General features: G+C 39.5%; 50 protein-coding genes and 1 pseudogene (1 of these 51 running past the window's edge). 26 read left to right on the top strand and 25 right to left on the bottom strand.

Translation table 11 applies throughout. The features are described from left to right. The 6 genes in view from B4N43_RS23830 to B4N43_RS23805 are tightly spaced (at most 36 nt apart) and all read left to right on the top strand, a layout consistent with a single transcriptional unit that may run on beyond the window. On the top strand, window positions 1-213 hold the 3' end of the coding sequence (locus tag B4N43_RS23830) for a restriction endonuclease subunit S (RefSeq protein WP_153846633.1). It extends 1101 nt beyond the left edge of the window; 213 of the gene's 1314 nt are visible here — the last part of the coding sequence; the start codon falls outside the window, past its left edge; the stop codon is at window positions 211-213. A gap of 36 nt (window positions 214-249) precedes the next feature. Further along, complete coding sequence (locus tag B4N43_RS23825) at window positions 250-3264, top strand: type I restriction endonuclease subunit R (RefSeq protein WP_286736656.1); 3015 nt, start codon at window positions 250-252, stop codon at window positions 3262-3264. A gap of 6 nt (window positions 3265-3270) precedes the next feature. Then, window positions 3271-4119: a GIY-YIG nuclease family protein gene (locus B4N43_RS23820; protein WP_286736655.1), complete on the top strand. Its 849-nt coding sequence runs from the start codon at window positions 3271-3273 to the stop codon at window positions 4117-4119. Between the two features lie 27 nt (window positions 4120-4146). Beyond that, the gene (locus B4N43_RS23815; RefSeq protein ID WP_286736654.1) at window positions 4147-4446 is read left to right on the top strand and encodes a hypothetical protein; all 300 of its coding nucleotides are present in this window, start codon (window positions 4147-4149) and stop codon (window positions 4444-4446) included. A 3-nt stretch (window positions 4447-4449) separates the two neighbouring features. Beyond that, window positions 4450-6300, top strand: coding sequence for a KAP family P-loop NTPase fold protein (locus tag B4N43_RS23810; RefSeq protein WP_286736652.1), 1851 nt, complete (start codon window positions 4450-4452; stop codon window positions 6298-6300). Further along, window positions 6300-7202, top strand: a complete 903-nt coding sequence (locus B4N43_RS23805) for a hypothetical protein (RefSeq protein WP_286736650.1) — start codon at window positions 6300-6302, stop codon at window positions 7200-7202. Before B4N43_RS23810 ends, B4N43_RS23805 begins: the two co-directional genes overlap by 1 nt. An 8-nt stretch (window positions 7203-7210) precedes the next feature. Here B4N43_RS23805 and B4N43_RS23800 read toward each other — a convergent pair whose 3' ends face one another. The 8 genes from B4N43_RS23800 to B4N43_RS23765 form a co-directional block, all read right to left on the bottom strand. Further along, window positions 7211-9043 (bottom strand): Eco57I restriction-modification methylase domain-containing protein, encoded by a 1833-nt coding sequence (locus B4N43_RS23800; protein ID WP_286736649.1) that lies wholly within the window; start codon window positions 9041-9043, stop codon window positions 7211-7213. A gap of 139 nt (window positions 9044-9182) precedes the next feature. Further along, complete coding sequence (locus B4N43_RS23795; protein WP_286736647.1) at window positions 9183-9947, bottom strand: hypothetical protein; 765 nt, start codon at window positions 9945-9947, stop codon at window positions 9183-9185. Window positions 9948-9950: 3 nt separating this feature from the next. Further along, entirely contained in the window at window positions 9951-11057 is a 1107-nt protein-coding gene (locus tag B4N43_RS23790; RefSeq protein WP_286736646.1) for a hypothetical protein, read from the bottom strand. A gap of 11 nt (window positions 11058-11068) precedes the next feature. Continuing rightward, the gene (locus tag B4N43_RS23785) at window positions 11069-13375 is read right to left on the bottom strand and encodes a sensor histidine kinase (protein ID WP_286736645.1); all 2307 of its coding nucleotides are present in this window, start codon (window positions 13373-13375) and stop codon (window positions 11069-11071) included. Window positions 13376-13763: 388 nt separating this feature from the next. Next, window positions 13764-14969: an AbiH family protein gene (locus B4N43_RS23780; RefSeq protein ID WP_286736643.1), complete on the bottom strand. Its 1206-nt coding sequence runs from the start codon at window positions 14967-14969 to the stop codon at window positions 13764-13766. A 216-nt stretch (window positions 14970-15185) separates the two neighbouring features. Beyond that, window positions 15186-15398 (bottom strand): hypothetical protein, encoded by a 213-nt coding sequence (locus B4N43_RS23775; RefSeq protein WP_286736641.1) that lies wholly within the window; start codon window positions 15396-15398, stop codon window positions 15186-15188. Between the two features lie 93 nt (window positions 15399-15491). Beyond that, the gene (locus B4N43_RS23770; RefSeq protein WP_286736638.1) at window positions 15492-16133 is read right to left on the bottom strand and encodes a hypothetical protein; all 642 of its coding nucleotides are present in this window, start codon (window positions 16131-16133) and stop codon (window positions 15492-15494) included. Between the two features lie 31 nt (window positions 16134-16164). Next, window positions 16165-16860, bottom strand: coding sequence for a hypothetical protein (locus tag B4N43_RS23765; RefSeq protein WP_286736636.1), 696 nt, complete (start codon window positions 16858-16860; stop codon window positions 16165-16167). 514 nt (window positions 16861-17374) lie between these two features. Between B4N43_RS23765 and B4N43_RS23760 the strand changes: the two genes are divergently transcribed. From B4N43_RS23760 to B4N43_RS23745, 4 genes are all read left to right on the top strand, one after another. Continuing rightward, on the top strand, window positions 17375-17749 hold the full coding sequence (locus B4N43_RS23760; protein WP_286736635.1) for a hypothetical protein: 375 nt from the start codon (window positions 17375-17377) through the stop codon (window positions 17747-17749). A gap of 125 nt (window positions 17750-17874) precedes the next feature. Further along, the gene (locus B4N43_RS23755; RefSeq protein ID WP_286736634.1) at window positions 17875-19983 is read left to right on the top strand and encodes a TlpA family protein disulfide reductase; all 2109 of its coding nucleotides are present in this window, start codon (window positions 17875-17877) and stop codon (window positions 19981-19983) included. Beyond that, the gene (locus B4N43_RS23750; protein ID WP_286736633.1) at window positions 19980-23186 is read left to right on the top strand and encodes a SusC/RagA family TonB-linked outer membrane protein; all 3207 of its coding nucleotides are present in this window, start codon (window positions 19980-19982) and stop codon (window positions 23184-23186) included. Before B4N43_RS23755 ends, B4N43_RS23750 begins: the two co-directional genes overlap by 4 nt. A gap of 1 nt (window position 23187) precedes the next feature. Next, on the top strand, window positions 23188-24549 hold the full coding sequence (locus B4N43_RS23745) for a RagB/SusD family nutrient uptake outer membrane protein (RefSeq protein WP_286736632.1): 1362 nt from the start codon (window positions 23188-23190) through the stop codon (window positions 24547-24549). A gap of 89 nt (window positions 24550-24638) precedes the next feature. Here the strand turns inward: B4N43_RS23745 and B4N43_RS23740 are convergent, their stop codons facing one another. The 3 genes from B4N43_RS23740 to B4N43_RS23730 form a co-directional block, all read right to left on the bottom strand. After that, window positions 24639-25019, bottom strand: coding sequence for a hypothetical protein (locus tag B4N43_RS23740; RefSeq protein ID WP_286736631.1), 381 nt, complete (start codon window positions 25017-25019; stop codon window positions 24639-24641). Window positions 25020-25143: 124 nt separating this feature from the next. Further along, window positions 25144-25722, bottom strand: coding sequence for a hypothetical protein (locus B4N43_RS23735; protein WP_286736630.1), 579 nt, complete (start codon window positions 25720-25722; stop codon window positions 25144-25146). 5 nt (window positions 25723-25727) lie between these two features. Further along, window positions 25728-26864: a hypothetical protein gene (locus B4N43_RS23730; protein WP_286736629.1), complete on the bottom strand. Its 1137-nt coding sequence runs from the start codon at window positions 26862-26864 to the stop codon at window positions 25728-25730. Window positions 26865-27222: 358 nt separating this feature from the next. Between B4N43_RS23730 and B4N43_RS23725 the strand changes: the two genes are divergently transcribed. Beyond that, entirely contained in the window at window positions 27223-28176 is a 954-nt protein-coding gene (locus tag B4N43_RS23725; protein ID WP_286736628.1) for a LytTR family DNA-binding domain-containing protein, read from the top strand. 106 nt (window positions 28177-28282) lie between these two features. On the opposite strand, the gene B4N43_RS23720 is transcribed toward B4N43_RS23725, so the two are convergent. Next, window positions 28283-28906: an outer membrane beta-barrel protein gene (locus tag B4N43_RS23720; RefSeq protein WP_286736626.1), complete on the bottom strand. Its 624-nt coding sequence runs from the start codon at window positions 28904-28906 to the stop codon at window positions 28283-28285. A gap of 60 nt (window positions 28907-28966) precedes the next feature. Beyond that, entirely contained in the window at window positions 28967-29683 is a 717-nt protein-coding gene (locus B4N43_RS23715; RefSeq protein ID WP_286736624.1) for a hypothetical protein, read from the bottom strand. A 369-nt stretch (window positions 29684-30052) separates the two neighbouring features. On the opposite strand from B4N43_RS23715, the gene B4N43_RS23710 reads away from it, so the two are divergent. The 9 genes from B4N43_RS23710 to B4N43_RS23670 all read left to right on the top strand — a co-directional run bounded on the left by B4N43_RS23710 (window position 30053) and on the right by B4N43_RS23670 (window position 42446). After that, the gene (locus B4N43_RS23710; RefSeq protein WP_286736622.1) at window positions 30053-30595 is read left to right on the top strand and encodes a hypothetical protein; all 543 of its coding nucleotides are present in this window, start codon (window positions 30053-30055) and stop codon (window positions 30593-30595) included. 36 nt (window positions 30596-30631) lie between these two features. Further along, entirely contained in the window at window positions 30632-31159 is a 528-nt protein-coding gene (locus B4N43_RS23705) for a hypothetical protein (RefSeq protein WP_112373466.1), read from the top strand. A gap of 140 nt (window positions 31160-31299) precedes the next feature. Further along, window positions 31300-32163: an AraC family transcriptional regulator gene (locus B4N43_RS23700; protein ID WP_112373465.1), complete on the top strand. Its 864-nt coding sequence runs from the start codon at window positions 31300-31302 to the stop codon at window positions 32161-32163. A gap of 393 nt (window positions 32164-32556) precedes the next feature. Next, window positions 32557-35718, top strand: coding sequence for a SusC/RagA family TonB-linked outer membrane protein (locus B4N43_RS23695; RefSeq protein WP_075991533.1), 3162 nt, complete (start codon window positions 32557-32559; stop codon window positions 35716-35718). Between the two features lie 45 nt (window positions 35719-35763). Next, a complete protein-coding gene (locus tag B4N43_RS23690) occupies window positions 35764-37239 on the top strand; it encodes a RagB/SusD family nutrient uptake outer membrane protein (RefSeq protein ID WP_083663519.1) in 1476 nt (491 codons plus the stop codon). Between the two features lie 19 nt (window positions 37240-37258). Further along, complete coding sequence (locus B4N43_RS23685) at window positions 37259-38401, top strand: DUF4859 domain-containing protein (RefSeq protein WP_286736618.1); 1143 nt, start codon at window positions 37259-37261, stop codon at window positions 38399-38401. An 80-nt stretch (window positions 38402-38481) separates the two neighbouring features. Further along, entirely contained in the window at window positions 38482-39450 is a 969-nt protein-coding gene (locus B4N43_RS23680) for a hypothetical protein (protein WP_286736617.1), read from the top strand. 22 nt (window positions 39451-39472) lie between these two features. After that, complete coding sequence (locus B4N43_RS23675) at window positions 39473-41332, top strand: DUF4859 domain-containing protein (RefSeq protein WP_286736616.1); 1860 nt, start codon at window positions 39473-39475, stop codon at window positions 41330-41332. A 577-nt stretch (window positions 41333-41909) separates the two neighbouring features. Next, on the top strand, window positions 41910-42446 hold the full coding sequence (locus B4N43_RS23670) for a hypothetical protein (RefSeq protein ID WP_286736615.1): 537 nt from the start codon (window positions 41910-41912) through the stop codon (window positions 42444-42446). Window positions 42447-42504: 58 nt separating this feature from the next. On the opposite strand, the gene B4N43_RS23665 is transcribed toward B4N43_RS23670, so the two are convergent. Together B4N43_RS23665 and B4N43_RS23660 are read right to left on the bottom strand one after the other, a co-directional pair. After that, window positions 42505-43815: a hypothetical protein gene (locus B4N43_RS23665; RefSeq protein ID WP_070567540.1), complete on the bottom strand. Its 1311-nt coding sequence runs from the start codon at window positions 43813-43815 to the stop codon at window positions 42505-42507. Between the two features lie 49 nt (window positions 43816-43864). Beyond that, on the bottom strand, window positions 43865-44323 hold the full coding sequence (locus B4N43_RS23660; protein WP_070567538.1) for a hypothetical protein: 459 nt from the start codon (window positions 44321-44323) through the stop codon (window positions 43865-43867). A gap of 800 nt (window positions 44324-45123) precedes the next feature. On the opposite strand from B4N43_RS23660, the gene B4N43_RS23655 reads away from it, so the two are divergent. From B4N43_RS23655 to B4N43_RS23640, 4 genes and pseudogenes are all read left to right on the top strand, one after another. Further along, complete coding sequence (locus B4N43_RS23655; RefSeq protein ID WP_070567536.1) at window positions 45124-45681, top strand: hypothetical protein; 558 nt, start codon at window positions 45124-45126, stop codon at window positions 45679-45681. 20 nt (window positions 45682-45701) lie between these two features. Continuing rightward, complete coding sequence (locus B4N43_RS23650; protein WP_286736613.1) at window positions 45702-47057, top strand: Dyp-type peroxidase; 1356 nt, start codon at window positions 45702-45704, stop codon at window positions 47055-47057. Between the two features lie 17 nt (window positions 47058-47074). Next, a complete protein-coding gene (locus B4N43_RS23645) occupies window positions 47075-48211 on the top strand; it encodes a catalase family protein (protein WP_070567531.1) in 1137 nt (378 codons plus the stop codon). Beyond that, window positions 48186-48716, top strand: a pseudogene (locus B4N43_RS23640) (3-hydroxyacyl-CoA dehydrogenase NAD-binding domain-containing protein); the annotation flags it as partial. The gene B4N43_RS23645 and the pseudogene B4N43_RS23640, both read left to right, overlap by 26 nt. Window positions 48717-48730: 14 nt before the next feature. On the opposite strand, the gene B4N43_RS23635 reads toward B4N43_RS23640, so the two are convergent. The 5 genes from B4N43_RS23635 to B4N43_RS23615 form a co-directional block, all read right to left on the bottom strand. Next, on the bottom strand, window positions 48731-49582 hold the full coding sequence (locus B4N43_RS23635) for a HipA domain-containing protein (RefSeq protein ID WP_286736612.1): 852 nt from the start codon (window positions 49580-49582) through the stop codon (window positions 48731-48733). Beyond that, window positions 49575-49910: a HipA N-terminal domain-containing protein gene (locus tag B4N43_RS23630; RefSeq protein WP_286736611.1), complete on the bottom strand. Its 336-nt coding sequence runs from the start codon at window positions 49908-49910 to the stop codon at window positions 49575-49577. The genes B4N43_RS23635 and B4N43_RS23630 overlap by 8 nt, the downstream gene beginning before the upstream one ends. Further along, window positions 49910-50113: a type II toxin-antitoxin system Y4mF family antitoxin gene (locus B4N43_RS23625; RefSeq protein ID WP_070567525.1), complete on the bottom strand. Its 204-nt coding sequence runs from the start codon at window positions 50111-50113 to the stop codon at window positions 49910-49912. The genes B4N43_RS23630 and B4N43_RS23625 overlap by 1 nt, the downstream gene beginning before the upstream one ends. A 319-nt stretch (window positions 50114-50432) precedes the next feature. After that, the gene (locus tag B4N43_RS23620; RefSeq protein WP_070567522.1) at window positions 50433-51596 is read right to left on the bottom strand and encodes a PepSY-associated TM helix domain-containing protein; all 1164 of its coding nucleotides are present in this window, start codon (window positions 51594-51596) and stop codon (window positions 50433-50435) included. 2 nt (window positions 51597-51598) lie between these two features. Continuing rightward, the gene (locus tag B4N43_RS23615) at window positions 51599-52324 is read right to left on the bottom strand and encodes a TonB-dependent siderophore receptor (protein WP_286736679.1); all 726 of its coding nucleotides are present in this window, start codon (window positions 52322-52324) and stop codon (window positions 51599-51601) included. A gap of 98 nt (window positions 52325-52422) precedes the next feature. Between B4N43_RS23615 and B4N43_RS23610 the strand changes: the two genes are divergently transcribed. Beyond that, window positions 52423-52968 carry a helix-turn-helix domain-containing protein gene (locus tag B4N43_RS23610; RefSeq protein ID WP_286736609.1) on the top strand — a complete coding sequence of 182 codons (546 nt, stop codon included), beginning with the start codon at window positions 52423-52425 and terminating at the stop codon, window positions 52966-52968. Between the two features lie 218 nt (window positions 52969-53186). Here B4N43_RS23610 and B4N43_RS23605 read toward each other — a convergent pair whose 3' ends face one another. The 4 genes from B4N43_RS23605 to B4N43_RS23595 form a co-directional block, all read right to left on the bottom strand. After that, window positions 53187-53798 carry a DUF1269 domain-containing protein gene (locus B4N43_RS23605; protein WP_286736607.1) on the bottom strand — a complete coding sequence of 204 codons (612 nt, stop codon included), beginning with the start codon at window positions 53796-53798 and terminating at the stop codon, window positions 53187-53189. Window positions 53799-54013: 215 nt separating this feature from the next. Next, window positions 54014-54190, bottom strand: coding sequence for a hypothetical protein (locus B4N43_RS23600; protein WP_157698392.1), 177 nt, complete (start codon window positions 54188-54190; stop codon window positions 54014-54016). 62 nt (window positions 54191-54252) lie between these two features. Next, entirely contained in the window at window positions 54253-54438 is a 186-nt protein-coding gene (locus tag B4N43_RS25615; RefSeq protein WP_376749083.1) for a DUF6454 family protein, read from the bottom strand. Beyond that, window positions 54438-54962: a DUF6454 family protein gene (locus B4N43_RS23595; RefSeq protein ID WP_286736605.1), complete on the bottom strand. Its 525-nt coding sequence runs from the start codon at window positions 54960-54962 to the stop codon at window positions 54438-54440. Before B4N43_RS23595 ends, B4N43_RS25615 begins: the two co-directional genes overlap by 1 nt. A gap of 258 nt (window positions 54963-55220) precedes the next feature. On the opposite strand from B4N43_RS23595, the gene B4N43_RS23590 reads away from it, so the two are divergent. After that, window positions 55221-56585 (top strand): tetratricopeptide repeat protein, encoded by a 1365-nt coding sequence (locus B4N43_RS23590; RefSeq protein WP_286736603.1) that lies wholly within the window; start codon window positions 55221-55223, stop codon window positions 56583-56585. A gap of 6 nt (window positions 56586-56591) precedes the next feature. Here the strand turns inward: B4N43_RS23590 and B4N43_RS23585 are convergent, their stop codons facing one another. Beyond that, window positions 56592-57593: an energy transducer TonB gene (locus B4N43_RS23585; protein ID WP_286736601.1), complete on the bottom strand. Its 1002-nt coding sequence runs from the start codon at window positions 57591-57593 to the stop codon at window positions 56592-56594. Window positions 57594-57671 lie beyond the last annotated feature (78 nt).

Below are 57671 nucleotides of genomic sequence, written 5' to 3'. Positions count from 1 at the left end.
ATCGTTCACACATATGCCTCTAAATTGAGAGAAATTTATATTCCGATTCCACCGTATCATGAACAAAAAGAAATCGTAGCTTATTTAGAAGAGCAAACCTCAAAAATAGACAAAGCCATCGCCCAAAAGCAAGAGCAAATAATCAAATTGAAAGAATACAAGCAGAGTTTGATCAATGAAGTAGTAACTGGTAAACTGAAAGTGACTGAGTAGTTTCAAGCACCATTTATATAATCTAAATTGGAAAGTATGACCTCAAAATATAACGAACAAGCTTTAGAATCCCTTATTGAAAAGGCGCTTACAGGATCATCGTTGGAAGACCTGAGAGAGCAGGGAACCAATATTGCAGATGCCAATGATAAATATGGGCAATATCTCTCCGGGAAAGGATACTATCTAGGCGATGCACTTGATTTTGACAAGATCTATGCATTGGATACACACCGTTTCTGGAATTTTCTTCAGGTTACGCAGGCAAAGGAATTTGCCAAGTTACAAGTCTATGGTGACTGGAAACTAAAGATCTTGGAACGTTATGATCGTATGGTCAAGAAATACGGCGTATTGCGTGTGCTCAAGAAAGGACTGGATGTAGATAATGCACATTTCACACTTTTTTATGAAGCACCCAGTGCCAGTAGTGCGCAAGCTGTGCGGGATAATTTTGAGCACAATCAGTTTGCTGTAACCAGACAAGTTCGCTACTCCAATCTCAATCCAGGAGAGGAAATTGATATGGTCATCACAGTCAACGGTATGCCACTCTGTACGATTGAGCTAAAAAATACGTGGACGGGCCAGACAGCTGCGGTACAGGGAATATACCAGTATAAACATACACGTGATAGTAACCAACCTTTATTGCAATTCGGACGTTGTCTCGTACATTTTGCTGTTGATACGGACGAGGTGTATATGACAACCAAACTTCAAGGAAAAGATACCTTCTTCCTTCCATTCAACAAAGGCGATGATATGGGCAAGGGAAACCCTGTCAATCCCAATGGACACCGTACAGCCTATCTTTGGGAAGAAACATTTAGCAAAGAAAGCTGGGCAAGCATTATCCAGCATTTTATGCTGTTAGAGGGTAAAGATAGTGATCCGCTTAGTAAGAAATTCTACATCTTTCCGAGGTACCATCAGTTGGATGTGGTGCAGCGACTTATAGCTGATGTGCGTACAGAAGGAGTTGGCAGCACCTATTTGATACAACACTCTGCGGGGTCGGGTAAATCCAATTCCATTACGTGGACAGCCTTTCAGCTTATCGAAGTAGAAGATCAGCAAGGAACGCCGCTTTTCGATTCTGTTATTGTTGTTACGGATAGGAGGGTATTGGATAGACAATTGCGCGATAATATTAAAAGCTTTTCCGAAGTGAAAAATATTATTGGTGCAGCATTTTCTTCCAGTGATCTAAGACTAGCTCTCGAAAGCGGAAAGCGTATCGTTATTACCACCATTCAAAAATTCCCACATATCCTAGAGGACATCGATGACATGAGCGATAAACGCTTTGCCATTATTATCGATGAAGCGCATAGTAGCCAAGGGGGATCGGCAGCGGATAAGATGAACCAGGTTTTGGGTAAGTTGGATACGAACGAAGAGGGCGAGGTCGATGCACAGGATTTAATCCTGCGTGCGATGGAAGCTCGTAAGATGCGTCAAAATGCGTCCTATTTTGCTTTCACAGCAACACCTAAAAATGCTACGCTAGAGCGTTTCGGTACCAAACAAGCCGACGGATCTTTCAAACCGTTTCATCTCTATTCAATGAAGCAGGCGATAGAGGAAGGATTTATTTTAGATGTATTGGCTAATTATACCACTTTTCGCAGCTATTACCAATTACAAAAGTCCGTAGAGGATAATCCTGAGTTCAATACCGGAAAGGCACAGAAGCGTTTAAAAGCCTTTGTAGAGCGTGATCCCCGTACCATACAGGCCAAAGCAAGAATTATGCTTCAGCATTTTTTACAGCAGGTTTATTACAAAAAGTTGCTCAAAGGAAAAGCTAAAGCAATGGTGGTGACGCAAAGTATAGAATCGGCTATACGCTACTATCATGCATTAAAGCTTATACTTACTGAATACGACAATCTTTTTAAAATTGTTATTGCGTTTTCAGGCAAAAAGCTTGTGGATGGTATTGAGTATACCGAAGCATCTTTGAATGGATTTCCAGATTCAGAGACCAAAGACAAATTTGACGAGGATGACAATCGTATCCTTGTGGTCGCCAATAAATACCTTACGGGTTTTGATCAGCCCAAGCTGACCACAATGTATGTAGATAAGAAATTGCAGGGCGTATTATGTGTACAGGCACTTTCCAGACTTAACCGTTCAGCCAATAAATACGGAAAGAAAACAGAAAATCTTTTTGTATTAGATTTCTTCAATGATGGTGCTGATATCAAAGCCGCATTTGATCCATTTTATACGGCGACATCCCTGAGTGGTGCTACCGACGTCAATGTGCTGCATGATCTCAAAGATAGCCTTGATGATTCCGGTATTTACGAGTGGCATGAGGTTGAGATTTTCAATACCAAGTTTTTTCAAAGTGTACCGGCAGATCAATTGAGCCCTATTATTGACCAAGCTGCATTACGATTTAATAATACTCTGGATTTAAATGAAGAGCAAAAAGCGGATCTCAAGATCAAGGCTAAGCATTTTGTAAAAGTATATGGCCAAGTGGCTGCGGTGATCAGTTTTGAAAATATGTTTTGGGAAAAACTATTCTGGTTTTTAAAATTCCTTATTCCTAAGATGATCGTGAAGCGTAAAGAAGATGAATTGCTGGATGAGTTATTGGATGCGGTAGATTTGTCCACATACGGTATTGAACGTGTACGTTTGAATGAATCATTGTCGCTTGATAAGGATGAGAGCACGCTCGATCCTGCAAATTCCAATCCACGCGGTGCGCATGGTGATGATGATACCGATGCATTGGACAAGATTATTCGAGATTTCAATGATCGCTGGTTCGCCGATTGGGAAGCAACTCCAGAGGACAAGCGTCAGGTATACGAGACATTTACGCAGCGTATTGCAGATCATCCGGATTATCAACAGAAATACGTGGATAATCTCGATCCTTATACGCGTGAGCTAGCTTTTAAGAAGATATTTGATGATGTAGCTTTGTCTATGCGTAAGTTTCAAATGGAATTTGCTAAACGTCTAATGGATGATCAGTTTAAGCAGGAATTTAGGAGCAGTACTCAGAGGTATTTGGATAGATAGTTCAATATGAAGACTTTTGGAAAAACGATACGCTTGTTTTTAGTAGACGGCACAGCTAATGGGCTTATGACAGCAGAGCTGAGTAATTGGACAGGAATAGGCGTTAAGGTACCTCGTATCAAAATTAAAGAATATAGTAATCGCCCAGAATTTCAAAGACCAGGAGTATATATCTTAATTGGTAAGGGAGAGAACAATGAGGACGCAGCTTATATTGGTGAAGCAGAAATTATCGCTGAGAGATTAACCAACCATATCGCTCAAAAGGAGTTTTGGAACGAGGTAATATTTTTTGGTAGTAAAGATAAGTATCTCAATAAAGCTAGTGTAAAATATCTTGAAAATAGACTTTATGACTTAGCTTTGAAGGCGGGACGTTTTGTTCTTAATCAAAATATTCCTACGCGATCTGAATTGTCTGAGGCTGAACAAGCAGAGCTAGAAGAATTCCTAGCAAATATAAAAGTGCTCACAGCAACATTAGGGCATCGTATATTTGAAGACTTAGAAGAAACTGTAGATCGTAATGAAACACAGCAGCAGATTTTTTTCTGTAAAAATGGAGCCGGGGCTGAAAGCAAAGGTAGCCCATCCACGGAAGGTTTCATTGTTTACAAAGATTCTATTTTCATGATGTTAGAGCAGCCTTCATTATCTGAAGGAATCCGTATTGAACGGGGGCAAATGGTACATGATGGTATTTTAAAGATTGAAGGTGATTTTTATATATTAACTAAAGATTATGTATTCACTTCCTCATCAAGAGCTGCATGTGCGACACTGGCGAGATCGGCGAGTGGACCGCTGGAGTGGAAAACAGCAGAGGGAATCCAATTAAAGCATTATGAGCTATAAAGCGAATTACTCACAAATTTATTTTTTATGAAATACACTAAAACTAACCCTAACATTTCATACTCTCAATTCTATAATATGGTTCTCCCTGTTATTAACTTTAAAAGTTTGACTGGAAAAGAGTATGATGTGAAGTTATTAGACGCCGATGAAATGAAGTTTGTGAGAGTTTCAACAGGTGAAAAATGGTCTATGAATTTGAAAGGAGTGCATCAGGCATATTTGGAATTGACTGATTTTAAAACCGCAAATTTTAAGACATATGTTCCTCGCACACATTCGCCAGCATTAGGTCTCTTATTACACCTAGGATTGTTGAAAAAGTAAGTGATGAAAATTACCAATGAATTTGTCGGTAAGTTATTGTTGCTCTGGATCGTATTCTTCAACTTTTTAAAACTAGTTGTAATGTTTATTTGGAATGTTAGGAAGAATTACGAGCCTCGAACTAATATTTTGAACCAAGCGGGAAATTGTATTTTATATTCTACTATTTGGATGGCGATTTGGTTTTTTACTCCGATATCCAATCTTTTCAAAGAGAATTTGCCCGAATATCTGTTTAGTAAGGATCTGGACGACGGAAGTAATAGTACACTTGTTGTTGTTCTTACCTTATTAATGGTTCTACCGCTTGTTCTGCGGGGTAAGAAATTAGTAGAAAATAGATATGTTATTCCATTAAAATATCTATCTCCTTTTCTGGCTATTATATACTTATATTGGTATTATAGGCTATTCACAAACGACTTTTATTTTTACAGTATTTTTAAAGAGGAAACACAACGCTCTTTGAAGATATTAGATCTCCCAATTCTAGCTCTAGTAATTTTTATAATACTTGCGCTATTCTATTCTGTTTTTCAGCTGAAAGCTAAAGAAGCTAAAGATTCATTGATGATTGTTGATAGTCCATTGAGAGATCAAGAGAAGGACGAATATGACCGAAGCCAATTTTACAAGTCTCTTATTGAAACTCTTGGTACTTCTCAGGGAACGTTGGAAAGAGCATTAAGTATAGGATTAGTAAATAAATGGGGAGAAGGAAAAACATCATTTATAGGATTTTTAAAAAAAGAATTCTTAAAAGACGAGAATACTATATTTATTGAATTTGATCCTTGGTATTCTACTAACAGCAACAACTTGACTTTGGATTTCTTCCAAACCCTAGATGATGAGCTGTCGAAATATATTTACACCGGTTCTTTATTAAGGAAATATGCAAAAAGCTTAACTAACATAGACAGCCCATTAAACCCTCTTAAATATTTGCCAGCTCAATGGATTTCCGAAAAATCCAATGAGCAATATTTTCAGGATGTCAACTCTCTGCTTCGAAAATTAAATAAGCGTATAATAGTAGCGATAGATGATCTAGATCGATTAGATAATAAAGAGGTTTTTGCTGTTTTTCAAGTAATACGTAATTCGGCAAATTTCTCAGGAATGGTTTTTATTACTCCGTTTGATAAAGAATACGTACACTATTCTTTGGATAAACTTAATATATATAATCCACAGGATTATTTAAAGAAGATTTTTGATGTCGAAATTTCATTACCTCCAATTAATGAGCGCCAGTTGACTCGAGTATTTGATAGCATGTTTAAGCAAACCTTGGAAAAATTAAATAAAATAGATATTGAAAGTAAAAAGAAAATAATCGAGCAATTTGAAGAGATATTGTTGTCCAATAGGCCCACAATAGTTAGTACAGTGAAATATTCGATGATTGGCAGGACCATATTTAATTTATTTAGAAATAAAAGGGATCTGATAAGATTTGTAAACTCTTTAGTAGTGTCTTTAAGAGATTCGCATGATACGGTTTATCTGTTAGATGTCTTTATTTTAGAGCTTATAAAATATTTGGATATTGGTCTCTTTAGACAGTTATTTGAAACTAAAGCCTGGATTTCTATCAAAGAAGGATCAAATAATTTTTTGAAGATCTACGAGCTTAACCAAAACGAAGTGGATAAAATGATTATGGCAGTACACAATAAAAATTTACATGGAGTATTGAACCAGCTCCTAGGTGAATTGGTTGTTATGCCGCTTTCAAATGATTTTAATAGTGACTTCAGTTTCCATTATGCATCCAATTATTCAAATTATCACCAGTTTAATTATGAAGGCGTGAGTAGAAAAGATTTAAACGATTTATTTAACGGCTAATGAGAAAGGATATATTGATTAAATATAGAGATAATCATCAGGAATTGGATTTACTTGGTGCCTTAGAACAAAAGGGACTTATTCAATATGATAACGAATATAAGAAGCTAATAGAGATTCTTTGCGGAATGTTAAGCATTACGAATGATAATAATATCCCTATTCAACAGTTCCTTTTCAATTCTGTATATAAAGTATTAGATTTGATTCTACTTTCTGGAGAAAGTATAAAAGAGTTTGTTTCCATAATCTCGGATAGCATCCCTAATGATAACAGTAGTGTTAATGCATTTATATTTCGATTTATATTAAATATTAAGGATAATTCGGAGGGAATTGCTAAGAAAAATAACATAGATCTTTTGAAAAAGGAGCTTGAAGAAGTCAATATTAAGGCTCTTACAAATGCAATTGATGAAAGAAAGGATTATGATCTAATTATAGAACAATTTTACAATTGTGTTACTGATATGGAGGCTAACAGAAGAATTATTTTGCATCCTGATGCAATAGAGAAATTCCATAATTATATCGCGGAAAATCCGACTAATTATCTAAAATATTTTATAAGACCATATTATACTGGCCCAAATAAGCATAATATAGAATTTTATTTACATGTTGGCGAGCCTTTTTGTTCAAGGATATTTCCTAACGATAGTTTTACCGAATTTCTTGACACTATTGGTGATAAAATCGCTGATTCAAGTTTGTTGGAGGATATAAAAGAATTCTATAATAGGGCTATTTCTAAACAAAACGGAGAAGATGAGACAGTTATTTTATACAGTCCAAAATTCACACCTCAATATGAAATTGACCGCTTGCCCCTTACATCTAGTAACCATAAGCATGTAAGACCAATATGTCTTCCACCAGATTATAGTGAGGGTATACAATAAATATGGGGTTATACTATAACCCCATATTTATCTCCAAAAAACTCATCCAAATGAGCTTGATTTGTCTCCTCTAACAGAAATGAAATCTCCTCCTCAGACAAGTCACATACACCGAAATTGTTGATGTAGGTGCTATTCAAAGAATAATATTTATTGGAATAAGGTTTACTAGTAGACTCTATGTAGTACCAGAAGACTTTTGATTCCATAATCTTACGAGCGATTTCTACTTCCAGTTCGCTCTCTCCTATGAGCGCCAAACCGTTGTAAAACATTAAGTTTTCGTCATGGTCAACAAGAAAGGAGGGAGTAACATCAGAGAACTTTGGAAAGAACAATTTATGTCTCATTCTCTCTAATGACTGTGTCCGGCCATAAGCATACCAATTATCATAATCTTTTGCGCCACCCTTGTCTCGGTCTTCTAAAATGCTCCTTTTATGTTGTAGATAACGATACGCTTTAGGATAAAGATCTTGAATCTTTTCTTCTGGCATAATCGTGACTCGATTACCAATTTGTTCATAAGGGAAAATAACCTTTTCTTTCAAAGAATTTATATCCTTTATACGGCTCAATTTATTCGAATTAACGATCTCCTTACATATACCGCGTTCAATTTCGAACCGTTGTCCATTTTGTAAATAAAAGAAATTATCATCTTCATCAGCAGGTGAGAAGATATAGATGTCATTTTTAAGTGTTGCGATACCATGCCGCGTAGTGTATATATCTCCAAACGGTCGACCCGTATTCTCGATAGCAGTTACAGTTGCTGTATTTCTTAAGTTCCAGCCACTTCGGTTATTTAATGTGACATATGGTCGTGTATGATGTTCTCTGGGTTCATTCAGAGTCTCTTCGGTAATGCTCGCATAACGTATAGCGTCCGCTTGACGATTGTAAATAAAACAAATGCAGACATATGTATTCTTTGATTTGAAGATTTGTTCTGCACCAAAATCTTCGATTATAAAATCAAGTTGATGATCCGCGAAATATTGGCGCAATGCTCGTCCGTTTAAGCTTTTGAAAAAGCTATTCATAGTGATGAACCCTAATACACCGTTCGGTTGGAGGTTTTCGATTCCGATTTGAAAAAATGGTATATATAAATCAGTAAGACCAACTTGGGCTACTTCCCAATGTTGTAAATTGAGACGTGTCTGCTCGTCCATATTGCGGTAGCGAACATAAGGCGGGTTACCCAGCAGAATTGAGAATCCGATAAATCCAGGAACATTCTCAGCCCAGTTGAACGTAAGTGCATCGCCAACATAGAGGTTAAAATTAAAATATCCAGGATCTTCGCCTTCAGAAAGAGCCAAAAGGGTTAATAAAAGTTGAGCTCTTGTTGCTGAGTACTTTTGAATATCTAATCCGTATAGGTTCTCACTAAAAATCTGAGAATATGTTCTGCTTGTACGAGCTTTTAGCTCTCTAGCAGCTGTGTATAAGAAACTTGCACAACCGCAAGCGATGTCGCCAATAACAACTTCTTCTAAATTAGCCTGATTTTCAAATGTTTTGTTAACAATGTATTCACGTATGTTAATAGGTGTGTAGATAGCTCCATTAACTATGCGATCTGCTGGTGAAACAACATTTTCAAAAAGCTTAATAACTGTTTCTAATGAAATTTCACTAAATTGTTCTGCAAGTAATTCTTGGAATTCACCTAATAGCCTATATTCTTCTTCGAATGCTTCCGTAATAATATATTCATTTATAAATTGATTGTTTTCTGGAAGTGCTTCATTTGCATAAATATACGCGGATACAATTAATCGATCAGCATCATACGGATCGAGAAATGCCAAAAAAGCGAATATTTTTTTCATACGCGAAGTTAGCTAATATCTTGCAATTAGATTGTGATTTTTTGTTTCGTAATAATTGGGAGCCCTTCCCAATCAATTCAATAATTAAGTGTATTGAATTGCAATAAGTTATGTATTGGCTTTAACTAAAGTTAATTGCTTATATGAAAGTAGGGCAAATATTGTTAATAGTGAGGGGATCCCAGATTATATTTCCACCCTCAAAAGGTCTCCATTGGTTGGCCAAAGTATGAAAGTAAGGCTTCCAAATAGCTTCTTGATAGCTCTGTTGTAATTTTACAAATTCTCTTTCATCTTTTAAGCTTTCAAATGCGATAGGGTAAAAATTGGAAGTAAGAAATCCAATTCCTAAGATAAAATCAACCGGCTTATGCATTATTCTTGGTGTATCTATATAAAATAAATCTCCTAAATTTGGGGCACTTGACTTTGTAGGGTTAAAATTATATTGTAGATGATAAACAGGATGGGGTTCTTTGGTATTGACATTTCCAGTATGCTTATCAATATGAAATCCAAAATGATATGTTTTTTGCCCAACACCTTTTATCATAACGTTGTAAGCTAATTCAGTGAATGGGTCATGAAATGTATTCCAATCTTGAATTTTAGCACGTAACTTCATGTTTAAGATTACTTCTCCTTTAGTAATATCTTGTGGTTTAACGTGGTTTAAAGTGTCCAAAGGCATCCTAAAACCATCAATATCATAGCCCCATATATTCTGATCTCGATCACCATTTTTTAATGTAGGTATAAAATCGCTATTATTTAGTTGAGAAATAACGGTCTCCAAAGGTGTTGTATCACAATCTCCTAACTTATTGTCCAAGGTCTGGCGTAATATTCTCAAATCAGTAGCTCTAGCTCTTCTAAAAGCCATATTTCTTTCACTAACTGCCATGGATTATAGTTTGGTTTTAATATCGTTAATTCTTTCAATCTCGGAAAAATGTGGTTCAATTCCTTTTTTAGCACCTAATCTTTCTAAAACTGCATAGAGTGAAATGTATTTAGGCTCTTGCCATACTTTCAATTCGTGAGATAATTTTACTTTAAATCCTTCTAGAGGGTCTAAAGGGCATTTAGTTGCTTCACATATTGTCCAAAACTCTTTACTCGTATTAAATTTTATAGGCTCTGCCGCTACTATGCCATCGATACTAAAAAAGTCCTTTAATATAAGAACTCTTTCTTCAGCTTTTAGAAAGGAAAAGTTTTTTCCGGAAATTTCCTTTAATCTCTTATTTAACATATCTGCCCACCATCTATTCCAGCCCTCTGAAAACAAACCTTTAAACTTGCAATCTTCAAATTTTAACAATAGTTCTTTCCAATGAGCTCCACTAGCCTCAATATCTATGCCTAGTCTCGCTGCTAAAACAGTTTCTTTAATTAAAGGGTTAGTACAATGAAAAAGCGTTTTTACAGTGAAATGTGCAAAATCATACGGTACTATAATATCTTGATTATAAAATCGTTCAAATATCCTCTGGTCTAGATTTTTTAGATCTTCTCTTTGGAATATTTGATTTAGAGAAGTTGTATCAAAAGCTAATTCTTTATATCCTTCAGCTAATGCTTTTAGTTTTCTAGAAAATCTTTCATAATCTGGGTCTTCTGATTTTCTAAAAGTATAATCAAATAAATCATGGCTTGTTTTATCCGATTTATATGTTTCTTTTATTTTGGGTAAAGTAGAACATAGTACAATTGGGAAAGAAGGTATATCTTTCCTTGCACTTACTGCTCTTAATTCTGCACTTATTGAAATAGCACTATACTCCAACTGATTAGGACCTTCTCCGTCCAATCTTAGGTCGATTAATAATCCATTATATTTTTCATCTACTATTTTGCTGTTTATCAGGCTCTCCAATTCTGAAAAATTCATTCTTTTTTTTATTGAAAGCTGGTGAACTTCAACCAATCCTGTATCAGTAAAACCATTTATTAATGAAGAGACTGATTCATCATTTTCATCATCAACATAGATATATTTAGGTATTGACATAATTTATTTTTCTAATTTTTTGGTATTTCTATTCTTATTGTTGTATTATAACCTTCTAAAGGGGGGGAAACATATATTTCTCCGTTATAGAACTCAATTAAATCCTTTACTATTTTTAATCCTAAACCTGTTCCTGTCAGAGCTGTTGCATCGTCAGAAGTATGGTTAGAGGCAGTTGATGTTGTATAAAAAGCATTAAAAATATTCTCTTCGTTTTCTTTGCTAATTCCATCACCGTTATCTGAAAACTCTAAGAAAATCATGTTGTCATCCTTGCCACATTTTATAAAAATCTTACCATCAGATTTCGCTCTTTTGATTGCTTTTTTTGAGTTTGTATATAAGTTAAATAATATTGACGCCCATTCTGATGGGTGCATAGGAACAGTAAATAAGTCATATCCTTCATATTTGGTCGGTAACATATTTATTGATGCTCTCCTCAAATCATTTGAAATAACTGTTTCAAAATTTCTAACCACATCTCTCAGTTCTATAGGTTCTAATTCTCTATGTACATTTCTAGAAATTGTTTTATCGAAATATGAAGTATAGGCACTAAATGATTTTACATTTGTTTCTAACAATTCAGTTCTTTCATATACTTCTTTATAATCTTTGACTGCATTTTTAAGAAAACGTATATCCGCATCAAAGCCTGGTAAAAAACGTTGAACTTCGTGTACAAATTCTCCAATTACTAATCCTAGTCCCGCCAAAATTCGAAGCATATTAACTTCATCAATTAGTTCTTGATTTTTTGCTTTTTCTTCTTCTCTTGCTTGTTTTATTTTTTCAAATATATCTTCAGCTTTTTTCTTTTTATCTTGTTGATCTGATGAATTTTGACCTGTGCTATTTGTATTCCCAGAAGGCGTTATTAATTCTTTTATTTCATTAATAGCATTATCAACCTTTTCTGAAGGATTCTCCTTTTCTTTTTTATACCCTTTTTGCGAAGCTGTAACTTTTCTACCTCTTAAGGCTTGTACTTTCATAACAGCACTAGTCAGAGAGCGATAAACAAAACTGACCAATTCATTCAAATATTCATTCTCGATTAACCCCTCTCTACTTGAGGTTTCTTCAAAATTATCAGATTTATCAATGAGCTCTACAAATCCAAAGAAATTCCTATTTGTATGTTGAGCTAAAATTATATTTCTGTTATTCGATTTATCCAAGCCTAACCAGTCATCAAACGATTCACCATAAGGCAGGACGCGAAAACCATTGCGATATAGTCTAATTCCCCCTTTTTCAAAAAGTAATTCTCGGATGAATGTCATAGTTCCTGGTGCAAATAAAGAGGAATCAAAAACATAGTAATAAGCTTTAAAATGTAGTCCTTTTATTAGATTGAATGGAGTATTTGCATCATCTTTATCTTTGTCATTATTACCTATTAAATACACTTCTTGAGGAAAACTTAATTTATTACTCTTTAATGCCCAACATCCTTGCCCATCATCTAAGACATATCCCTCAATTTCAGCTAAAGCGTGCTGAAAAATTGCCTTTTCTTCATCAACAATTGCAACTAAATCCCCTTTGTCACTTCTGTAATAATTACTTTTGAATCCTTCATCAATTGATATTTCTTTTTCTTCTTCTTTCTTTTTTGAAAGAGGGAATGGTTGTAATAATTCAGAAGTATAGCGATAAACTCGTTTTATCATAGCATCAGACCATCCTTCTCGAAGACCTTCTATGATTAGTTTAGTTCCACTATCTTTAATTTTTTTTACAGATTCAATTGAATTGGAAATGGCCAATAGGTCTTTGTCAATTGAAAAATCATCCCAATTTATTTCAACTCTTAATGCTTCTCGCGATTGTGCTGTTTGAGTAATAATTATTAGTCTATTTCCTAGACGCTGAGTCGCAAATCTACCAATCCCTTTTTTACCAGCTTTTTGACGTTTGTATTTTTCGGACACTGGATTATGAATTTTATCAGAAGAAGACAATCTCATAAAACCGTTCACTAATTGTTCGCGATTCATTCCATTCCCATTATCGTCAATTGTTAAAACTCCACCTTCCTTCCAAGCGTTCTCAAAAATTAAATCAACTTCCGTGGCATCGGCATCGTATGCATTTTTTATAAGTTCGGATACAGCTGTTTCTTGCTTTCCAACGAGTTCTTTTCCTAATCTATTAATGATACCAGCATCCACGGAAAACCTCACCGCGGATTCATCTAGACTAGCAATTTTATTGGATAACGTAATTATCATATTGTTATCAGAATTCTCTTTTAAAAGCTCTTCTGACAATCTCTTTTTTAATTCTGATAATGTGGTTTCTTCCTCCATTATGTTAGCTTATTTATTTGAATCTTGAAAGTATTTAATCTCGTTATTTGTTTGCAAGGTAGAAAATATTTCAATATCGGTAGTAGTAGAAAAGTTCGATTAGATAATCAGTTTGCTGTCAATTGATCAATTTTATTTATTTCTCACCCTTAATTTCTACCATTGATGATTTCTTCTCGGACCACTTGTTATAAATATGGAACCATCTCCACATTTTTCAATTGAGGATTTTAGAAATGTTTCTTTTACTTGTTTTAAGCTGTCATTTAATAGGGTAGAGCATCGTATTTCATTGCCATCAATTTGCTCAATCACCCATTTTACTGATGGGTTTGACTTGTGGTAGATTTCATCTCCAATGTTAAAGTTCTCCATACTTCTTATCTATTTAATAAATGCGAATATTTTCTATGCTTCTGGCAGGAATATTTAGTTTTAGTTCCTTTTTTAGTTCTTCCGAGCTACTTTGTAAAAATACCAATTCTCCACTGCGTTGTTTCTTCATTATATCTTTACTTCCCCTAATTTCGATAAGATTTTTTATAATACTAAATCGAGAAGAATCACTATGATAAACTATGATTATTTTGCCTTTTGAGTGTTTTTTTTCAAGTGCTTCAATTCGATCGAACACTTCATTTATATAAATTGCATCAGATTTATCTAGAGAATGCCCCCAAAAAAAGAATTGATATAATTTATCTCTTCCCTCTATTTCATTAATAAATTTAAGATCAATGCCAAAATTTAATTTCTGAAAGTATTTGGTAAATGGAATCAAATTTGGGCCATCAATGGAGATATTTTCCCATTCATTTATACCTAAGATAATGTTATTAGCTTCTAATTCCCCATGAAGGAAACAGGTACCTGGCTTGTTTGATACTAATTTAGAAAAAGTTGGGGTATAATTAAAAGTAAAATGATGGGTTATCTTTTGCAGTAATATTCTCCTTTCGTCTGATTTCAATAAATCATATAATGGTATTACTATTTCTCTTAAATATTCCTGAAATATATTTCTGAAAGTATTTAAATCATTTAATATAGATGAAAACAAAATGTCATTTTCAAAATCAACATGGAATTCATCGATGGATCTCAAAAAAATAGGATTTAATTGAGGAACCATAAAACTATTATTCAAGAATATTTTAAAGTCTAATAGGGTCAGATAGATTTCATAGTTTTCCTTATGAAAGTTTTCTTTATAGTAGATAATATCTGATTTGAAATATCTCCCGTTTTTTAGAAACGTTTCAGTTTTAATTTCATTAAGACTTGATTGAATAATTGATAATGCTTTTTCTATATATTTTTCGAAATCGATCCACGTATTAATAGTGAATATTCTAGATAGATAGTTAAACCACGTACTGTCTTGTAACCGTTTTTGGAAACTTTCAAAATCCTGAAAAGATGAATTAGGTACACTATCTGAAATTTTTAAGATAGAAATATCCTCTCGAAAATCATTCCAATCAAATTTGGAACTTTCCTTCAATTTCTTGCAGATTTTTATAAAATCAGAATATCCTGTTGGTAAACCAAAACTCAAATCGAAACCGTTTCCCGTAATTAAAATTTTAGGCATAAATTCTTAAATCTCATAAGACAATTTATATAGCACAATGAACTTTGAATTATTCTCTTCGGAAGAAAAACTGTTTAAAATTTATAGGCTGTATGTCTTTTTAAAAATAGCTTCTTCTAAGATAGATAGACTTTTTTTGGAAAACAAATCTTATTCGTTAAAACAAATAAATTGCCTTTCTACTGTGTTCGACTTTCTCACCATTAACGTTGGTGGTTAACCCACATAACTTATTTTCCGTCTCGCACCCGGTTTCTTCTGATATCCTCCACATACTAGGTCGTTGAGCACTCCATCTCGGCATTGTCTAAGCATTTCTCGAAAATTGAACCCCGGTTTAGGTCCTTTTGTATTTGTTAGAATACCAACATCAGATAAAGCTTCCGTACATTCATCTGCTGTTAGAAATCGTAGATTATTCTTCTTCATGTAAAGTTGAAGAAAATCTGATACATCTGGTACTTATTGTTCTGTACAAACAAATTCCATAGTTATTCAGTATTTTATTAATGGCTGCTTTTATTACAATGCGAAAACAAACCTTCCATTCTCATCTTTCTTGCTCGTCAACTTAGGAGTTCCTTTTGTTCCATTACAGGCTTTTAAAGCATTTGCAAGAAATAATGGACGTACTGCACCATCGAATTCTTTCTCACAATCTTTGAGAATCTGTAAGGCGTTTTTAGGATCGCTGAAATATTCTGAGGAGATTTGATTTAATACCCAATCTTTAACTGATTGCTCCTTGATTATACTTGGGGATTCTAGTAATAAATCTTTTGGTTCAGCAAATAAGATATCTATAAATTCTATTCTGCCATCTTTGAGGATTTTTTCAGCTTTATGAACAGCCAAGTCAGATTCACTCTTTGCTACAGATATTTGGATGGTAAATTCTGAGTTAGTGATATCAGGCACTATTTGCTCAATACTACAATCGAAAATCTCACGGAATATATTATTAAATGGTATGGAGTAAATTAAGGTATGAGTGGGATCTTCAGCGTCACGAACATAAAAGTCACGTTGTCCCATGAGGAAAGAAAGTTCGAATTGATTATAACCTCTTTTCTTTCTCAAAAGAAGTATATTGAGCATTTTCTCGACCTCTATTCGGGGCATGGCATTAATGTTAATTATTTCAAATTTAAGATCAACTTGCATAAAATTGGCCATTTCTTTGACCACAAAGATACTAATCCTTTTTGTGCTTACCGATAAGGATGTATGTATTTAGGTCGCCTTTAAGAGCTACTTTGAGTCTTTTACTTTTGCCTTTTACAGCGCGCTCTAGTGGACGAGTAAAGTCTTTTGCTTCCCAGTTTTGATTTTGGACTTTATTAGCTTTAATTATAATTTCATTTAGGGTCTTTGCATTTTTGAAAAAAGTTTGATCTTCTATTAATGCATTTAGGGTAGGTGCTGGACCTACGCCAGGTGGAATAGGAGGAATTTCTTTGAGGACTTTATCGTTGGATAAAATCTCTTTCGGATAGAAATCATAAATAGTATATTCCGTTTTAATAACTGTGCTATCGCCTGAATCTTTAAGTTCCTGTTGTCTCAATTTGGCAATTTCAGAAAAGTATATAGCAATTTCGCTCAAAACCTCATCATTGTATTTTGAATTGTTCGCAGCGCTTTCCATGTGTCCGATATATTTTTCATTTTTTTCAAGATGTTCAGAAATATCTTCGCCAGAAATTCCTAATTCAAATCGAATATTTCTAACAGCAATAATAATATAAAGTTCAATTGGAAATAGATACCACGTGTTTTTATTCATAGATAAATTAAGGAATAGAAATATTTTATGCTTTGTGCTGTAAATAATTTGAATTTTATAAATCACTTTAGTATCTTTGTTTAAGTAAAATATTAGATCGGTCATCTATAGTTTAGGTGTTTAAATCAAAGAGTCTTGTGCCTGTATTTTCTGACGCCACACCGCAAGACAGCAGATTAAACACCCATGTCTATACTTTTATGCTATATTTGCATAACAGATAGATGTGGGTACTGCTGTAAATCCGTGGTGTGTAAGGCGTCAGAAACTTTATTTCAGGTACGGTGTGCAGTCCCACATTTATCATTAGGCGACCTACCGACAAGACTCGTTACCAATAAACGAGTTATGAACAAAAAACAACAATCAAAGAACATCATCACTGCCCCCGAGTAGCTCGGCTGGTGTGGCCAAATAGGATTTGGCTTCTCTTTGCCATGGACCGCGTAACGCCAATATTATACACCTGTGTGACCCCTCATTCAAACGCGCTCTGGCTCCCAGAATGAAATAATTATTACTAATGTGAACTGAGTAACATCAGGCTCCCAATAAAAAGCTGATTTCGATCGGAGAGGGGATGCTATGTACTTTCGGTTACGGATTTACAGACTGAAAAATGAACAGGATTTTAGCGCTACAATTTGCTTTTGATCGAATGATTTATGATGTCCATAAGATCGATTATGATCCTATAAAGGATATTGAAGCATTCTGGAATCATTATGCCTTAGACGCTATTTCTGCTAATATACTCCAGTTATTGAGCACATATCTTGATGGTGGTGCAGGAGAGAATAGGCTCCTAAAAGATAAGGAAATGCAAGAATTTGCAACCGCATTGTATCGGGTGTTGATAGCTTATTGTATCGTCAATCATCGCAATATAGATCTGAGTACAGTACAGCTGTCTGCAGAAGCAAAAGAGCGCATCGGAAAAGAGCTAGAGTTGAGCAGAAAAGTCGCTGAGTTTTTCGGTCGGTTATCGAAGTAACCACTAACAAAAAAATGATGAATACCCTAAAATTAATATCCTTTTTAAAGGCTTATATAACCTATATATTTCAAGTACCTGTTAAGCACTACTTAAGCACAGATATAGTACTAGTTACGCAAAAATTGCGTAAGAAAATTAGACAAGGAAAAACGTACTTTAAAGGTACTTCGATCCAGCTTAAAAAGCGCTGTAAGAATAGCGCTCAGAACCTTCCAAAAAAAGCAGATTCTTCGGGCAGCCTTCGGCTTTTGTTTGAGTGTCCTTCGACACTGCTCCGTACCAGCGTCGCCTCATCTTCGGGAATGCTTCGACTGTTGGTCGACTGCGCTTCGGGTAGGAGTCGAAGCGTACTCGAAGTCCTGCCGAAGCCGAGCCGAAACGCTCCCGAGCCTGTCTCGAACATGTCCCGAAGAAGTCTCGAAGCTGAGCCAGAGGCAAGTCGACGAGCGGGAGAGGCATTACCTTCTTCGGACTTTTGCCTGAACAACTTCGCCCCAACTTCTGCCTTTCATGCTATCGGCATCGAGTTTTCATCGGGATCTCATCGGGCTACACCGATCAAAACCCGATGCGGACTCCATGAAAAACCGATGAAATCTAAAAATTCGGCAGGAATTGCTCAAAAGATGGTCGACTATAGCTTGGCACAAGAAAAACACAAGCTTGACTATAGCGCGACCCTAGGTTCACCCTTGCTAAGCCCTTGTTATACACAAGGACAACTAAACGATTGCACAAGCCCCATACAACAAAAGCAAGCTTTTCAGCAGGTGCCAGATTTTAGATTGACATATGGAGTAGAACCTGAACGATCTGTTTTAAGGTTCTTTAAGTCGATCTGTAAGGTTTTTGTGTCTCGAATCAATACTTTACTTGGCTCCATAGATCTAGTTGTTCAGCGGGCTTTAAAATGCTTTTTATTCGTTGCAGATTATAAGCGTGCGTATCGCATGGTTTTGGCATGCTTGTTTTTATGTTTAGTTTCTATGTTTAGTTTATCGGCTCAGACGCCCCGCAAGGACAGCGGGGCAAATGGGCCATCTCCGATCAAAGCTTTAAGCATTGGCGACAAGATTCCTCAGTCATTATGGGATACTCCGCTTGAAGTGGTCAACCATCCAACTGGTCAGAAAACAATAAAGTTCAGCGAATACCGAGATAAAAAGCTGATCATATTGGATTTTTGGGCGGTATGGTGCGCAAGCTGTGTGGAGAGTCTAGGAAAAATCCAGCACAAACTGAACTACGATCAGTCGGATATCGTATTTATCCCTGTTACGTTGAATACCGATACGGTTGTTACAAAATTTCAACATTCAAATAAGGTTGCAGGAGAATGGCAGTTTCCCCTCGTTGTTGGTGATAAATTATTGAAACAGTTTTTTCAACATTCGTCCATATCACACTTCGTTTGGTTGTCGAACGATGGTACTGTGTTGGCTTTTACCTCATCGGAATATATTACAGATAGCCAATTGCAGAAAGGTCTGAAAGGTGATTTTGCTGATGTAAAAATGAAAATAGATCAGGTTGATTTTGATCCGAAGAAACCGCTATTGATCCCTGAACTCGCTGACTTAAAAGCGCGCTATACAGGTTTTCGAACATTGCTAGCGGGTGCGGCACCTACAAGTGGGATGCAGAATTTGGATAGTCTGGGATTGAAGCGCCGCTATTTTGTAAATGCTAGCCTGAGAAGTCTCTGTATGGATGCTATGAGCGATATCCAAGGAATCCAGCTTGCCAAAAAGAAAATTGTCTACGAGGTCATCGATCGAAATAGATATTTTAATAAAGATCAGGTCAATGCTGATGTCTATAACCAGCAATATGGCTTATGCTATGAGGCTGTATTACCTGCTGAGACTACAAAAGCTGCTTTTCGGGAGACGCTTAAAAATGATCTTTGGCAACATTTTAAGATCAGACTGACCATAGAAGAACGACCGATTCCAGTAATTGCCTTGTACGGTAATAGCCGTAAATCTCATGTCTCAATAGGTGAAACTATAGCATTGAAAACACTGGTCGATAAGCTTAATGTTCGGGATAATGATATTCCGTATCTCATCTGCCCCGCTGATCTGCAAAACATGCCTGTGTCGAGTAATTTAAAAGATTGTACTTCTGCCAAGTTGCTGATCGAACGGCTGGCTCAATGGGGTATCAAGGCTGATGAGCGTAAGGAAAATCTTGCGGTATTGGTTATCAAAGAAAGGAGGGGAGCATGATGCGAGTTTTATTGATTCTTTTCATGCTGTCTTTCTCGGGACAGCTATTATTGGCTCAGTCTCTGGTATTGACTGTACGGGATAGCACAGATCAAAAGCCCATCAAAGGGGTATTGGTCCGATTAGATGATGTGCTCCTTCCGAGGGCTACGGACGATCGAGGGGAAATTGTGCTTAAGCCTTTGAAAAATAAGGCTCTGCTCAGTTTTAGGATGATGGGCTACCAGCGTAAAGAACTTGATGTGCTAGCCGGAAAACTGCCTGCAGTAGTCTACCTGAGTAGGACCAGCCATACCTTAGCAGAGGTAACGGTAAACACGGGTTATCAGGTGCTCTCGCGTGAACGCTCTGCTGGTTCTTTTGAGCTGGTAGATTCGGCACTGTTTAATCGATCGGTGGGTATGAATGTGCTTTCTCGACTGGAGAATACCACATCGGGACTGCTTTTTGATACGCGTACCGATCAGCCAAAACTACAGATCAGGGGGCTAAGTACGCTATTTTCGGATGCGAATCCACTGATTATTCTGGATGATTTTCCTTTTGAAGGGAATATCGAGTCCATCAATCCCAATGATATTGCCAATGTATCGATCTTAAAGGATGCGACGGCAACCTCAATATGGGGTGCGCGCGCTGGAAATGGCGTTATCGTTATCACAAGCAAACGTGGAAGCAGCAATAAAGCTAGGCACATCAGCTACCGCAATAATTTCTCATGGAGCGCAAAACCCAATTTAATGGCTTACCCCGAAATGTCAAGTGCAGATTATATAGGCTTCCAGCGTGTACTCTATGATCAAGGATATTACGAGAGCGGTATAAATGACAAAACTTTATATCCGGTATTGGGTGAGGCGGTGGAGATCTGGCAGGGAGTTAAGGAAGGGCGTATGGACGCTGCTGAAGGCGATCGACTGGTAGATCTGTTGAAAACTAGGGACGTGCGACAGGATATCAGCCGCTATCTGTACCGCCCGACATTCTTGCAGCAGCATTTTGTTTCCATAGATGGTGGTGCGGCCAGCAATAGTTACCTGTTTTCAGTCGGTTATGATAAAAATAATACAGATCTAGTAGGGCAATACAATGACCGGCTGACCTTAAATCTCCGAAACAACATCGATCTGACAAAGCAGATCAAATTGGAAAGTGACTTTTACTATGCACATGAGGGCGGTACACAAAGTGGCCTCGGCGGCTATGCTACCGGTTATCGTTTAGGTCGCGACCGGGTTGCCCTATTTCCATATACGCGTTTAGTTGACGAAAGTGGGAACCGACTGCCTGTGGAAAGAGATTTTAGGCATTCTTTTGTGGATACAGTGGGTAATGGAGCACTATTGGACTGGAATTATTTCCCTTTGCAGGATCGGGATGCGGTACAGGTAACCTCGGCCATGAATACCCTGCGGTTTAACATAGGGGCAAAAGCACAGCTGTTCAGCTTCCTGCGTGCAAGTCTCAAATATCAATTTGGACAGTCTTTTGGTCGAAATGATGACTATATGGGACCGGATAGTTACTATGCGCGCAACCTGATCAATTTGATGACTACAGTCAAAAATGGGACACCAGCTTATGCGGTACCGATGGGCGGAATCCTGGACTACAGCAACAGTAGGCTGGCATCGCACTCTTTTCGGATGCAAACGGATCTGAATCTCAAAATCGGGGATTTGGGACTGTTGAATGGACTCGTTGGAGCCGAATTGCGCCACAGTAAACAGAAGAGCGAGGGAAATCGGTTATACGGATATGTGGACGATTTGATTAGTTCAGCACCTGTTAATACAATCGATTATCTCCCCACTTACAATGGGATGTATGGACTGCAAAGGATTCCGGGCGGGGTATCGCTCTCGGAAAGCACCACCCGTTTTATCTCTTACTATGGTAATGTTGGCTATTCCTACGATGGGCGTATCAACTTCAATGCAAGTATGCGCAAGGATGAATCCAACCTGTTTGGTGTGGAGACAAATAAACGTGGGGTGCCGTTGTGGTCGGTAGGTGCTTCGTGGAATATTGCACGTGAAGATTTTTGGCGATCAAAGATTTTCACTAGCCTGAATCTGCGCGCCACTTATGGTACGAGTGGTAACATCCCCAATGGCATGTCTGCGTATACCATTATCAGCAACAGTTCGGCTTCCTCAAATTCGGTCGTTAAAATACCTTATGCCAATATTGTATCCCCTCGCAATCCTTACTTACGCTGGGAGAAGGTGGCGATGGCCAATTTTGCGCTGGATTTTGGTTTGCTAGATGATCGGATCAGGGGAACGGTAGAATACTACCGTAAAAAGGTGGTAGATATGGTCAGCTCGCAGACAGTAGATCCGACGAAAGGGTTTTCGTCTGTAATGGTCAATAGCGCGCATATGACGGGACAGGGATTAGACTTGAATTTGATCGGAAAGGTTTTTAAAGGTAGCTGGAACTGGACTGTCAACATGCAGACAGGCTACGCTAAAAATACCTTGACAAAATATTTGTTGAATAGTCAAAGTCCGGCTTACCTCTATGTGGGAAGTGGTACCAATGTGCTGCCTTATGAAGGTGAGATGCCTTATATGCTCCTGAGCTACCGCTTCAATGGGCTGGATCCGGCAACAGGTGATCCCATAGGCGAGTTGGATGGCGCTCCTAGCGAAAATTATAAGGATATCCGTCAGAAGACGGCTTTGGACCAGCTGGTTTTCCATGGCTCGCCAGTACCGCTGTGGCATGGTGCCTTTAGGAATACGCTTTCGTACAGACAGCTGACTTTGTCGGCCAATATAGCGTTTAAAGCGGCTTATTATTTTCGGCGAAATACCATCTCTTACGGTGACTTATTGAAAAATAATGTAGGCCATACTGACTATGCGTTGCGCTGGCAACAGGCTGGTGATGAATTGTATACGACCGTTCCTTCTTTTGTGTATCCGATCGATGAAGATCGGGATAATTTCTATAGTATGTCGACAGCGACCGTAGAAAATGGATCCCATATTCGTTTAAATGATATCAAGATTTCTTATGCCTTCAAAGGAAATGTATTTGGAAGTAAAATCATCCGTGGTATGGACCTTTACTGTTATGCAGATCGCCTAAACTGGGTGCTTTGGCGTAAAAATAGGCGTGGTATCGACCCTGAATATCCGGACGGATTTAAACTGCCGATGCAGATTTCCTTTGGTTTAAACATACAATTATAATATGAAAAAGATACATCTCTATTTTGGACTAGCGCTGTACTGGAGTCTACTATGTATGGTCTCCTGCACGAAGTTTTTGGATGAAAAATCGAATAAGGCACTTTCTGTCCCAAAGACAATTAATGATCTGCAGGCATTGCTAGATGCCTACGGAAACATAAACAGTGTCTATTCATCGACAGGTGAAGAGGCTTCGGACAATTACTTTTTGAGCGCCAAAAACTGGCAGGGTATTGCCAATCAGGATACACGTAATAGGTACATATGGCAGGAGCAGGGAAAGCTTAATGCCGATTGGATATCTCCATATAAGGTCGTATTTATCTGCAACACGGTTCTCGAAGAACTGGAAGTGCTGGGAAAAGAAAAAAGTGAACAGGACTATCAGCGTATCAAAGGCTCGGGGTTATTTTTTAGATCCTTTGCTTTGTATGAACTGGCAAGTCTCTTTGCACCGGTGTATGCTGCTGAAAATATGGAGAAGCTGAGTATTCCCATTCGAGTGTCTACAACAATTGAGGAGGATACTCCGCGAGGTACAGTGGGGCAAACTTATGAGCAGATTTTGAACGATCTGAAAACTGCTGCCGAACTATTGCCCGAGCATACGGCTTATATCAACAGGCCGACTAAGCGTACAGCTTATGCGCTTTTAGCCCGTATTTATTTGGCTATGTCGGATTATGCAAATGCGTTGAAAGCAAGTACGCAGGCACTTTCTTATGGTAAAGAGTTAGTGGACTATAATAGTATCAACCTCACTGCCGCAGCGCCTTTTAACACAACAAATGCAGAGATTATCTGGATGGCAGGAGGTAATACAGTCAGTGCGTTATTGGCTCCGGCGCGTAGTCGGGTAGATTCGCTCCTGTACAGCGGTTATGCCGATCAAGACCTACGCAAAAAAGCGTTCTTTACCAAAAATGCAGATGGTTATTATACGTTTAAGGGCACCTACGATGGCCGTGTACAGGGCTTCCTGTTTAAAGGCTTGACCGTGGATGAGCTATACCTAATACAAGCCGAAACACAAGTGAGGGTGGGAGAGGTGCAGGAAGGATTAAAAAGTTTGGCAGTCCTGCTGAGCAATCGCTATGTTAAAGGTACCTATCAGCCGGATTTAACGATCGAGCATGAGCAGGCATTGAAATTGGTGCTCGAAGAAAGGAGAAAGGAATTGCTGTTTCGGGGACTTCGCTGGACAGACCTAAGACGTTTCAATCTGGAGAAAGAGACCGCCATGATACTACAACGGAAATTGGATCAGGAAGTGTACAGGTTTGCACCTGATGATCTGAAATATGTGTTTCTGATACCTGATAATGTTATAGCCATCGCTGGGTTTCCGCAGAACCCACGATAAAAAAGGAAATCCATCTAGATCTGCTTGGTAAGCATTTCTGGATGGATTCAAAACTGAATTTAATTTAACGTATGAAAGAAACAAAAAAATTAGTCATGCAATTTAATCTCCGTTGTCGGTGCGGAGTTTGCCAAGGCATTGCTAATGTCTTGTTTAAATTGATTACTAAATGTAGCGGGCTGTGTTGATGATCCAGGCAATGCACGTACCGCACACATTTCCTCTGTGCCTGGACATAGCGTGTTAGCTTCACCGTCATCTGCCGGTTGCGGTTGAATAAGGGTATAATTGCTTGCATCGGTCGGATCTCCGCTGCCGTCATACTGATACCATTGTGGATCAACAACTGTTGATTTCTCAGTTATCGTATTTTTCTTCATCACTGCAACTGCCGCATACGTACCGATTGCGAGCATTGCCAAGATTAAAGTGAAGAGTGATGCCTTCACTGCGAATTTATTTTTCATCATAATCGTATGTTTTTGATTATGATACTAAGGTAGACTCGTCAGCAAGGAATTACTATAGCATTAATTCTTATTGTGCAAACATTAATTCCTAACTGTTGAGTTTCTTTTCCTATTTCTGCTGTTTTTATTCCAAGATTGGATTATTTTTATTCTGATTGTACCACCTGAGCGTGATACCCAGAAATTGAGCGATCTGTAGATCGGTGAGTTTAAATCGAATGTCAGCATAGCGATGATGAAACCAACGTATCAATTCTCTGCTGTTTTTTAATCTAAACAAATTTTCCTGCTGCTGGTAATATTTGAGCTCTTGCAGGAGCAGATAATGGAAAAAGGCGGTTAGCTCTGTCGCTTGTAAGAGATGTTCAACAGGGATCTCGATGATATTGCCGCCTTCTGGGAAGATAATATTCATTTCGCTACGCTGGAAAGCAAGCAAACTGTCAGTCTTTAAAATAATCTGATCTTCTTGCCAGATACGGGATAGTCGCAATTCCCTGTCAATATGCTCATAACCCAAAGCATAACCGGTATGGATAAAACAGATATGCTTGGCAATACCACCGCGCTCGAGATAGATCTCCTTGGGACTGCAATATTTGATAGTGACCAGCTGGCGCAAGATATTCTCCTGACTGTCAGTGAGCCTTCTGTAGGATTCTAAATGCTTGATAAGCTTTTGATATGATCCGCTATGTTCCATTAATTTTACTTTTGTTGTTGACTACAGACTGTCTCCAGCTGTAGGGCCGCGCGGCCTCGATCGCTTAGAATATAAAATTGATCAAACTCCTGCTCTTCCATCAGCGCGTGAAAATCGATCGTATCGATGCGGTAGAACGCCGAGATCCATCCGATTTCCAAGGCAAGTTCAAGTCGCTCTCGCCAAAGTGTGATGTTAAAAAAAGCGGCATCATGTGCTAAGCCATCCTGCGAACGATTGTTTTGAGCACCGAGACAAAGCAAGAGCAATTCTAGCAAGGCGTAGTCATCAATCCGCTCGAGCCAAAGTTGCCGATTTTTACCGTGAAGCTGTTGTCGCAGGAGCGAAAGGTCGTAGCGTTGGAGGATGCTTAGAACAGGGTATCGAGCAAAAGGCTTCAGGGATTTATGGATCAAATCTTGTAGATTAACAATAATAGTGCTGAGCAGATGATACGGTATTTTCTTATAGTTCTGATTATGGGTATTGGCAATTTTTAGTTTTGCCAGGAAAATTTCAGGCTCATCATTCGCCTTGCTGTTGTTGCAGCTATGACAGCTGAATACAATTTGTCTCGATTCGGGGTGTTTGGAAGCAGGGCGTACATGATCGCGGGTGATCTGACGGCTGGGATCTTGCCGTGAGATGTCCAATGCTGTATTGCAGTAATAGCAAGTCAGACTTGTATTCATCTGCGATGCGTTCGGTTGGATAGAAAGGGGGCTGGATACAGCCTGGTACTTCAATTGCGGTTTTTCAGAGTCCGTTCTCTTGAGCACAGTAAGATTCCGTCCGTTGAGATCAGGCTCCAGCTGGTCCAGGATGTAAAGAATATTGCTGATGATAGTCTGGATATGCGATACAGCAATATATTTAAACTCCTGTATTTTGTCAAAGCTGGCTTGCAGTATTTCGATAAACTCTTCGGGTTCAAGCCGTGATTTGGCTCTTTGGCAGGTATGGCATACGACAACCCTGATCTTATTGCCTCTTAGTTTCGTCGATGGACGAAATAGGTCGTTGCACCGCTGGAGGTTGGTCCAGTTGTTATGGTCACTCAAGTGGCGTTCGCAATAGAAACACTGTTCTATCGAGGAACTATAAAAAGAATGTGCATAAGTTATTCTTAGTTTTCTCATCATTTATTTTTTAGGGTAACTGGTCATTTGGTTTATGCCAAATGATTTTAATACATTGTTTATCCATTAATTAATTGTGTTGTTATAAAATTAACAAGGTCTTTCTTCGAAGGCAAGGTAAAATGTCTGAAATGGGATGAACGGTAAAGGATAGAGTGCTTATATATTGCTTAATGACTATTTAAGGTGGATTTTTTGTGAGGACATAAAAATAAAATTATAGCACGAATGGTGGTGCGTATTTAAGTACGCAAGCAAAATAAAGCAGGATTCCGTAAATTTTGACGGAATCCTGCAACGCTATTTTTAATTTTTTATCCGGAAAATTTTTATTTTAGTTTGCCTTAACCGATTAAACTTTATGCAAACTAAAAAACTTATTGAGAAATTTCATTCCGAGATTCAGGTTAACTACATCCCGCTTAGGCTTCAGCTATTGCTGGCTGTTCTGTTGGGAAATTTTTTCTGTTCGCCCAACAAATTTCTTGTTTTCGATACGCGGTATACAATCCCCAAATTTTATCTCTATTGGTTTCTTTCTTCGCTGATCGTTATGGGGGTGCTTATTGGAACGCATTTTTTTAATCGATACATGGATAGGAGATTATCTTGGCTGACAGATTTTAAGCGGCGTCTGATCAGGCAAATCCTCTACGGAATGGTGCTCCCTGCACTGCTCACAGTGGTTTTTGTGATGCTGGTATTTTTACCCTTAAATGCAAAAGGTTGGGGTGCTATCATTCCTTACATGCGGCACGAATTTAGGTTTGTGTTATTGTTTATTAGCATCTTGAACATGTTATTTCTGGTGATATACGTTATGCGATTTGCCCGATTTGTGAAAGATCAATACTTAGAGGCAGAACTTGAGTTGGCTGCTCTCAGGGAGGTAGTTGTAAGCTATGAAACACTGCAACTGAAATTAGAGGATGAGCGGGGAGGGGACCTTTCCGATGAGATCAAGCTTGCTCCTTGTCTTGGGGTAAAATACGGTTATGAAGATAACTATGTCGCACTTGACGGCATTGCCTTTATCAAAAGCTCGGCGAATGATAAAAGGCTCCTGACCTTGACGAGTAGTAAGGAGTATACACATAACTATAGCCTAGAGACATTGATGAAGGTCCTCGACCATGATCAATATTACCTGATGTACAGACGTTATATCGTTAATCGGAGTATCATCAAAGGATATCGTGCTTTAGAAAACGGTATATTAACGATTGAACTAAAGCCGTCTTTTGAGAAGCGAGATGATATATTGGTAAGCCGTTACCATGCTGCTGATTTTAAACGTTGGTTTGATAAGGCCTAAAAGCCATATTGCTAAATCATTCATGATATAGCTGTGGCTGACTTACAGGTGGACTATGTCAGTAGTTTGCTGATAGGTCAACCGTATTTCCTTTATCTGGAAAATGCTATTTTGCAAACTTATAATTCACCCCAACCGCAATTCCCAAAACCTGTGCTCGATCAGAATTTCTCTCGGAATGGAAAGGAATGAGCGAGTACATCTTATAGTGTGGGGACAGCGTGACAGCAAACTGTTGGGATAATGGAACCTTTGCCCCCAGTCCAATATGGAAACCTATGCCATGCTGCTTGTCTACATAACTATTTGCGTTCTGCTGGAAGTGTAACATCGGTCCCGCATTTGCGTAGAGATATTTCAAAAATTTTACCCTGGCGTCTAAAGGGATTTCCCAAATAGAAAGGTCTGAGGAGTATTGCATCCGCTCCACCGATGGATCGACTATTGCCGATGTTGTCGTAATGTTCTGATGGGAATAACCCAGACCTGCACCAAAAGACCATGTTTCATTATAGCGATAGCCTACACGGAGCAATCCGGCTATATAATTCTTACTGTCGTCGCTACCGGCTCCCATAAGGCTCTGCCGCGGTCCAATAGTACTCTCTGCTAGAGGAGTAAAAGAAAGTTCGATCTCATAACTGCCACTATTGTTTTGCTGCGCGTAAAGTGCGGTTCCTGATAAAGTTAATAGGGAAAAAGATATCCCGGAAAGTAATTTTTTGAGCATATGAATATCGGGTTATAGATTTTATAATTGTTTTCTCTTTTTAATTGGCGCTAATTCTCACTAGAAATCTAACTGATAGCGTGTAAAGCTTCCTTTTTCTGAATTAACAGTGGCTGCTTTGTCGAATTGTAAGGGGTTCGATCCATTATAGCCTTGCCATTTTAATACCGATTCCATATCGGCAGGAATCGTTATCCTAACGATGGTATCCAAATCACGAGGGACCGGAGCGATAGAAAAACCAGTATTGGATTTCTCCGGACCATAGCTAACGGCAAGCATCGTCAAATCGAGTTTTTTGACATTTTTGAGATGCAACTCCATTTCGCCCTTTTTAAACAGCATTATTCGTTCATCAGTTGGCTTATCATACTTGAGCTCGTCCAAGTCGTAAGAAGCTACGCTTTGATAGGAATCTGGATGGTTTGTATTAAGATAATAACCATTCTTTTTGACACTAACTATAAAAAAGCCTTCCCGGGATAGGTATTTGCTGGCATCAAATCGAAAACTATATTTGCCTTTGGTATCTGTCTTTGTTTTCCCCAAACTTATTGATGGTTTAAGGAATGAACTGTAATATTGGAACGAAATCCCTACTTCTACGTCAGATAATAATTTGTTCGCAGGAGTATCCACAACAACTCCCGATAGTACAATACAATTCTGCGCACAGGTAGTGCCATCGCGCTCATCTTTTTCGCACCCAAATAGAAAGAATGGTAGGATAAAGAGCAACCATTGCCCTTTATGTACTTTTTGAAATATGTTCAGCATAATAATATAGAATAGGTCAGTAAGAAGTATTAAAGGAAAATCAATAAAACTGCGCATTTCGTTAAAATAGGTCTTTTCATAATTTATTTTGATACTATACTATTGCAAACGGAAATAATATGCGTAATGCTACAAATTTAATAAATATAAGTTAATAGTTAACCCTAGACGCTAAAAGCTGCAATTTGATCACAAATGATTGGGCATTTGCGAGGATAATGTCTCCCAATTGACCATTACATGATACACGATTGGAAAATTTATTGGGATAGCGCAAAAGTTTTCCGCTTGTGTCAGCTAGAAATCGAAAAATGAAATGATTGCTGACCAACTAAGGTATTATTCTTTGAATTTTAATAAATTAGTAGGATGAGATATTTAATAGTCCTATTGTTAAGCTGGTTTACTTGCTATTCGGTCGCTGCACAAAACCAAGCAAAAGGAAATAGTGCCGGTAAAGATGAAAAGACCTATATATTGGTCGCCAATAAGATCAATACTGATTTTAATTATAAGTTGCTGGATGATTTTGAGCAGTCTTTTTCAGCTTTAATCAAGGAAAACAACAGCCGCGAATTAGTATTCAATCCCGTAAATGGCAAGTACCATTATTACAAGTTTATCGCCACCTATAAAGCAAGGGGGATCTCACCAGATAGTGATCCGGCCAAGCCGGAGCAAACCTTCCACAATATCTTGATCATCAAAACCGACGACCAGCAAAAGATCGTAGATGGCTATCATTTTGTGCTCGAATGGAATGAGAAGCCGCTATCTTATCCCTTATTTCGGATGAAAGCTGCCGATTTGCCCCTGAAAGAAGGCCTATCATTGAAGCAGCTGAACCTCAAAAGAGTGACCGATAATACCGATTTTGATAGCGATGGTAAGATCAAACTGTCGAGCTGGTAACGTTTAAAAAAGTTAAGAATAGCTTAGAACAATCGTATGGAACTGGATAGCCTTTACATAAGTATTAAAATAGAAAAATCGAGATTAAACGAGTATTTTTCTTCTAAACCGATTTCCCCGAACAAAGATGATAATTGGTCGCAGTGGTGGGAGAGTCGGCAGATGTACAGCAAAACAACGTTGGAAATTATTCCAAGTTATTCACAGGCGCGCATTCGTGAAGTCTTCGATAATCTGCTCAAGGATCAATTTTATGGTGCGAAGGAGTATTACGATGAGGAAAAGCAACACTGGACATTCGCCGTACTGAACTTCAGTGAAAACTATCTTGAAATATTGCCGATGCTGGCTCTTTTAAAACAATTGGAAGGCTTTGTTTTGGAGGGTTATGCCCTGATTTTTGACTGGATGTGGGGTGGTGATACGGTGATGGCTTATGTTGACTTTACCGCGGGAAGTGCCTTGCTCGAAACGGTTACGGAATCTTATGCGGTCGAACTCAAACGATTTGAAGAAGCTAATCAAGGCTTACAATCGCTGGCTGAAGAGCTGGGGGCTGGCTAACAGCTAGTAGTGGCTGCATTCATGTGCAAATTATAACCAACTATCACCTTATTTTAACCTCTTTTAGTTAAGCTTTGTAATACTAAACTGGCTATTGTATATTTAATGTCATATTGACATTTATTTAAATCTAAATTGTTATGAAGCCAGTTCAATTTAAAGTTCCTGCCCCTCAGGATAAATCTATCTATATTCAAGAAGATGTACTGGATAAATTCTATCCGTATATGCATCGTCATGAGGAATATCAATTAATCTGGATTAAAGAAGGTATCGGCCAGCTACTCGTGGACGATAATGTACATGAGTTTCAGCCCGGCGACATTTTTCTATTGGGAACAAACCAGGCCCATGTGTTTAAAAGTTTCATCGCAGGAGTATCTGTGCGGTCTGTCTCACTATTTTTTAGCCCGAAAGGAGCACTGTCTACCATGGCCACCATGCCCGAACTTCGTAATCTGCTTGATTTTGTGCATAAATGCCAGCGGGGATTTAAGGTTCCGCCGAAACATCAGGGACAGGTATGCTATTATATTGAAATCCTGCAAAAGTCCGACTTTCTGGATCAGCTCGTCAATTTCTTTTATCTGTTAAAATCACTCAGCAAAGTATTCGCCGAATTGGAGCCGCTTTCTGGTGTTCAACTGGCCAAAAGGGAAATCTCCAAACCTTTCAGAATCGAAAAATTATGTAAATTTTTGGAAGAGCACTTTAAAGAGGATATCAGTTTGGATGAAATAGCCGAAAAGGCAAACCTTACGCCGCATGCCTTTTGCCGCTATTTTAAGAATTGCACCGGAAAAACTTTTGTCGCCTATTTAAATGAACTGCGTATCCGTGAAGCCTGTAAATTATTGGGTTTGGGTAGGCACGACTCGATCTCTTTAATCGCCTATGATGCCGGCTTTAATAGCATCACCAATTTCAACCGTGTGTTTCGAAGTATATTGGGGATATCGCCCAAAATATATGTGCGCAACTACCGAAATTATCTATACGATTAACAAACTTTTTAATCACTTTAGGCTATTTGATCCCATCTGGCAGAAGGTCGCTCAATTTCCTGCGCGATTTCGGCTCTGATTCAATTCCGTCTAACCATAACGGGGAAAATATTCCCGATAGGATTGGACGGAATTGCTGTTTTATGCACTATGCTGCAATCCTACAGCTCGCCAATAGGCCTCTTTTTCTTTTGTTAAAATGCTAGAATGAGTGGGTAAGATCTGACCGAAAACCGCTACTCCGAAGTACTAATTTTGTTACAGAAAGAAGAACTAATCAATTTTTTAACATGCTGTTACAGCCTTTTTTGCAAAAGGAATTCATTTATCCCAGGGATAGATGTGTCATTGACAGTATGCTAAACTGAACACCTGCTTAACGAAATTATGACTATGTATGAAAATCTTCCAAAAAAATGCTTAACGGGTATTTTTATGTTGCTGCTGTTGGTCTGTCAACAGCTATATGCGCAACAACAGAGAACGGTCACGGGGATCGTTAAAGACGAAAAAGGCATACCTTTGTCTGATCTGAGTATTTTAGAGAAAGGCATCCGCAATGCCACCAAAACAGATGCGGATGGAAAATTCAGCCTACCGCTTAAATCGGCAAATCCGACCTTGATTTTTAGTTACGTCGGTTATGTACGGCAGGAGAAACAGCTGCGTGCCGGCGAAAATACACTTCAGATCACCATGAAGGAAGATGGAACGGGGCTGGATGAGGTGGTCGTGATGGGCTATCAGGATGTGCAGCGGCGGAAGACGACAGGAGCTATTGCTACCGTAAAAGGGAAAGATTTTGAAAATACGCCCTATGCAACCTTCGATGCCATGCTGCAGGGACGCGTGGCTGGTCTGACGGTATTGAGTACTTCGGGCGAACCCGGTACCAATAACATTGTCAACATCCGCGGGACGAGCAACCTGGGCTTAGCAGACAACCAACTGCAGGCGCCCTTATATGTGATCGACAATATTATTTACGACGTGAGTGATATCCGGTCGGCTTATGGTAATGCAAGTCCTTTGCAGGCCATTAATCCCAACGACATCGAATCGGTTGACATCCTGAAAGACGCTTCGGCATCGGCCATTTATGGTGCCCGTGCTGCAAATGGGGTCATTATCATCAAAACCAAACGTCCGGCGCAGGGTAAACCCGAAATACGGATCTCGGCTTACAACGGAGTTTCTAGCCGTCCGGCAATGAAGCCCATCACCGTTGGTGCAGCCGAGCGCAGGCTGAAAATGAACTTGCTCTATCAGGGTGGATCGTACGACTGGTTCAATAACGGATCCATTAGCCCCATGTTAACAGATAGTTTAAATCCAGCCTTTAACAACAATACCGATTGGCAGGGGCTTTTTCTGCAGTCGGCCAACATCAACAATGTCAATGTGAGTATCGGTGCCACCATGGAGAAATTTTTATACCGTTTCTCGGCACAGCGTTACTATGAGCAGGGCGTAATGATGGGCTTTGAAAATGAAAACCTAACCCCGCGCCTGATGTTACAGGCTAACCCGACGGACAATTTCCAATTTGAAACAAATTTGTTCGCAGGTTTTACTAAAGCGAAACATGGTTCGGGTGACGATACGAAATATCCCTTTAGCACCTGGGGATTTCCTTCTTCTTTCTATCAGCTTACGGATGTAGACCAGCAGATTTATACAGGGCGCTACGATGGTTTGATGGATCGCGATAACTCCTTCAGCCTGAATGGAAACTTCGCGGGGACACTGAAAAAGTTTCTGATCAATGGCCTGACCCTGCGCTCGCAGTTTTCGTTTAATGTCAATAATAATACACGCGATCTTTTTCGCCCCAAACTGCTTACGGGCTATAGAAACTTTGCACAGAATTGGGTGAACCAAAATAAGCGCTGGGAATGGGAAACCTATTTTAACTACATCAAGAGCATTCGCAATATCCATAATTTTAGTGCCGTTTTGGGTACTGGTATTGAACGCAATACGTCCAATGAAAATTATATGTATGGCTACAACGACAATGGAAATTATGTGAAAACCGTAACCGGTATCCCTTCCGGGCCTGATCTCTATGCAACGACTTCCATCAATGAGCGCTCGCGCGTATCGGTATTCGGTCGTTTTGGCTACGATTATAAGGACAAATACCTGCTTTCTGCAAGCTACAGGATGGACGCATCGTCGCGCTACAGCAAGGATAACCGCTGGGGTATTTTCCCATCCATATCTGCAGGCTGGGTGCTTTCGGAAGAACCGTTTTTCCAGGGAGTCAAAAACGCGATATCCTTTTTCAAAATAAGGGGTAGCTATGGTATTACGGGTCGTGATCCGGGCTCGTACTATGCGCGCTACACAGGACTGACTTTTGACGCATCTTATCCAGGGGCGGTGCTGGAAAATGGCATTGCTGGTTCGGTACTCTCGTATAACGGTAAGCCGACAGTATCTCCTAATTATGCGGCGGCGGCAACATCACCGACGATCCGATGGGAGCGTTCACCGCAGTTTAATGCCGGGTTCGATATGAACCTGCTGCACGACCGGGTTACGGTAACTGCTGATTTTTATGTGCGCGACTCCAAAGAGTTGGTATACGATCTGACGATGCCCGCTACTTCGGGATACAGCACGGTCTCCAACAATTTTATCAGTGTGAGAAACAGTGGTGTGGAAATGACGATTATCTCCCGAAATATGGCCCCTGGATCTGCTTTCCAGTGGACTACAAATTTCAATATGGCTTATAATAAAAATTATGTGACCAGCCTGCCTGACGGTGGAAAGGAAATACAAGTGGGACCACCCTGGATGCAACGCGCCCTGAATGTAGGCCAGCCTATTTTTCCATTCAAAGTATGGGATGTGGATGGCGTATATGCGACCAATGCTGACGTGCCTGTCGATCCATTGACGGGAAGAAGAATAGCGCACTTTAATCGATCGGTCCTTTATCAGGCTGGCGATCCGCGCAGAAGGGATGTCAATGGGGATTATGTGATCGACTATAACGATAAAATTGATATGGGAAATCCAAATCCCGACTTCGTGGGCGGTTTTATCAACCAATTTTCTTACAAGAATTTTAGCCTATCCACACTCGTGAGCTTTGTTTTCGGACGCTCTTTGTGGAATGGTTACCTGTCGGATAAATTACAGGATGCCGGTTCATCTGCCCTTTATTCGACCTGGGGTACCAATTCGGCTATTGCAGGCGATTTTAAACCCAGCGACTTCTGGATGAAAGACGGCGATCAGACCAAATACCCTACTTTGTTTCGCAATACGGTAGACAATTGGCACATCGCTAATAGTACTTTCGTGGAAAATGCCAGTTTTGTACGCCTGAAAAATATTCAGCTGAGCTACACATTCCCGCAGGCCATGATTAAGAAACTTAAGTTGAAAATGCTCCGCATTTATGGGGTCGTGGATAATGTGGCTGTTAAGTCCTGGTCTTCTGTGCCGGACCCTGAAGCAGTGGAAGCCAATGGTTATTCAACGGGCAACGGATATCCGATCCCGAAGAAATGGACAATAGGCTTGGATGTTACCTTTTAATCATGTCAGTTCCATCGGATAACGGTGGCTTAAAATTAGTTAGAGATGAAAAGAAAAATATTGTTTTTAATGCTGAGTGCTTTCATGTATCTCGCTTCAGGCTGCTCCAAGTTTCTGGACATTGAGCCTGTCAGTTCGGCAACCGACGAGAACTTCTGGAAAACGCAGGAAGATGCCAATAGCGCAACCAACGCCATGTATGCGCTGCTGCGCAAGGCCCTAAATCAAGGCAATGGGATGGCCTACTATGCCTATGGCGATTTGCTAACGGACGAAATTACTTCTTCGACCAACGCAGACTTTAATCCGATTGTCAATATGCAGCTCAATACGGCTGTAGCGGCTTCGGAAACCTGGCGGCCCGCGTATCAGCTGCGGCGCTATGATGTCTTCTATCAGGCCATAGACCAGGCCAACCGCGTGATCCAAAAGCTCCCTAAGATGGATGAAAATGCCTTTGACAATGTATCGACCAGGGATTACTATATCGGCGAAGCTTACTTTGTGCGTGCATTTGCCTATTTCTATATGGCGAGGGTATGGGGAACAGTGCCGATTATCACAGAATCTGTGGTGCCCATCAATGCTGTAAATCTCCCGGCAAGTAAAGAGAGTGATGTGCTGGATCAGAGCCAGGCCGATTTAACTAAAGCTTTGACTTTACTGAAATGGAGCAATATTGACCAAGATGATTTTGCCCTGCGTGCAAATACCGGAGCAGCGCTTGCCCTGCAGGCGCACCTGAGTGCATGGCGCGGCGAATATGCGGACTGCATCGAGGCGGCTAAATCGGTATTGGAAAGCGGCGAATATTCTTTTGTGGGAAGGGACAGTCTGAATTACCGCAGTATTTATCAGGGAAAATCCAATGAAGGTATTTTTGAGATTTCCCAAAATGGGGAAAACGAAGGTACAAACTCGGGGATAGGGTACTTCTCGCTAGCCGGGCCTTATTTTCGGACTTTAACAGATCCGATTCTAAGAATCAGTCAGGATTATATTAAAACGCTCTTTAAAGACAGTAACGACAAACGATTTAAAAGTGTGTTTGATATAGTTTATAACGGTAACTATGCGCTGTGTACGAAATATGCGAATGTTAAGTTTTCGAGTAATGCGTCAAATGCCAATGCGATATTTAAAAATAACATCATCATCTTTCGCTATTCTGATATTAAGCTGCTTATGGCAGAGGGATTGGCCGCAACAGGTAAAAATAGCTCCGCAGAAACCATCTTAAATGAAATCCGCACGCAAGCTGGACTGCCTGCCTACACAAATGAGGAACCGCTCATCGAGGCCATCTTTAGCGAAAGAGCGCGCGAGCTTTTTCTGGAAGGCCATCGCTATTACGATCTCGTGCGGTTGTATAAACACTTCAATGTCTATAAATTTCCGGAAGGCAAAATGAACCAGTCGCAATTTAATGCGAAGAAATACCTTTGGCCATTTGACCCATCGTTGTTGTCAACCAATCCGCTGCTGAATCAGACACCATACTGGGGAACCGTCAATATGTAAACCACTAAACCTGAAAAAAATGAAAACCTTATATCGATTTGCGTTGCTGCTGGCTTTTGGACTGACCGTGATCGGTTGCAAGAAAGCAGCTTATCTGACGGATGACGGCCTCCATACAGCCGAAGTCAATCTGTCTACTTACGATTACCTGGCGGCTCATCCCAATGGGATGTTTGATACCCTGCTGCTGGTGATTGACCATTTTAAACTCAAAGACGAAATCAACAAGGCGAAAACCTTTTGGGCGCCTTCGGATTATTCGGTCAACCGTTATTATAAGCAGAAGGCAGACTCGGTGAAGTATGTGGACGAAAATGCACAGTATTCTTTTGATCAGTTTCTCAACGAAATTCCTGTGGATTCGGTCAGGGCATACATCTACAACGATGCCCCTTACAATTTGGAAACGGCCAGTACAGCGTATACGACGATCAGCAATGCGTCCAATGTGGGTGGATTTTTCTATCATAGGCAAAAGCAGCCCAAAGCGGCCTGGTCTTCGCAGCCCGTTTATTATTTATACTACGTCAAAGTGCGTGGCGAGGCGGATCAGATCAGCCCTGACGGTATTGTTACGGTCAAAGAAGATGATCAGGCCGACATGCGTATATATTGTCAGACAACCGGGATTAAAACGGCTTCAGGAACTATGCTGAATGTGTTGGCCAATACACATACGTTTATCGGCGATTTTGTGCCGCGCATCCTCACCGGGCCTAAAATTGTGGAAACTGGTTCTACGCTGACTTTTACCTACGATCTGAGTATTAAATACGATGCCGCCGGTTATACTGGCACCACAGTAGACGTTTTGCTTCCGCGTTTAGCACGCTTTTATGGCCTAGAGAGCGGAGCAATATCCGCGTTGGTAGGCAAGGACATCACCTATTATGCCGTGCAGCCTGATGGTAACTTAAATGCAAACAGTACGGCAAATGCACCAGGACACTGGTTCGATGCCAAAGGGCAGACCTGTTCGTGGGGTGCCGATGCACGCATTGTATCTGAGCTGGCAACCTCAACGATGACCTTCAATATATTGCAATATCCAGGGCAAACAACGGTGGGTAGTACCTATACGGTACGACAATCCCTCGTGTACAAGTCGAAAACAAAGGGTGATTTGAATGCTGTTTTTGTATTCAACATTAAGATCAAATAAATTATGAAACTAGCTGGATGGATTCCGCGGCAGTGCTGAATCAACCGGATGGTTTCGTCACACATGAAAAAATAAAACAGATGAAAAAACGAAGTTTTATAATCGGCTTAGCAGGTTTATCCCTCGGGCTATTGGATTCCTGCAAGAGTGATCAAATAGGTTATTTAAGTGAAAATATACGCTATAATGTGGAGAATCTGCAAGTCAATCAGGGGGCAGTGGTGTACACGGATGCCATTGTTGCCAATGGAAGCACAACCCCGCTGACCGTAAATCTGCTTGCGGTAAGGAACAAGGAAACCGGCGAGCTCTCAACAGAATTTTCAAAAGAACATGAGATATCCACCTACCTCGCTGAGATCACCTGGCGGGATACCACCCTGGAACTGTTGAATGCCAAGATCGGCAAAGCTAAATATCCACCGATGATGCTCAATGCGACCGGTGGTCGCGTGGGTTTTACACAGGCGACGCAATTTGTGACCCCGGGACAATACACGATCGATGTGGAGGTGAGCAATGTCGCCGGACAGAAAAAATTTAAGAATATACTGAACTTTAATGTCATCGGTGCCAAGAAGGAAGATATTTTATTTAAGTCGTGCACGAGTTCGGACTACGGGGCCGAATCCAATTTTCTACCGTATACAGACTATGAGATCGTCGTAGAGCATCAGGCGGAAGGAGAAAACAAAATTGTATATCAATGGGAAGATAAAAACGGCAGGCCCTTCAATCCTAAAAAAGGCGAGGTCATCAAACGTGGGGACCGTCCGACATTCAAAAATTGGTCGCCTTACTATCCGGAGGAAGTTACCGATACGGGCTTGGTGTATCGCTATCCAGATGTTTCGGGTCTGGTGTATCCCATCATGAACGGTACTTATGTAGGTACAGAATTTTGGTCGGGTGATCCTATTTCTTATTACCGTATTGTTGGTACGGCGACTACGCTGGGACGTAATCTTAACCCCGTATCGACCATCAAATTCTACCGAAGTGGTACCTATACCGTTCGCTTCCGTTTTTTGACCATTACACATAGTTGATCTCTACCTATTAAACGCTCAAATGATGAAAAGTATAGTATTGCATAAAGTCCTGCTGACGCTGATTTCAGCACTTGTTTTCCTTTCGCAGGGATGCAGCAAAAAAGAAGTAGCGCTTCCTGTCGAGGAAGAGGTCACCACGCCACCCGTTACTGTGGGAACAGATTCTTTGAAAATTTATAAGCCAAAGGAATTTGAAGGCATGGATTATAACGATAAAGGGAGCAAATGGTCCTATTCGCGCAGCCGTCAGTCGGAGCATTTTATTGTGTTCTGGGGGGCAAGCTATGGGAAGAACGATCCCAATGCGAACACCGTACCTGAAGAATATCGGGTGGATATTGATGATCTTTTGGCCAAGGCCGAACAGTTCTACGCATTGAACGTCGGCACGCTGAAGTTTGCAGAACGCAAAGTGAACCGATCCAATCTGGATAAATTCAAAATGATGATTTTTGTGCATTATACGACAGAATGGATGGCGTATGGCGGCGGTTACGACGATACAATAGGGGCACTGTGGATTAATCCGGCGACCTGTAAACCGGTGGGTTCTGTAATTGCGCACGAGATCGGGCACAGTTTTCAATATCAGGTATTTGCCGATCTGAAAGGCGGGCATGGATTTCGTTACGGCTACGGCGGAACCAGCGGCAACGGGTTCTGGGAGCAGACCGCGCAATGGCAGGCCTACCAAACCTATCCCGCACAGGCATTTTCGGGAGCCGATTTTCCCGTCTATACCGAAAATTATCATCGTCATATTCATCACGAGAAATATCGTTATGCCAGCTATTTCATCCATTGGTATTGGACCAGCAAACATGGGATCGATATGATTGGCCGCATCTGGCGCGAAGCTTTAAAACCCGAAGATCCGGTGCAGGCTTATATGCGTATAACGGGTATCGATGTGAAGCAGTTCAACAATGAAATCTATGATGCGGCGGCCCACTTTGTGACCTGGGACCTGAACAGCATCCGGGAGTATGGGAAGAATTATATCGGTAAGCTGACGACCAAATTTACGCGTCAATCCAACGGTAGTCTTCGCGTTGCCTATGATCGTTGTCCGGGTACTACGGGGTACAATGTGATTCCGCTGGAAGTTCCGGCTGCGGGAACCAAGGTTTCGGTAGCTTTTAAGGGACTGCCAAATGCTGCTGGATTCAATCCGGTGGATGCCAGCCGTGCCGGATGGCGCTATGGTTATGTGGCATTATTGAAAGACGGCACGCGGGTATATGGTGATCGGACGGAGGGCACGGAGAATACGATAGCGTTTACTGTTCCGGCCAATTGCAGCAACCTCTGGTTTGTGGTCACTGGTGCCCCCTCTGTTTACCAGCCACATGCCTGGGATGATGACGACAGCAACGATGAGCAATGGCCTTACGAAATCAAAATTCAGGGTACAACGGCTACGGGATACAATGAGGTGAGCAGTCAGCCGAAAGATATCGCATTGAATTATGACCTGAGCTTCCCGGCAGATGCTACAGGGTATTCGGGTACGCAAGTAAGCGTCAATGCAGCGCAGCTAGGGGAGGCCTTGGCCATACCTTCGGCAGACCTGGCGGGTTTGATGAGCAGTGGAAAAATTAAGTTCTATGCCGTGGAGCCGAATGGAAGTTTAAATCCCAACAATACGGCCACGGGTTACGGGCATTGGTTTACGCCTGCCGGGGCCGTCACCAACTGGGGCGCTAGTGCGGGCTTGTTTTCGGAATTTAACGCAAGTACGATAACGTTCTCGATCGGACAATATCCGGGAGCTCTGGCAGCTGGAAAGAAATATACCATTAAGCAGGCACTGGTGTATACGTACGAAGGAGCGAAAACCGTGCAGGCGACGTTTACATTTAATGTGAATGTGAAATAAGAGTTAGTTGGAACCGCTAGATTAGGTGATGGTTCATATGTTTATGTTTATTTAAGTGAAGGCCACGTCGGGAGATGTGGCTTTTTTAACTGTTGACTTTTTCATTTTCCTAAGTCCAAATACGGTCATCATTGCATTTTCCATGCTGTTTATTCCGAAAAGGGTAATAAGTTTGCGGAGGAGATAAGGAAGGAGTTCTAACGACCTTAATGCGACAACTCAGTAGAAAAAGGCTCCTTGAATCTGATGATCGGAAGTGTAGAGAATTTTGTAAATTAACCGCTATGAAGTATAATCATTTGTTTCCAACCGAGGGTGGACAAAATTTAATTATCCAAGTCATTTGATTTATATTATCTTTATTATATCTCGTCATCGGAAAATAGCGGCGAAGCGTTAATTTTTTTTAATTGGATTTTTGCAGATGATAATAAAGTAGTTTATTGCAGTTACACTATTGACACTGTTATCCAGATTGATCCGGAGATTGTTGAAGAACAACAAGAAATTAATCAGATAATAGCAAACTTAGCAATAGGAAAATAGTTGGGATTGATCCGGAATGATCTGAATAAATATGTTAAAATTTATATTGATAGCGTTCATCGTTTTAAGCTCTTGTTCTAGAAATAAGAATACAAAGCGCATTGATTCAAGGATAATTTATGAAATGGCTTATGATGACAGAACAACGCCCTCAAGATTTGATTTTGACTTTTTTGTTCGATGCAATAATGGCAAAGTCGCTATGATTAATGAACCTGCATTGTGGGGAATTCATCGTGAAAATCCGAAAAACTTGTCTTATGAAAAGTTTTTGGATTTAGCTTTGAACCAAAAAATAGAGGTAGATGATACGCGTATTTTAAGTAGCGCTGATTGTTTTTTATTGGATTCCAAAGTAGCTAATTATTATAAAAGTCATAATTTAGAAGATTTTCTACTCGAATACTTCACCAAGGAAAATAGTGGTTGGAGACTTAAAGATGGATATGCTAAATCACAGCTCATGTCTATAAGTTACTATTGCTTTATCAATAATAAATTTTTGCAGTTTGATGATTATATAGGGATTTATATCCTTGTTGAGCCAAATGAACTGTTTTCAAGATAAAAGATAATAATATCTAAGTGCTCCACGGCTTTGAACAATAAGGTGCTGGAGAATTTAATCAGAAATTACGGTCACTAGGATGCTGCAACCCAGCTTGAAGAGCTATCATCCTTGTTTCCAGGTTGCAGTCATAGTGAAGTTCTTTTTCTATCGTGTCGGAGAGAACGTTGTTATGCAGCAGGACTTCTATGATATCTTTTCTGTGAAGCGCACAATTCATTTTGCTATACAGGATTTCAAGGGGATTTTTACAGGATTTGGTGTTGTTTTTTTTGAAAATAGCTGTGTATATCCCTGCCAATCGCTCAATTTCGTGTTCATTTTTTGCCTTTTCGGCGATTTCGGTCAGTAGCTTCGAGTCGCCACTTCTGTAATTAGAAATCAGCAATTCTAAATAGTCAATCGGATTTTTGGCTGTTTGTATTTTCTCCAGAGCAAAGTCTCTAATGGCTTTGCTTTTTAGATGTTTTAGTGCATTAAGGGCATTTTCAGCTATGCTGTTTTTGCCTGTTCCCTTTTGTTTAGCAAAGTCTAAAATGAATTGGCTATCATAAGGAAATTTGTGAAAGTCAAAAATATCCAAAAGGCGTTCAATATTTCCCTGGTCCGTTTCTTTCAAAAGATGCTTTGCAATGGTGTTTATCTCTTCTTCTGTTAGCTTTCTCATTCTTGCAAAAGAAATCCGGGCTTTGCTATTTAACACTTCATCAATGATGTCTTTGTATTTTTGGGGTTTTGTCCGCTGTGTTTTCTGGTTTATTTCTGTTCGCTGTATGTTGTCAAGGTAAAATCGAATGAACTTATTGGTTTGGGCTTTCTTTTTAAGTTCTTCAGCAACCTGTATGCTTTGGTTTTCTGCTTGAAAATGCCGAATGATGCCATCGTCTTGCCAATCGTCAGGGTGTTGTTCAATGTGTTTTCCAAATTTCTCGGCTACGTAAAATAAGCCGTTTAGTCCATCAAGTTCTAGTGTTTCATGAGCGCCGACCCAATCAGCGCCGACGATCGGATTGTTTAAAAACCGGTCATAAATAGCTTGTTTTGCCTCGGTGTCATTTTGCTGCGCGTAAAGTTTTGCCAGGGCAAACAAATGTGTCAGATTCCAGGTGTCATCCTGTTCTTTTGCCAAGCCCTGCAAAACGGCTTTACGGATTTTGTCTTTTTGTTTTGAAATAGAAATAATCTCAAAAATATAAGTTGCCCGGTCACCTTCAGACTGTCCGTCATAGGCGAAAATGTTTAATGCGCCTTGTATAATTTGATTTGAAAAGTCAATTTCAGGATGCTCTTTTACAATCAGATATGCTTCACCTGTTCCGCGTTTCAGTACATGTAGAAATTGTCGTTTTAGGATTCTTAAATCGGGCATAATCGAAAGAGTGTCGTTTCAACAGGCTTAAGGATTATGGATAAGCGGATCACCGATTATTCTCTTCAGCGATGATTTCGTCGATCTCATTACATATCCGCTGTATCGGTTTTGTAAAATAGTGCTGTGCGAGCTCCACCTTTTTTTCTTTACCATCTTCATTTCGATAACGGGCGTGAAGCGATACGCTCACGGTGATGAGGCCGTACTGCTTGAGTTTATGGATTGTAAATCCCTGTAGGCTTTCCAGCGGAACAGTCACCTCTTTGCCTAAAAGTCCCTTGCGGACGCGCATTTCCCTTCTGTCCATGTCAATGATAAAATAGGCTCTAAGCAGGGAAATCATCAAGATTACGACAACTCCCAGCATCCACCATTTGAAAGGGGATTCCGGCATTTTGATGAACCCAACTAGGGTCATAATAGAAAATATAGCAACCAAAGGAACATAGGTTCCTAATTGGGGTTTCATTTTGTACTCGTTTCCGTTTCTGTCGAAGTTTTTCATGTGCTTATCGCTAATTTTGCCATATCAATCGTCCAATCTGCTGAAGCGGTTAGGATCGCCAACTGGTATATTATATTATCAACTATGGAGAATATAATTATTTGTTGGTGAATTGAGCTAGATCTTCAGTAATGGTTACAATTTTTATTTCCAAGTAAATAAAGTTATATATTTGCTTCAGTAAAAAAAAGGCCAAAAAAAACACTTCATTCTTTAATTCTGGATCATTTAATGTGAGTATGATTTCTGAGAGAGGAACAAGTATGAAAGTGATTTATAGTAGACTAGCTTAACAAAATATGAAAAGAGGTGTGCGAATTGTATCGTTTGGGTTTTTATTATTAATCATTGAATATATCATTTGTGTCCTTTTATTTTATATTGAGCCTTATTTTAGGCATGATAGTCAACTAAACCTTGAGTATGCAATAAGAGGAGCTAATGAGGTGAATTGTTTGTTGAGTATTTTCTCCGATTTTTCATTGTAATTGAAAAGTTTTAAAAAACACGTGACTACATGACTACAAAATAAAAGGACAAAGCGCTTTGTATTAAGTCACATATGTAGATATATTTTAATCACAAAAAACAATTTCTTAACTACGTTGTTTTAATGCTACTAAGGTCTATAATATATGAAATTAGATATGTACAAAAACAAGATCAACTACATTATATATGTGTTTTCTTATTGTTAATGTATAGAATTTAAAAGCATCCTAAGCTGAAATGAGAAATCTATTCGTGTCATTTCAAATCAATCAGCAAGAATGAATTTATAAATTAAAAACACTCATATTATGTCACTATTTGATAATTTAAAACTTACAGCAGAGCTTATTAAAGCAAATTTATCCGAAGGAATTGAAGATGGTTACGATCATTCTACCACTTCGGCAGGTAGAAAAGGATTGCGTTCGGGTCGTGTTTCAGAGCTTACCGCTATGGCAGATTTGAAACCAGGAGGTGCAGACAACCTGCGTAAAATCATGGAAATTGCCAACGGAAACCTGAAAGGAGCAACCAAAGTAGGTACGCTTCACGATTTGAGAATTGTATTGTTCGATGATGATAAAAAAATTCTTTTCTGTACCGCTTATGACGGCGATTGGGATGCTTATATCAACGACTTCGCTACAAAAATTCCACAGTTGATGGACATTATTTTTGGGAATATCGAAGGCTGGCCGGGTATCAAAGATCCTACGATTAAAGATTTTATTTTAAGCAAACAAATCACGGCTACAGGTTGGTATGTGGGGGTTCCGCACTTAACGGTGAATGATATTCGCAGAAACGACAAAATCATCACTGGTCTAAATAAAGCTATTGACGACGCGAACAAAATTGAAAAATAACCCTACTAAATAGATTCATTATGGCAATAGATTTCTTAAAAAGAATTTTCAATAGGGATAAAGTCAATATAGCATTAGAAGAAATTCAGGCTTTGGTACTCCGAAGCAGACCAATTCCTTATTACGGTACAGTGGCTCTTTTGGAGATTAAAGATGCGACTAACGCAAAACAGACGTTGAAAAACCTAATTCCTTTGGTGAATTCAGCAGGAAATTGGGATCAAAATGACGGCTCTTCGGTTTCTATTACCTTCACCTATAAAGGATTGGAGAAAATTGGCCTTCCCAAAGATTCTTTGGATTCTTTTCCTGAATCTTTCAAGGAAGGAATGGCTAAAAGGGCTGGTTTTTTAAATGATATCGGGGTTAATGATCCTAAAAATTGGGAGAGGGATTTCAAAAATGCCAACATCCATATTGCGGCAGCTATTATTGCCAATAACAAAACCGATTGGAAGGCAAAATTTGAAGAGTTTAAATCCAAATTACACGATAGTTCTGGCGTTCAGGTTTTAATTAGTCACGATTTTGGGGCGACCGAAGAAGTGAAAAATGTCTTTGGATTCCGCGATGGCATCAGCAATCCCGAAATTGAAGGCAGCGGTATTGATGTTCCTCCAGGTTTTGATAGACCCTTGAAAGCTGGCGAATTTGTGTTGGGCTACCCTGGCGAAGGCGACATTACGAAACCGTATCCGCAACCCGATGTTTTGGGCAAGAACAGCTCGTTTATGATTTTTAGAAAATACCAAAGTCAAGTTGCCGATTTCAATAAATACATTCAAGAAAATACCAATTCTGCCGAAGAGGGCGAACTTTTGGCTGCGAAAATGGTGGGACGTTGGCGAAGTGGTGCTCCGCTGGTTTTGTCGGCGGATAAAGACGATAAAGAGCTTGGTGAGGATATGAACAAGAACAATCATTTCTCTTTCAAAGGGGATGAAGATGGTAAAAAATGTCCTTTCAGTTCGCATATCCGAAGAATGAATCCTAGAGATTCCAAATCATTTGTGTTGGAAGATGAGCGTCTGCACCGCATTATTCGACGTAGTGTGACTTTTGGGGACATTGTTCCACCAGAAGTTACCAAGGATGATGGCAAAGAGCGGGGTCAATATTTCATGGGTATCAGTGCTGATGCGATGGGAACGCTTGAATTTTTGCAAAAACAATGGGCAAATGATGGGAATTCTCAGAATTTGGGAACCGAAAAAGACCCAATGATTGGCGTTCAGGATAAAGAGGGATTGTTTACGATGCCTGCCGATCCATTGGTGAAAAGATACCGTGGTTTGCAAACGTTCAACTTAGTAAAAGGTGGTGAATATTGTTTTATTCCGAGTATTTCCGCTCTAAAATGGATCAGTGAATTGTAACAGCTAAAAATGTAAGCATGAGCGAAAATATAAAATACAGCTATGATTTAGAAGAAATTCCTGCGAATTTTGACAAATATATAGCTAAGATTAATAAAGATATTCAAGATTATATCAGAAATACGCCTGAGATTAGTAAAATAGCACACCATACGCGTGATGCGCATGCCAATGGCTATGCCGCACTAAAAGCAGAGGTTGAAATTTTAACCAATCTACCCGAAGAACTGGCTCAAGGCATTTATAAGCAAGCTGGAAAATACGAAGCTGTCGTGCGGTTTTCGAACGGATCATCTCGTGTGTTGCCCGATAAATTAAGCGGAAATGCACAGGGTTTTGCGTTGAAAATTTTTGGTATTAAAGGTAAAAAATTAGCTCCGGGTGAGGAAGATTCACCTAATGTTGATTATAATTTGATTAATAATCCAGTGTTTTTCTGCAACACGGCAGCACATTATGTGTTTATTTCGAAGTTATTTTTACAGCTAAACGATTTCTTTGAAAGAGGTGCTTTGGGTAAGTTGGAATTTGCCACTTTATGGGTGACTGAAAACAAAAAAGCTTTCCCAAATTTTGAAGCATTAAAGGAATTGGGCGCTTTAAAAACATTTGAAAAAATCCCTTCTATAAACAGTTTTTTGTATGAATTTTACAGTATGGGTGCTGTTCGTCATGGCGATTATATGGCGAAAATTCGAATTGCACCTACTGTCGAAACTCAAAATCTTATTACCGAAAAAGATATTGATATAGATAGTGCCGATTGGCCTTACCGCAAGGGGATTATCAAAGAAATTGCGAAAAACGATTTGACTTTTGAATTGCAAATTCAGTTGTGCAAAGACCTAAAAAAGATGCCGATTAATGATCTGACCGAAGAATGGTCGCAGGAATTATCGCCTTTTCAAACGGTTGCAAAAATTAGAATTCCGAAACAACAGGTTCCTGTAGATGGCAATTTTGATGTGATGGAAAATTTATCTTTTACACCATTCCGCACGTTGGAAGAAAATGCGCCTATAGGCAATTTGCAAAGAGCAAGGCAATCGGCATACGTCACTTCTTCCACGGCAAGGCACGATCTTAATCATAAAAAAAGAAGAGAGCCAACGAATTTGCAAGAAGCCTTTGACCCTAATTTTTATAAACTTTAATTGTCGTACAAATGAATTCAATAAAAAAATCACCGTAGCGGGTAGTGGTGTTTTGGGTTATCAAATCGCTTTTCAGACTGCTTTTCACGGTTTTGATGTTACCGTTTATGACATCAATGCGGAGATTGTAAATAGAGCAAAATCAAAATTTGATGATTTAGCAAAAAATTATCGTATCGATATTCAAGCTACCGATGCGCAAATAGCAGCGGCAAAGGAGCATTTGAGCTATACGAGTAATCTGGAGGAAGCGCTTAAAGATGCCGATTTGCTTATTGAAGCTATTCCAGAAGAAATCCAAATAAAAAAGGATTTTTACAAACAGGCAGCGCAATTGGCTGCTGACAAAACGATTTTTGCAAGTAATTCTTCTACCTTATTGCCGAGTCAATTTGCAGATAGTACGGGTAGGCCACAACAGTTTTTGAATCTACATTTTGCCAATCAAATATGGTTGCGCAATACAGCTGAAATCATGGCACATCCTAAAACGGATGAAAATATCAAGAAAGAAATTATTCAGTTTTCTAAAGATATCGGTATGGTGCCTATTGTCGTGAATAAGGAATATATATTGTCTCTGACCAGTTCAGGAATTCCCAAACTTTGCGCAAGCTGGTTAAAATCTGAACGTTTTATTTTTCGTTTACGACCACCCAATGTGAGAGCCATATCTTCCTTATCTTTTGGATAGATTAAGTTAACATTGATGAGATCATATGCTGGTGATAATAAAACACCATGATTCGTATGCATGAGTGAAAAATTCTTGAGATGCATGTCGTTATTTCCAGTTAAAAAGCTAAACAGTACGAGCCTAAAATATTTGATTGCATCTAATCCGGTGTTGGAAGCAAATTGCTTGATGATTTTTCCTACGCGTTCATAAGAGCTATTGTATTTTTGCTCGGTCATAAGCTGCGATAATTGACATAAATCTTCAACGTGGATTTTTTTGCCCTTCTTACGGTCAAATCGTTTTGTAATGTAGGCCAGTTCTCCTGTGGAAGTTCGTATTAATGCGTGTTTTGCTGTTTCTATCTTAAATAACGCTGCGAGGTGCATCGTTAGATCTTCTACTTCTGGCATGAGTAGATATTCTTTTGATTGAGGTTTCAGGATATAATCTCCCCAAAGACCAACTAAGGTAAGTCGCTTACTGCCCTTTTCTCCATTTAGACTGAGTGATATTTTTGGCTGTACGCCAGTTATTGCCAATCGCTCAGCTACAGTAACTTCGCCTAATTTTTTCAATTTTTCCTGGTCCAACTCCAAATAGGGAACTTGAGTTGTTCCAAAAAACACTCTTGAACATGCTGTATGATAGTCTCCTGTTTCAACTGGTTTATAGCAAAACAAACAATTAGCCATCGTTTTCCGCCTCCATCGGATAAACAGAAACTGCTCCTATAGTGTCTCGACATAGGTTTATCAACAGCGCAAAACGATCTCTGGGATTGAGTTTCCAATGCTTTTCACCGATTTCCAATAACCATCCTTCAGGAATTAATCCATCAAAGAACGGAAATAATATATTGCTATAATAAGTGTTTTCGGAAATCGGTAAAGTTAGACTGATAGGTTGTGGATCAGTTTTTTTTAGATAATTCTTATCATAACTAAATGAATAACCATGATCTGTCTCAATTAGAAATCCAGCCAAGTCATCATGAAAGTATATTTTTGCTTCGCGTGCCATCACTCTTTAATTTGATCAATTACACCAACTTCTTTACCGAATAACGCCAATATGTCATTTATTTTGTCTAAACGTAATGTTTTTTTTCCCTGCTCGAGGTCACGCACAAACCTTAAGCCGACTCCAGCATTCGCAGCTAAATCTTCCTGTGTTAGCTTTAATTCTTTTCGTTTCTGTTTTACAAACACGCGTAATGAATCCATAATTATACCCTATCTGATATAAATATAGTAAATATTCTTAAATTATACTGTATCGGGTATAATTTTTATATTTTTTACATACTTTATACCCGTTCGGGGTGAAAAAACTTCTTTCTGTTGTTTGCAGTAGTCTTCTTAGAAATTCTTTAAGGGTAGTCGTGTTATTTAGACGGAACTTCTGTTTCAAGCGGTTATATCTTGTGAAGCATAAGCGGGATATTTTGAGAAAAAAGTTTATGATGAAGTCGACGTAAAATATAAATAATTTTTTGAACAGCAGAACGTTAACTATTTGCCCAGAGGGCTGTAAACCTGTATGCTATAAGCGTGATTTTTTCTTTTTAAATTTTCTACCGTACCAAATGTAGAAACCTGTTACCGGCAGAGAGGCACAGATTAAACTCGTTACAAAAGCGATCCACATGCCTGTAGACCCGGCTATTTTTCCGACATGAATATCGTAATTGGAGTTTCGCCATTTCATGCCCAGTGTTTTATCATTTTGTAGGCGTTTGTAGTATGCACTCCCATTCCGAAGATCATAGGCATAGGCATCGGAGGCCGACCACCAGGTATTTCCTTTCGTATAGATATTTACATTAGCTTGAGTAGTTTCGGGAACCAAATTGATCAAAACGCCCTGATGTGTACTGTCCTTTTTCAGAACGTCAGACCATATCAGGTCTAAAAGTGCTACACGTGATTCTGTCACCGGGCTGCCTTGAATTTTTGGTTCTTCTATTTTCGTATTGGGCCGCTTACCGTCCATAAGCCAGTAGATGCTAGTTTCCCACCACTTGAAGGACCAAACCAAACCGGTTGATGCGATGACAATCGCGAACAAAAATGCATAAAAGCCAAGTACTTGATGAAGATCATAGTTGAGACGTTTCCACTTCGCGCTGAAATCTATTTTTAACCGCTTTACAGCTACCTTCCGATTTTTTGGCCACCAAAGGAAAAGCCCCGAAATTAGTGTAATGATAAACAGCAGGACGCTGCTCCCTACGATTGCGCTCCCTACGTCGCGCCGGAGATAAAGGAATTGGTGGATCTGCCTTACAATCCAGAAGAAGTTTGTCTCAACGTCTATTTTTCCTAAAACGCGGCCGCTGTAGGGATCTACGAAAATACGGTCCCAATAGATGATTTCTTTATTTACAAATACACCCCCGACATCGTTCTTTGGACGGCGCTTAAGTGCTTCAAATAGATGAACTTGTCGTTGATCATCTGTAGCAGGAACACGGATAATGGTAATGGTATGATCGGTGACACGCTGCGCATTTGCCTTTAAGACGGAAAGGGGAAGTATTTTCTTGCCTTTCTGTGCCGTTACCGTTACATAACTTGGATGAAATAGGGCAAATAGTTCCTTTTCAAATACATAAATAGCGCCTGTAATGCTTACGATAAAAACCACCAGACCGGACAATAATCCGATCCAGCGGTGTAAAAACAAGATCATCTTTTTTAAAGTCATGCTTAAAAGGTATAGCCTAGTGTAAATAGTAAATTACGTGGTGCACCTGGAAATAGACGGATATAATCGTAACCACCTACCCAATGGGTTTTATTGCTGATATTATTAAAGTTGGCCTGCAATTGTACTTTTCCAATGGTATAATATAATGCTGCGTTCAGTAAACTGTAGGATGGGATGGTCTGGTTCTGGTTAAGGGAAAGGTTTCGCTTATCCACATAATTGGCCCCGACGCCGATTCCCAAGCCTTTTGCTTTTCCGGAAGGAATGGAGAATCTGGTCCAGATGTTTGCCGTATTTTGAGGCGCATTTGGTTTTTGTCTGTTCAGTTCTTCATTATTTCCACCTTCGGTAATCTTTGCATCATTGTAGGCATAGGAGGCAATAACACTCCAGTGCGGGAGAATTTGACCCTGAATATCAAACTCTATCCCTTTCGATCTTTCTTTTCCGATTTGTTCCATTAAATCTGCATTGTCGGCAGTGGGGGCGGGGTAAAGCGTATTCTTCTGATTGATCTGATAGATAGCTGTACTTGCCTGGAGTTTTCCGTCCAACCAGGCTGTTTTTAATCCAAATTCGGTCATGTCATTTTCGAGTGGATCAAATGGACCTCCGGCATTAGGGTTTGCCAGTGCCGAAGCTGTCTGCGGATTATAGCCTTTTACGTAAGTTCCATATAGATTGATCTGTGGGTTGATGGTGTAAACTGCTCCAAAGCGCGGCAGTATAACATCCTGCAGAAAGTTTTGTTGAAGTCAATATTCCGGTCTCCTTATTCGAGTCATTTTTGACGCAGGAAAGCCCTTTTCTGGCCAAACTTCATATGCTTTTAGAATCGTCGCGATCGGGCATCCTGTTTGACAATTCGGCTTTGATCAGTGTACAGCAGAAAAGGATTATAACCGAGTTGCTCAATTCGGAGCTTGATCAGGAATGGAAATCCTTATTTTGTTTTGGTAAACTCATGGAGTTATTGGCGCGAACATTTGACCAGCATAAACTTGGTAATACGGTGTCTCGAACGGATAATAGCCTTAGTCCGGAAATGAAAAAACTGATGGCGGAAGCAAAAAGAATAGTAGAAAATAGTTTGACCGATCCGCAATCTTTATCGCAATTGTCTGCTGAATTAGGAACGAATGAAAACTATTTAAAGAAATATTTCAAGCTCTGCTATGGTACAACCATTTATGGGCATTTGACCAAGGTGAGAATGCAAAAAGCTAGGAGCTTACTTACACAAGGAGACCGGCCTATAAATGAAATTTCACGCTTTTTAGGCTATAACAATCCTGCGCATTTCTCAGCAAGTTTTAAGAAGCATTTCGGGGTAAAACCAAAAGTAGTGCAACGTTCTTCAAAAGTCTAAATCTTCTGTTTACCACCCTGTGAGTTGGTCCTGTCCTTTTGAGTATCTGTATCAAGCGGTTTATTTATTCGCCTGTTCACTACGATCCTTGCGTTTTTTGTCTTTTTGTCGCTTACTTCAAACGCCGTTTTGCTAGGGGTGGAGTTTTGGCGATTTTTCCCAAACTCCAAGCAGCCCTTATCGTTAGCCGAAGCTGCTTGAAGTTAAAGATGCTTAAATTAAAGTTTGTCCCACCAGTCTGAAATCTTTTTCTTGACACTCTCGCGGAGTTCCGCACGTTTTTCTTTCCGTTCGGCTTTCTTGGCTTCCCGTTTGGCTTTTTCCGCTGCGTGTTCTTCGGAAGCCGCCTTTTCTACGCGTTCCTGATAATGATCATAGGCCTCATCAACACTCGTCCGGAAGGATCGTCCTTCCAAGGGTTGCAAAGCTGTATCCACGAAATCTGGGCTTGTTTCGTCAACAACAGTAATCACTGCTATTTCCCCCACTTGCAAGCTATTATTGACCTGATCAATAAAATCGGTCGACACAACAAATTCTTCGGTATCCATCGTCGCCCCGATAAATGTTCCGGTAAGTCCGCCCAGCAATAAACCTAGTGGACCGCCCACAATACCGATCAATGCACCGATGGCACCTCCGCCGAGTGTTTTCCAGCCGCCCTCTTCTGTCGCGTCTTTCAGTACGTCAAAACCACCCTGATCTGTTTTTCGGATGGTTATAGACTCATAAATACGAATGTCACCATTACGGTCGAGATCGGCTAAAGTGTGGTTTACCGCGATTGATTTCTCTGTCGAATCAACGATATAAATCAAAATATTTTCCATATGGATTTGAATTTTGTAATGAACATTTTTGTGTTGTAATAAATTTAAATTATTTTTTTTGAGTTGGTCAAATAAAATAATAATATGACTCGGGGGTTATTTATTCGTAATAAAACGAGCTGATCTGAGCAGCTATTGCCTCACGGAACGAAAGTCATAATAAGGGTGGTTTTTTATTTTTAGTATGGACGATAGACTTCCGGATAAATTGTAATCTATTGGTGAAGTTTATGTAAACGAAGGTGTCTGAGTAATAATTCAGGATAATCTGCTTGGACTATATTTGCCCCGTTCTGATGCACTTTGCCAAATTCAGCTGGATCATTCAAAACCAGTTTATCGACATTCCAGAGACTATTGATAAATGTTTTAGTACCAAATTTGTGTACCATCGAATTAATTTCTTTTGTATTTGTCTGATATCAATTTCAGCCATAGCGACTCCCAGAGCAATTCATGATTTGGAATTAGTTATCTCATACATGTAAAGTGTGGATTGATCATCATCGGGCACAAAGTACAGGCAGACCTTTCCGTCAACGACATCGGTGTAAAAAGGATTACTTGTCATAATGCGACCTGTTTTACTTCTTAAGTGGATTGGCAGGGTATAGGTGCTCTGATAGGTATGAATATCCATTAATTGAATGCCCCGATTACGATGCGCTCCTTTGCGTGGGGATCTTTCAAAAAACTGTTGACCCCGGAGCAAATCATCAAACCTTGACCCACATATTGTCCATCCTGAAAATTAATAAAATGCTGATTATTGTTAGAGATTGATTTTAAATGCCATTTACCACGATCGAGCAATTGTTGTTTCCACGTATAAAACTGCATAGCATCCCAATTGAAACCAACGAGTTCATGTCGATCTCGATCGCAAACAAGGGCTCCAATGGCATCGTCTAACGTAAATTCAACCTTCGCTTCCATGGTAGTCGGATCTATTCTGTAAATCAGCGACCTGCCGTGGGGACGATATTCACAGACTGGGATCCAAATATATTGACCATCAAAATCTATCCCCCCGGGATGATAAACGCTATCTTTTCCTAAACGAAGTTGAGCAATAAGCTCTCCTTTAAAATTAAATTTCATGAGATAGCCCGTTCCCAGGCCGACGGCCTGCTCTTCGTAGATCGGCCGCTGTTTAGCTATCAAAGCTTTTTTTATCGGTATTTGTCTAGTGGCTTACGGGAACTGCTATTGCAGAGCTTTCTTTTTTTATTAATTTTTTATATATAGAGTTAAATTCGTTGTGGTTTTTTGCCTGTATTTTATTAGCTTTATACATTCATTTTTGCTATTTAATTGTTCGCTTGGCCTCCCAATTCGATGTCTCTTGAATAGAAGAATTGAAACTTTTATCCAATTCTACAAATTATATCATAAGTTATTGCTAGTTAATTTTCATAGATAATGAATCATTTCAAGTTCCAATCTGCTGTATTCATATTTTTGTGTTGGGTGTTTGTTTACCCTGCAATAGCACAGCAGCAGACATTTCCGCAAAAAGAAGATTATTTACAGCTGCTGGAGCGCGCAGCAAAGGAAAATAAGCCGATGTTCTTGGTGGTTCATCAACGGGACGATCAGTTTATTCCTTTTAGAGGCTCTGTTTCAAAAAAAGCAAAAGATATCCTCAGTACGCAGTTTGTGTCGGGAATTGTTCAGGTGGATCGGGATAAATTTGACCATCCATTACAACGGGTTTTCAGTCTTGATAAACCAATGTACCTTTTTACCGATAAAGATGGGATTCCTATTTTACGAATAGACAAGGCGGTTGATGGGGGAGATGAGCTGGAAAGACTCATAGACTCGGCAAATACGCTTGCAAAAGCTGAAACTCTCGGTAAGCTTATAGCAGAATATCGAAAGGGGATGCGTCAACAGTCCTTGTTGAGCAAAATACTTCGCTACAATCAGACATTTGATCAATATACAGACCAGCAGCTATTGAGTGACTATATAGCGCAGCTGACGATAGAGCAATTGAATAATTTTGAGACAGTTGTTTTTTTATTGAGCTGTGGCCCTGTATATAATAGTAAATCTTATTTACTGGCGCGTACCAATAACAAAATGGTGGATAGCCTCTATTCCTCTTTGCCATTGCCAGTTCGTAAAAAGATAAACAACAGGATTATACAGCGGACATTTCGGGAATCTCTTGAAAAGAAAAACTTTTCATTAGCCCAAGAAGTAGGCTATTTTGCCTATACGACATGGACGCCTAATTATTTGCGTGCATCTAATGCGCAAGCTTTTCATCCCTTGGAGTATAAGCGGCTTATGAAAGATAGCCTATCTTACATCCAGATGGCGCGGAACTATTACGATCAATCATTTTATCGGGTTGATCCTGATTCATTGTCCCGAATAGATTTTGCGCAGGATCGGCAGATCCAGTTTACACGAAACCGTCTTTTATTGGACAGTGCGCAAAACGCAGAATTCAAATCCCTAGTGGGTAAAGGGCGTAAATATTATCAGGATGACCAGGCAACTAATTTAAATTACGGTGCGCAACAGATCCTGGCTTTTGAAAAGAATAACCCGGAAGTTATATTTGATGCGATCCGTTGGCAAAAGAAAACAATAGATCTCAAACCTGATGTGCCAGCATTCCGTTATACGATGGCTTTATTGTTGTATCGGGTTGGCTTTTATGCGCAGGCAGAAGAAGAACAACAGAGAGCTGTGAAATTATCGAAGTCAAATAAGCTCTATCAGGAAAAAATGAAGGCCGTATTGAAGCAGATGCAGTCCAGACGATTATGATCAGGGCTAATTTGGAGCGGGACCTGTATGTAAACGGATTGGAATGGTAAACTGCACACGTACAGGCATACCGTATTGATAACCCGGAGCCCATTTTTCGGCTTTCTTCAGTACTGCTATACCATTTGCTGCTGTTCCATACCCGAGGTCATTAATCACTTCAAATTCATTCGCCAGACCATTTTTTTCAATGACAAAACTGATGAGAAGTTGTCCTGATACTTTTGCATTTAAAGCTTCTTTGGGATATTTATAATTCTGGGCAATAAAGATCATAAGGTTTTTTATCCCGCCAGGGTATTCCGGTTGGACATCTCGACGTGTATAGGGATGCACATTGCCCATACTATCTGTGCTGGTTCCCTTGCTTAATACACCTTTTTCATACCATTCTTCAAACTTGATCTTTCCTTTTTTTAAAGTACCTTCCCAATGTCCTTGACGTAATCCATCAACATATACACCTTTTTCAGTATTTATATTGTTTTTAAATTCGAACGTGCCATTTCCATTTTCGACCTGCTTTCGGCCTGTTGAATCAGCATAATAGATTAGTCGGCTATGCTGGTCCTGAAAAAGAAATTCGTTGGGACTGGCTTCAGAACCGGAGAAAAATCTAATTTCTCTTAAAAGACCATTTTCGTGGTATCTTTTTACAGTATCGCTCAGTTTATTGTCTTTATATCCGGCTGATACCGCTAGGTTGCCATTGTTGTGATAACTTTCAATAATGCCTTCCAGATATAATCTTCGTGGGTCAGCTACTTTTGTCCAGCCATGTCTTTTTAAATTGCCATTTGGATAGTAATCGTTTACTTCGTAAAGCCCCAATTCATTTGCTGTTAACCGAATAATGTTTGTGTAAGCGGCTGAATCTTTTATAGCAGTAATACCACGATTTTTCTTTATATAAGTGACAATTGTTTCTTGTGCTTTTGCATGAATCACAAGGGCCGTAAAAAGGAGGAAAATAATGTATTTGTGTATATTTAAGGGATAATAGTGCATGATATGGTTAATTTTATTTAATCAAATATATATTTTTTAGGTGAAATAATGCGCAGCGTTTAAGCTGCGCCCGTTTGT

The sequence above is a fragment of the Sphingobacterium sp. UBA1897 genome, from assembly GCF_002337775.1.
Lineage (GTDB): Bacteria > Bacteroidota > Bacteroidia > Sphingobacteriales > Sphingobacteriaceae > Sphingobacterium > Sphingobacterium siyangense.
This window is presented reverse-complemented; position numbering and strand designations above follow the sequence as displayed.

What these genes read in the sequence shown, in the direction of transcription:
- B4N43_RS23825 (WP_286736656.1), top strand. Translation starts at nt 250, where the DNA reads ATGACCTCAAAATATAACGAACAAGCTTTAGAATCCCTTATTGAAAAG.
- B4N43_RS23820 (WP_286736655.1), top strand. Translation starts at nt 3,271, where the DNA reads ATGAAGACTTTTGGAAAAACGATACGCTTGTTTTTAGTAGACGGCACA.
- B4N43_RS23815 (WP_286736654.1), top strand. Translation starts at nt 4,147, where the DNA reads ATGAAATACACTAAAACTAACCCTAACATTTCATACTCTCAATTCTAT.
- B4N43_RS23810 (WP_286736652.1), top strand. Translation starts at nt 4,450, where the DNA reads ATGAAAATTACCAATGAATTTGTCGGTAAGTTATTGTTGCTCTGGATC.
- B4N43_RS23805 (WP_286736650.1), top strand. Translation starts at nt 6,300, where the DNA reads ATGAGAAAGGATATATTGATTAAATATAGAGATAATCATCAGGAATTG.
- B4N43_RS23800 (WP_286736649.1), bottom strand. Translation starts at nt 9,043, where the DNA reads ATGAAAAAAATATTCGCTTTTTTGGCATTTCTCGATCCGTATGATGCT.
- B4N43_RS23795 (WP_286736647.1), bottom strand. Translation starts at nt 9,947, where the DNA reads ATGGCAGTTAGTGAAAGAAATATGGCTTTTAGAAGAGCTAGAGCTACT.
- B4N43_RS23790 (WP_286736646.1), bottom strand. Translation starts at nt 11,057, where the DNA reads ATGTCAATACCTAAATATATCTATGTTGATGATGAAAATGATGAATCA.
- B4N43_RS23785 (WP_286736645.1), bottom strand. Translation starts at nt 13,375, where the DNA reads ATGGAGGAAGAAACCACATTATCAGAATTAAAAAAGAGATTGTCAGAA.
- B4N43_RS23780 (WP_286736643.1), bottom strand. Translation starts at nt 14,969, where the DNA reads ATGCCTAAAATTTTAATTACGGGAAACGGTTTCGATTTGAGTTTTGGT.
- B4N43_RS23775 (WP_286736641.1), bottom strand. Translation starts at nt 15,398, where the DNA reads ATGAAGAAGAATAATCTACGATTTCTAACAGCAGATGAATGTACGGAA.
- B4N43_RS23770 (WP_286736638.1), bottom strand. Translation starts at nt 16,133, where the DNA reads ATGCAAGTTGATCTTAAATTTGAAATAATTAACATTAATGCCATGCCC.
- B4N43_RS23765 (WP_286736636.1), bottom strand. Translation starts at nt 16,860, where the DNA reads ATGACCGATCTAATATTTTACTTAAACAAAGATACTAAAGTGATTTAT.
- B4N43_RS23760 (WP_286736635.1), top strand. Translation starts at nt 17,375, where the DNA reads ATGAACAGGATTTTAGCGCTACAATTTGCTTTTGATCGAATGATTTAT.
- B4N43_RS23750 (WP_286736633.1), top strand. Translation starts at nt 19,980, where the DNA reads ATGATGCGAGTTTTATTGATTCTTTTCATGCTGTCTTTCTCGGGACAG.
- B4N43_RS23745 (WP_286736632.1), top strand. Translation starts at nt 23,188, where the DNA reads ATGAAAAAGATACATCTCTATTTTGGACTAGCGCTGTACTGGAGTCTA.
- B4N43_RS23740 (WP_286736631.1), bottom strand. Translation starts at nt 25,019, where the DNA reads ATGATGAAAAATAAATTCGCAGTGAAGGCATCACTCTTCACTTTAATC.
- B4N43_RS23735 (WP_286736630.1), bottom strand. Translation starts at nt 25,722, where the DNA reads ATGGAACATAGCGGATCATATCAAAAGCTTATCAAGCATTTAGAATCC.
- B4N43_RS23730 (WP_286736629.1), bottom strand. Translation starts at nt 26,864, where the DNA reads ATGATGAGAAAACTAAGAATAACTTATGCACATTCTTTTTATAGTTCC.
- B4N43_RS23725 (WP_286736628.1), top strand. Translation starts at nt 27,223, where the DNA reads ATGCAAACTAAAAAACTTATTGAGAAATTTCATTCCGAGATTCAGGTT.
- B4N43_RS23720 (WP_286736626.1), bottom strand. Translation starts at nt 28,906, where the DNA reads ATGCTCAAAAAATTACTTTCCGGGATATCTTTTTCCCTATTAACTTTA.
- B4N43_RS23715 (WP_286736624.1), bottom strand. Translation starts at nt 29,683, where the DNA reads ATGCTGAACATATTTCAAAAAGTACATAAAGGGCAATGGTTGCTCTTT.
- B4N43_RS23710 (WP_286736622.1), top strand. Translation starts at nt 30,053, where the DNA reads ATGAGATATTTAATAGTCCTATTGTTAAGCTGGTTTACTTGCTATTCG.
- B4N43_RS23705 (WP_112373466.1), top strand. Translation starts at nt 30,632, where the DNA reads ATGGAACTGGATAGCCTTTACATAAGTATTAAAATAGAAAAATCGAGA.
- B4N43_RS23700 (WP_112373465.1), top strand. Translation starts at nt 31,300, where the DNA reads ATGAAGCCAGTTCAATTTAAAGTTCCTGCCCCTCAGGATAAATCTATC.
- B4N43_RS23695 (WP_075991533.1), top strand. Translation starts at nt 32,557, where the DNA reads ATGTATGAAAATCTTCCAAAAAAATGCTTAACGGGTATTTTTATGTTG.
- B4N43_RS23690 (WP_083663519.1), top strand. Translation starts at nt 35,764, where the DNA reads ATGAAAAGAAAAATATTGTTTTTAATGCTGAGTGCTTTCATGTATCTC.
- B4N43_RS23685 (WP_286736618.1), top strand. Translation starts at nt 37,259, where the DNA reads ATGAAAACCTTATATCGATTTGCGTTGCTGCTGGCTTTTGGACTGACC.
- B4N43_RS23680 (WP_286736617.1), top strand. Translation starts at nt 38,482, where the DNA reads ATGAAAAAACGAAGTTTTATAATCGGCTTAGCAGGTTTATCCCTCGGG.
- B4N43_RS23675 (WP_286736616.1), top strand. Translation starts at nt 39,473, where the DNA reads ATGATGAAAAGTATAGTATTGCATAAAGTCCTGCTGACGCTGATTTCA.
- B4N43_RS23670 (WP_286736615.1), top strand. Translation starts at nt 41,910, where the DNA reads ATGTTAAAATTTATATTGATAGCGTTCATCGTTTTAAGCTCTTGTTCT.
- B4N43_RS23665 (WP_070567540.1), bottom strand. Translation starts at nt 43,815, where the DNA reads ATGCCCGATTTAAGAATCCTAAAACGACAATTTCTACATGTACTGAAA.
- B4N43_RS23660 (WP_070567538.1), bottom strand. Translation starts at nt 44,323, where the DNA reads ATGAAAAACTTCGACAGAAACGGAAACGAGTACAAAATGAAACCCCAA.
- B4N43_RS23655 (WP_070567536.1), top strand. Translation starts at nt 45,124, where the DNA reads ATGTCACTATTTGATAATTTAAAACTTACAGCAGAGCTTATTAAAGCA.
- B4N43_RS23650 (WP_286736613.1), top strand. Translation starts at nt 45,702, where the DNA reads ATGGCAATAGATTTCTTAAAAAGAATTTTCAATAGGGATAAAGTCAAT.
- B4N43_RS23645 (WP_070567531.1), top strand. Translation starts at nt 47,075, where the DNA reads ATGAGCGAAAATATAAAATACAGCTATGATTTAGAAGAAATTCCTGCG.
- B4N43_RS23635 (WP_286736612.1), bottom strand. Translation starts at nt 49,582, where the DNA reads ATGGCTAATTGTTTGTTTTGCTATAAACCAGTTGAAACAGGAGACTAT.
- B4N43_RS23630 (WP_286736611.1), bottom strand. Translation starts at nt 49,910, where the DNA reads ATGGCACGCGAAGCAAAAATATACTTTCATGATGACTTGGCTGGATTT.
- B4N43_RS23625 (WP_070567525.1), bottom strand. Translation starts at nt 50,113, where the DNA reads ATGGATTCATTACGCGTGTTTGTAAAACAGAAACGAAAAGAATTAAAG.
- B4N43_RS23620 (WP_070567522.1), bottom strand. Translation starts at nt 51,596, where the DNA reads ATGACTTTAAAAAAGATGATCTTGTTTTTACACCGCTGGATCGGATTA.
- B4N43_RS23610 (WP_286736609.1), top strand. Translation starts at nt 52,423, where the DNA reads ATGCTTTTAGAATCGTCGCGATCGGGCATCCTGTTTGACAATTCGGCT.
- B4N43_RS23605 (WP_286736607.1), bottom strand. Translation starts at nt 53,798, where the DNA reads ATGGAAAATATTTTGATTTATATCGTTGATTCGACAGAGAAATCAATC.
- B4N43_RS23600 (WP_157698392.1), bottom strand. Translation starts at nt 54,190, where the DNA reads ATGGTACACAAATTTGGTACTAAAACATTTATCAATAGTCTCTGGAAT.
- B4N43_RS25615 (WP_376749083.1), bottom strand. Translation starts at nt 54,438, where the DNA reads ATGGATATTCATACCTATCAGAGCACCTATACCCTGCCAATCCACTTA.
- B4N43_RS23590 (WP_286736603.1), top strand. Translation starts at nt 55,221, where the DNA reads ATGAATCATTTCAAGTTCCAATCTGCTGTATTCATATTTTTGTGTTGG.
- B4N43_RS23585 (WP_286736601.1), bottom strand. Translation starts at nt 57,593, where the DNA reads ATGCACTATTATCCCTTAAATATACACAAATACATTATTTTCCTCCTT.